Origin of the sequence: Dyella acidisoli (assembly GCF_030160295.1) — a bacterium.
GTDB classification, from domain to species: domain Bacteria; phylum Pseudomonadota; class Gammaproteobacteria; order Xanthomonadales; family Rhodanobacteraceae; genus Dyella_B; species Dyella_B acidisoli.
On sequence record NZ_BSOB01000010.1, the window covers coordinates 571213 to 625860 of the forward strand.

The window sequence follows — 54648 nt, forward strand, 5'->3', positions numbered from 1 at the left end:
ACCGGTGGTTACACCGCCTCTGACGAGGTAATACTCGTAAGCACCGGCTTTCAACGGTCCACCCGACAGCGTGAAAGCGTTGGTATCGGTCGTCGCGCCATGGGTCGCTTCGACAAGTAGAATGCCGTTCGAAGTAATCGCGGCACCTTGCCCACCGATATTGGTGACTTTCAGCGTGGTCGAACCGGTTGCGGTGCCACCATCCACGATGAGCTTGTCCGAGGATGAATTGTCACCCGCGAGCACGGCATTCAACGCGATGACGCCGTTCTGCCCGACGTAACTGCCGACGGTGAGCGTATTGCCGACGCCCCTTCCACCACCGATCTGCAGCAGTCCGGCATTCACCAATTTCCCGTGCACGGAAAAACTACCGTTTACGCCGGTTGCAAATGGCGCCATGGCATTGGCCACTGCGAGTGTGCCGTTGTTCGTCACGTCCCCATTGACGGTGCCATAGCCACCAAACACCGCGCCATCGGCAACGACAACAGCTCCCTTGATCGAAGCATCAGCCGCACTGACATCCCCTACCGCAAGCGTGCCGACATTTACGGCGGTGCCACCGGACCAGGTATTCACACCATCGAGAATAAGCGTACCCACCCCACTCTTCCCGACGCTGCCACTGCCACTGATCAGGCCGGCATACTTGCCATCGACATCCTGCGCGAATATCAACCGTCCATTGTCTGTCACCGCACCGGGCAAGCTCTGCACATTTGCCTGCAGTGTGCCTGCCGCGTCGATCAACGTCGTGCCGGCATAGCTTGAGTTGGAGCCTCTCAGTACCAGCGTGCCTTGCTGTACTTCAGTAGCCGTGACACCGATGGCATTGAGTGATTGGCTGATTGTCCAGGTGCCATCATCTTGCTTCTTCAGCACCTGAAAATTCTTGATCACCGGCAACGTGTCGCTACCGCTGCCGTTCAAAGTAATCAAATTATTGCCAGCACCGCCATCAATCTTGCCGCTTTCGGAAGAACCGGTGTAGAGATGCAGAACATCATCGCCGCCCTTGAAGACCAGATTGCCGATCACCTTGCCGCGATTGGTGAAGTCCACAGAGCCATTACCGCTTTCGCCGATCACGTTCCCCGACGCTTGCGAGGTCTGAATAACGCCGCTGGCATTATTGATGACGGTATTGGAGCCTGACGTATTCTGGAACCAGATCGCCGCAGCATTGTCCGCGCGAATCGTGCCGTTATTGATGATGGTGTTACCCGAACCCTCCGGATTCACCGCCTCAGCATTGAATTCCGTACCGGATGAGAGCACGGTCGCGCCCTGCTCCACCGTCAACGTGCTGTTGTTGCGGAAATCGATCGTATTGGCGCCGGTTTTATATCCGCCATTGCCATTTACGGCATCGTTTTGCACCAGTGCACCGGATTGGATCAGGATATTCGCGTTATCGGAAAGCGAAATCGCCGTTGCATCGCCCAACACGACCTGTGCATTCGTGCCGACGGTAACCGTGGCACCGGAGGCCGTTGTCGGCCCCGAACCGATCGTTGTTGTCCATGGCGAAGGCGAATTCGTATCGCACGTCGTGACGTTGTTGGCGGTGATGCAGTTCGCATTGACCTGAGCGGACATCAATGCCACATAGGCAAGCACCGCCATACAGATCGCGGTGCGCCGAGGAACGCCCTTTCGTTTTGCACACCTGCGACTAGCCGAGCCGCTCCAATGCAGCTGATCTTTGCATTCGCTATACATGATTTGGAACGTTTCCTAAGCGTGGGAAACAGCCGAAAGTGCGGGCATGCAGATATGCAGCCCGGCCAAGGTCAAATCGGAAAACTCCTTAAGCGCTTGTCCAACGTCTCAGCGTGTTCGCATGGCGTCTGAGCAGTCGTCTGACAGCGCCGGAAACAGTGCCTCTACATTTCCCCATGCAAGCTTGCTGGACGGTCGAAATGTAAGGCGCTGCGTATTACTCAACCATGGGGCGAGATGACCCGATATCTGTCAACGCAGGACAGACGTTCTCAAAGGTGCGAACCATCACGTCATCAATGAGGAATGGTGCTGTCTATGGAGACTTGCCTAAGCGACATAAGCCATCAGGGCAACACGCCGCTCAGCCCCGCCGTGCAATAGCCCTTCCGATCCAGTTGGCTGTGCGTCACGCCTACTTCCTCCGAAGACCCTGCCTTTTCCGCCCCTTCGGGTCATCCAAGCTACAATAGCCGGTTCGCATTCCAGCCCAATCCGCCCATGTCCGCCCATCTGCAAGAAACCCACCGCCGCCGCACCTTCGCCATCATCAGCCACCCCGACGCAGGCAAGACCACGCTGACGGAAAAGTTGTTGCTGTTCGGCGGCGCGATCCAGATGGCCGGCTCGGTGAAGGGCCGCAAGGCGGCGCGTCATGCCACTTCGGACTGGATGGCGCTGGAGAAAGAGCGCGGCATCTCGGTCACCTCCTCGGTGATGCAGTTCCCCTATGAGGGCAAGATCGTCAACCTGCTCGACACGCCTGGCCACGCGGATTTCTCGGAAGACACCTACCGCGTGCTCACCGCCGTGGACTCGGCGCTCATGGTGATCGACTGCGCCAAGGGCGTGGAGGAACGCACAATCAAGCTGATGGAGGTGTGCCGTCTGCGCGACACGCCGATCATGACCTTCATCAACAAGCTCGACCGCGAAGGCCGCTCGCCGATCGAACTGCTGGACGAAGTGGAATCCGTGCTTGGCATCGCCTGCGCGCCGTTGACCTGGCCGATCGGCATGGGCAAGCGTCTGAAAGGTGTATATCACCTGCTGCTGGACGAGGTGCACGTGTTCGAGCAGGGCAAGAACTTCACTCGCCAGGATTCGACCATCTTCAAGGGACTCGACGCGCCCGGGCTGGAAGCGACCATCGGCACGGAGGCGCTTAACGAATTGCGTGAAGAATTGGAGCTGGTCCAAGGCGCTTCGCATCCCTTCGACATTGAAAAATATCTCGCGGGCAAGCTCACGCCTGTGTTTTTCGGCTCAGCCGTGAACAACTTCGGTGTGCAGTTGCTGCTGGATTTCTTCGTGGAACACGCACCCTCGCCGCGCTCGCGCGCCACACTCAACCGCGAAGTGAAACCGGACGAAGAAAAGCTCACCGGCTTCGTGTTCAAGATCCAGGCGAATATGGACCCGGCACATCGCGACCGTGTCGCCTTCATGCGCGTGTGCTCCGGCACCTACACCGCCGGCATGAAGATGGTGCAGACACGCACCAACAAGGATGTACGCATCGCCAACGCACTCACCTTCATGGCGAGCGATCGCGAAATCGTGGAAAGCGCCTATCCCGGCGACGTGATCGGCCTGCACAATCACGGCACGATCAGCATCGGCGATACCTTTACCGAAGGCGAAGCGATCAGCTTCACCGGCATTCCGAACTTCGCGCCTGAATTGTTCCGCCGCGCACGCCTGCGCGATCCGCTGAAGATGAAGGCGCTACAAAAGGGCCTGGCGCAGCTTTCCGAGGAAGGCGCCACGCAGTTCTTCCGTCCACTGATGAGCAACGACCTAATCCTCGGCGCGGTCGGCGTGCTGCAGTTCGATGTGGTGGCCTACCGCCTCAAAGACGAATACGGCGTGGATGCCAGCTTCGAGCAGGTCGGCGTGGTCACGGCTCGCTGGATCCACTGCGACGACGCGAAGAAACTGGAAGAGTTCCGCGAGAAGAACATCATGAACCTCGCTATCGATGCAGCCGGGGAGCTGGTCTACCTCGCACCCTCGCGCGTGAACCTGCAGCTCACCCAGGAGCGTTCGCCCGCGGTGCGTTTCTCTGCCACCCGCGAGCACGCCGCGTCTGTCGACGTCTGACGTCCAAGGCGTCGCCTTCACACAGCCCTCACCTTCGCCGGGCAGTACCGTCCGGCGAAACATCTCGCTAATCTGATTGCTAAGGGGAGCCGCTGTCCGGACCACCGGGCACGGCATGTCCAACTGCCAATACAGCGGGATTTCGCATGGTCAGCTCCAACGTGACGCCGGCTCCAAGGAAGTATGGCTGGTTGGCCAACCTACCCATCCGCTACAAGATCGTCCTCGCGATAGGCCTGTTGCTCGGCCTGTTTCTGCTAAACAGCCTGATCAACGTCATCTCGCAGAACCGGCAGTCGGAGACGCGCCAGTGGGCGGACCACACGTACCGGGTGCTGATCCAGATCGCGGACATGCAACACACCGCCTTGGCTGGCCAGATCGGATTGCGCGGATACTTCCTGAAATCCCACGATCCCAAGGAACTGGCGCGCGCCAAGACCAGCAATACGACGTTCCTGGTGCAACTCGCCGAGCTGAAACAGCTTACGTCTGACAACCCGCTGCAAGAGACTCGCATCGATCACATCCAGGCCATGGCCTTGCAGTGGGATCGCGAAATGCGAGCCTTGGTGCTGGAGCCGGCTGCCGCACTCAAGTCTGACGATCCGCAGTTGACCGCACAGATAACCGCCATCGAGACCAACTATCTGGCGCATCGCACCGCACATGTAGAGGACTACATGGCCGTGCTGGACCAAATGAGCGAAACCGAGCGCCAGTTGCTCGTTACACGCATTCAAAGCGTGGACCGCCTGCTGAAAGAAACGCTCTACATCAACATCACCAGCGCACTGATCGGCCTGGCTCTGGGGTTGATGGTGATCTCGCTCACCTCGCGCATGGTCGCGCGCCCGATTCGCCGATTGGGCGAATCGATGACCCGACTAGCCAATCACGATCACACGATCCTGATCCGCGGCGTCGAACGTAAAGACGAAATCGGCGAAATTTCGCGTGCGCTGCAAGTATTCAAGCAGATGGTGATCGAATCGCACGCGCAGGCAAAGTTGAAAAACGATACCGCGGCGATCTCCGTCAGCCTGCAGGCCGCCACGAATCACCGCGAATTCGCCGAGCGACTGGTGAACCAGCTTGCGCCGCTGATCCAGGCGGGCGTCGCGCTGTTTTATGGCTTTGACGAATCGCGCCAGCGTCTCGATCTGCTGGGTAGCTACGGCCTGCGCCTGCAGAACAGCCCCGATGCCTACATGCCAGGTGAGGGCTTGGTCGGCCAGGTCGCGTCGGCACGGCATCCCATCGTGCTGGAAGATGTGCCGCACAACTATTTCCGCATCGATTCCGGCAGCGGTCAGGCGCTACCGCGTCATCTGACCATTCTGCCTCTACTGGTGCGCAACCAGCTTGTGGGCGTGCTGGAATTCGCCGCGTTCGCCGCACCGACATCGCATCACGAGCAGTTGCTGGACGAACTGCTCCCGCTCGCAGCGCTCACACTGGAAAACCTCAATCGCTCAGTGAATACGGAGCAGCTGCTCGAACAGACACGCGAGCAAACCGATGAGTTGCGCATCACCGCCGTCACCATGCGCCAGCAGCAGGAAGCACTGCGCTCGGCCAACGACACTTTGCACGCCAAGACCATCGAGCTGGAGGAACAATCCCAGCGCCTGCTGGCTTCCGAGGAAGAGCTACGCGTGCAGGCCGACGAACTGCAGGCTTCCAACGAAGAGCTGCGGATGATGACCGACACGCTGCGCGAGCAGAAGCATCAGGTGGAAGCGCTGCAGAAGGACACCGAACAGAAGGCGGAAGAGCTGGCGCGCGCCAGCCAGTACAAGAGCGAATTCCTCGCCAACATGTCGCATGAGTTGCGCACACCGCTGAACAGCCTGCTGATCCTATCGCGGAGCCTGGGCGACAACCGCGATGGCAATCTGAATGGCGAACAGGTGGAATCGGCGCGCATCATCCACGATGCGGGGTCGAGTTTGCTGCGTCTCATCAACGATATTCTCGACCTTTCCAAGATCGAAGCGGGCAAGATGGAGTTGTCGCTCTCCGATTATCCAGTGCAGAACCTCGCACGCAGCCTGCGGCGCAACTTCGACCACGTCGCACGCGACAAGCACCTCGACTACGAGGTAACGCTGGAAGATGGCCTGCCGGAAAGCATGCACACGGACCCCACCCGGCTGGAACAGATCGTCAACAACCTGCTGGCTAACGCCTTCAAATTCACAACCAAAGGCGGAGTCCGCGTACGTATCAGCCGGCCGGCGGAAGATCTGTCCATTCCCGAATCGTTGGGCAAGCAGCAGCCGCTGTCGATCAGCGTGAAAGACAGCGGTATCGGCATTCCCGCCGACAAACTGGAACGCATCTTCAATGCGTTCGAGCAGGCCGACAACAGCACCAGCCGTCAATTCGGTGGCACTGGACTTGGGTTGAGCATTTCGCGTCGCATGGCTGCACTGCTGGGTGGCGACATCGTGCTGCGCAGCGAAGTCGGGCAAGGGAGTGAATTCGTACTGCTGCTGCCAGAACGCAGCAGTGAAGTGACTGCGACTACCGCTTCGTCAGCATCCAGCCCTGCACCTCCGCCGCGCCTTGCCCGCCGCGCTGCACCGCCGACCGAAGGCATGAGCGATGACCGCGAGCGCATTGAACCCGGCGACAGCGTGATCCTTATCGTGGAAGATGATCCGGCGTTCGCGCATATCCTGGCGGAAATGGTGCGGCAGAAGGGCCATCGCATGCTGCACGCGCCTAACGGAGAAGCCGGCCTGGAACTGGCGAGCCGCTATCGCCCGATCGGTATCCTGCTCGACGTGATGCTGCCGGGCATGGACGGCTGGACGGTGATCGAGCGCCTCAAGGCCGACCCTTCCACCCGGCACATTCCCGTGCATTTCCTCACTGCCACCGACGACACCGGACGCGGACGCGAATTGGGTGCGGTCGGTTTTCTCACCAAGCCGGTCACGCGCGAAGCCATCAACGAAGCGTTCGAGCGCCTGATGCATTTCGCCAAAGGTCGTACACGGCATTTGCTGGTGGTGGACGACGATGCCAATGCGCGTAGCGCCGTGCGCACACTGCTGAGCCAGGACGACGTCGCGATCGATGACGCGGGTTCCGCCGAAGAGGCGTTACAGAAAATCGCTGTCACCGGCTACGACTGCATCGTGCTCGACCTCGGCTTGCCAGGGATGTCCGGCATGGATCTACTGGAGAAGCTGGCCGCAGGCGGCAGCATTCCGCCCGTGGTGGTGTATTCCGGCCGCGAACTGAGCCGCGAGGAAAATCTGCGCATTCGCCAGTACACCGACAGCATCGTCATCAAGGGTGCGCGCTCTCCGGAACGCCTGATGGATGAAGTAAGCCTGTTCCTGCACAGCATCCGCGAGACCAAACAGGGAACCGCCGTACCAACCGCCAGCCACGACGGCTTGCGCGGACATCACGTGCTGCTCGTGGACGATGATATGCGCAACCTGTTCGCGCTCTCCAAGGTGCTGCGCGACTGGGGGATGCAAGTGAGCATGGCGCAGGACGGGCAAAAATCATTGCAGGTGCTCGCCGAGAATCCGCAAGTGGAACTGGTGTTGATGGACATCATGATGCCGGGCATGGACGGTTATGAAGCCACGCGCGCCATCCGCGAGCAGCCGAACCTTGCCAAGCTGCCAATCATTGCATTGACCGCCAAGGCCATGCGCGGTGACCGCGAGCGCTGCCTGGAAGCAGGCGCTAACGATTACCTGTCCAAGCCGATCGATGTGGACAAACTCGCATCGCTGATGCGCATGTGGCTGCGCGACTGACCATGAACGATATCAAGGTGGACGCGCCGGAGCTGGACAGTATCGAACTGGATCTGTTCGTGCAGGCGCTGCAGAAACGTCATGGTTATGATTTCAGCGAATATGCACCTGCGTCGCTGAAGCGGCGTTTGCGCCTTCTCGCCGACCAGCTTCACTGCAAGACCATCACCGGCTTGACCGAGCGCGTACTCCACGAACCGCAATTGCTGCCAAACGTGCTGGAAGGGCTTACCGTCCCCACGTCGGAAATGTTCCGCGATCCCGCCGTGTTCCGCACGCTGCGTGAAAAAGTGTTTCCACTGCTGGCCTCGTATCCGCTCATCAACATCTGGCAGGCCGGCTGTGCGCATGGCCAAGAGGTGTACTCGCTGGCGATCCTGCTGGAGGAAGCCGGGCTTTATGATCGCTCACAAATTTTTGCCACCGATCTCAGCGATCGCGCGTTGCAACGCGCCAGCGAAGGCATCTATTCGGTGAAAGATGCCCAGCAGTGGTCGCGCAACTACCAGGCTGCCGGCGGCACCCATTCACTGGCCGATTACTGCAGCGCGGGCTACAAGCTCATCAAGCTCAATCAGCGCCTGCGCCGGCATGTAACGTTTGCCCTGCATAACCTCGCCATCGACGGCGTCTTTTGCGAAGCGCATCTGATCCTGTGCCGCAACGTATTGATCTATTTTTCCGATCCATTACAGGACCGTGCGCTGGCGCTGTTCCGCGACAGCCTGGTCCGCGGCGGCTTTCTATGCCTTGGATTGCGGGAAAACCTCAACCCATCCCATGCAGCGCAGGATTTTTCGCCATTCATTGAATCGGCACGCATCTATCGGCTGCCTACTCAGGCAGAAGGCGCACACGCGTGAGTACGCCTGCCGCGATCGCAATCGGTTGCTCGGCCGGCGGCGTGGATGCGCTCAAGGCCGTGCTCGGCGGCCTGGATGCGAAGCTCTCGCAAGCCATCCTGGTCTGCCTGCATAGCCGTTCCGACACCGTGGACATGCTATGCCAAGTGCTAAAGCGCATTTCAGCCTTGCCGGTCGTCGAAGCGATTGAACGCGATGCGGTGCAATCGGGTGTCATCCATCTCGCGCCGCCGGGCTACCATCTGCTGGTGGAAAGCGACCTGCATTTCGCCCTGTCCATCGACCCGCGCGTGAATCATGCACGACCCTCCATCGATGTGCTGTTCTATTCCGTCGCCGAAGTGTGGCGCGATGCGCTCATCGGTGTGATTCTCACCGGCGCCAACGCCGACGGTGCTGCGGGTTTGCGACGCATTCGCCAGCTTGGCGGCGTCGCCGTGGTGCAATCTCCCTCGGACGCCGAGGCAACCGCTATGCCGCAAGCGGCACTGGAGGTTGCCGGTGCGGATTACTGCGTGCCCCTTTCGGATATCGCCCCTCTGCTCAACCGACTCTGCCTGGCATGAATACTCACGTTCCCAAAATCCTGGTCGTCGATGACACACACGCCAATCTCGTCGCCATGCGTCATTTGCTGGCCGACAGCGGTGCCGAGTTGGTGGAAGCCAGCAGCGGCAACGAGGCGCTCTCCCGCTGCCTGGATCAGCAATTCGCGCTGATCCTGCTCGATGTGAACATGCCCGATATGGACGGTTTCGAAGTAGCGCAGCTGCTTGGCGAAACCGAGCATTTGCACGACACACCGGTGATTTTTGTCACCGCCGCGTACGCCGATGACATCAATCGCCTGAAAGGCTATCGCTCCGGCGCGGTGGATTACATTGCCAAGCCGATCAACGATGCCATTCTGAAATCGAAGGTGCGTGTTTTCCTGGAACTGCATAACGCACGCATGCAACTGCAGCAGACGCTGGAAGAGCTGTCCGATCGCAATCGGCAGTTGCAAGCGGAAATCGCCGAGCGTCAACGTATCGAGGCACAAGTACGCCACCAGGCTACCCATGACATGCTGACCGGGTTGCCCAATCGCGTGCTGTTCCACGACCGTCTGCGCGCAGCGGTGCAATACAGCATGGTGCATGGCGTTCCCTTTGCACTCGCCCTGGTGGATATCGACGGTTTCAAGGGAGTGAACGACACCTACGGCCACCCTGCGGGGGACGCGTTGCTGCAAGCCATTTCTTCGCGGCTGGCGCAGCATGTGCGCACCAATGACACGGCTGCGCGCCTGGGCGGCGACGAGTTCGCGGTGATCTTCCGCGATGCCGGCGATGTTGCGCCACTGCTGCAGCGCTGCCAGGACATCTGCAACATATTGGCGCAGCCCTATCCGCTGCAGGGTGAGCACGGCGCCTTCCTCGCGCGCGTAAGCGCCAGCATCGGCATCGCGGTGTGGAATGAGCAGATCGATTCGGATGAGGCGTTGATCCAGGCCGCCGATCGCGCGATGTATCAGGTCAAAGACCACGGCAAGAACGGCTGCGCACTAGCTGCCATGTGATCTGGCATCTGTCGCGTGACCTGTGGCACTACGCCTGCTCGAAACCTGCACATAGCCTAACAGTCGCTAATTACAGGGGGAGTCTACATGTCGTCCAACATTGCTTTTCGCACACCGGAAGCTGCGTCTGCATGGCAGCGCTGGCTGGTGTATTCGCCGGTGGCGCGCATCATCATTTTTGCTGCGCTGGCATTCGGCGTAGGCTTCGCCGTGCATAACGTTCTGCGGACGGTGGGTTGGATGGCCAAGACAGCGACGCCGCTGCAACACGCGCTGGCGGGGCTGTCGATAGAACTTTCGGCCACCGTCGTCGCTTACGCGATTCTGGTGTTGTTGATCGAACGAAGGTCTCTGCGCGAATTGTCCTTGCGCACCCTGCCCACGTATGGCGTTGGTGGCCTGATCGCCGGCTTTCTGATCTTCAGCACGGTAGTGGGCGTGCTGTGGCTGTGCGGCAGCTATCACGTGCTCGGCGTCAATGCGCATGTGGATTGGCTGCCTGCGGTACTCGTCGCGGGCGTCGGCGCCGGTATCGGCGAAGAAATCGTGACGCGCGGCGTGCTGTTCCGCATCACTGAGGAAGGGCTCGGCACGTGGTGGGCGCTGGCCATTTCCGCGGTGTTCTTCGGCGGCGCACATATTTTCAATCCTGGCGCTACGCTGTGGAGCTCGCTGGCTATCACGATCGAAGCAGGTATCCTGTTCGCGCTGCTTTTTCATGTCACGCGCGCGCTGTGGGCATGCATCGGCCTGCATGCAGCCTGGAACATTACCCAGGGCACGATCTATGGCATTCCTGTATCGGGTACCGATGCAAAGGGCTGGCTGACGTCATCCCGCACGGGTCCGGATTGGCTGAGTGGTGGCGTGTTCGGCGCGGAAGCCTCGGTGGTGGCCATCACCGTGTGCACCTTGGTTTCGGTAGTGCTACTGATGATTGCCTTGCGGCGCCAGAGCTTCGTGCGGCCGCGCTGGTCACGCCGCTCTAAGGTCTCTTACGAAGCGACACCCACATCGTAATGTGCGCGCGGAAGACCGGCGTTCCAGTCGGATCCGTCACCTCGACGTGCACCGGCCACTCCCGGCCGGCATGCACTTCGCCAAGCGGTACTTCCGGTGTAGCGACCGCGTGCATGCTGCCTTTTGCGCGGGCGAGATATTCCACGCTCATGCCTTTGGGAATCCAGCGTGCGTCAGGCGGAAGCGTGGCTTCGGCCATCACGCCTGCACTCAGCTCAGCGAGATTGCATAGCGCGATCGCGTGCACTGTGCCGATGTGATTGTGTACGCGACGGCGATCACGCATGCGCACTTCGCAACGACCGGGTTCCAGCGCAACGAAATACGGGGCAATGGTGGCGAAGTACGGCGCGCGCAGGCAGACGGCGCGAGAGAACAGCCAGTGGCCGCAAGGCCAGCGGGTAATGCGCTGGTAGAGGGACAGCAGCGATGCGCTCATTGCCTTGACACCCCATGATGCCGAAAACCAACTCCCTCTCCCCTCCGGGGAGAGGGTTGGGGTGAGGGGTCACGGCTTGCCATAACTCTCAATGATGCTGAAGCATAATGGCTTCGATTTTTTATGCTTCGCCATTCACTTCTCGCGAGGTTGCCCCCTCACCCTAACCCTCTCCCCGAAGGGGAGAGGGAACTGTCTAGGGCATCGTGCAATCAAGCCGCATCCGCCAACTTCTTCACATCCTTGCGCGTCACCGCCGAACGCAGCTCCGCCGGATCAAAATCATCCACCGAGATAAACTCGAACACACCTTCGCGTACGCGCTTGAGCAGAGCGGCTTCCGCAACGTCGATCACGCCCGCTTTCACCGCTTCGTCCAGTTGCCCAAGGTAATCGTGCGATTTGAATTGGCCGGCCTTCTGCGCCTTGCCAAATTTGCGCTCGACCGGTTCGGCCGCAATCACGTCGGGAAGCAGTTCGTTCATGCGTCCCACGGTGTTGTTGGATGTCGGCGTGAGATAGGCCCATTCGAGCAAGCGATCGCGCGCCTCGCCCGGCGCAGTGATGATCGCCGCGACGCGGCGGCCCAAGCGATCTGACGGCGGCACTTCGCGACGGCCGAACGGGAACACCAGCACGCGCAGCAGCCAAGAAACCGGACGCACAGGGAAATTGCGAATGGCGCCATCCAGCGCCATCTGCGTGCGCCACATGCATTCGTGGAAAGCCCAGGCCAGCAGCGGACGATCCGCCTCTGGACGGCCGGTATCTTCGTAACGCTTCAGCATTGCGCTGGCGATGTAGAGATAACTCAGCACGTCACCCAGGCGCGCAGATAGCTTTTCCTTGAACTTCAGCTTGCCGCCCAGCACGCCCATGAAAGTGTCGGCGCACAAGGCAAGCGCCGCGGAGTAGCGGTTGAGCTTGCGATAGTAACGGCGCACATAGGCATCGCCTGCTGTTTCGCCGATGCGCGCGCCGGTGAGGCCTAGCGCAAAACTGCGCACGGCATTGGAAACGCCGAAGCCAAGATGACCGAACAGAGCGCGATCGAAGGCTTTCAGGCGTTCGCTGTAATCAGCGATCGACAGCGCCTGCATTTCCTTCAACACATAAGGATGGCAGCGGATCGCGCCCTGACCAAAGATCATCAGGCTGCGCGTCATGATGTTCGCGCCTTCCACCGTGATCGCAATCGGTACACCCTGCCAGGCACGGCCAGCGTAATTTTTCGGACCGAGCTGCACACCCTTGCCACCATGCACGTCCAACGCGTCACCGGCGATCACGCGACCCCATTCGGTGGCGTGATATTTGGCGATGGCCGACGGTACGGCCGGTTTCTCGCCGCGATCCACTGCGGCGGCCGTTGCACGCGACAATGCCGCCGTTGCATAGGTAAGACCACCGATACGCGCGAGCGCTTCTTCTACGCCCTCGAAACGCGCCACGGCCAAACCAAATTGCTTGCGCATGCGCGCATACGCGCCGGTGCCCGCCACCGCCATGCGCACACCGCCCGTTGCGTTGGAGGGCAGCGAAATCGCACGACCAACCGACAAGCACTCCACCAGCATGCGCCAACCATGGCCCGCCATGTGCGGACCGCCGATCAACGTCGACAGCGGCGCGAAGATGTCCTTGCCACGCACCGGTCCGTTCTGGAACGGAATATTGAGCGGGAAATGCCGGCGGCCGATTTCCAGGCCCGGCGTGCTGCGCGGAAGCAGCGCGAGCGTGATGCCGAGATCGTCCTTGTCGCCCAGCAAATGATCCGGATCGTACAAACGGAAAGCCAAACCCACGACCGTGGCAATCGGCGCGAGCGTGATGTAGCGCTTGTCGAAATTCAGGCGCATGCCGATGGTTTCGACACCGTCGACCACTTGCTTGCAAACGATGCCGTAGTCCGGAATCGAGGTGGCGTCGGAGCCGGCATACGGACCGGTGAGCGCGAAGCACGGAATTTCTTCACCGACAGCCAAGCGCGGCAAGTAGAAATTCTTTTGTTCATCGCTACCGTAGTGCAGCAGCAGTTCCGCCGGGCCGAGCGAGTTCGGCACCGCTACGGTGGATGCCACCGTGGCCGACATGGTGGCCAACTTCTGCAGCACGGCCGAATGCGCCAGCGCGGAGAAGCCCAGGCCGCCATACTGCTTCGGAATGATCATGCCGAAGAATTTGTGCTTCTTGACGAAGTCCCACACTTCCGGCGGCAGGTCCGCCAGCTCGTGCGTGATCTGCCAATCGTCGAGCATGCCGCACAGCTGTTCCACGGGGCCATCGAGGAAGGCTTTTTCTTCCACGCTCAGCTCAGGTTTCGGCTGCTTGAGCAACTCGTGCCAGTCGGGCTTACCGGAGAACAGCTCGCCTTCGAAACCGACAGTGCCTGCTTCCAACGCTGTCTGTTCGGTATCCGAGAGTTTCGGCGTGACCTTCGCGAACATCTTCAGCAAGGGCGCGCTGATCTGCTTGCGGCGGAAGCCGAGGTTCAACAGCGGCACCGCGATCGCCACTTCGATCAGCAGCAGAATCACGGTTGTGATCGGCGCGCGCGTCAACAGCCCGACGACAACGGTGGTGACAATCGTGGTTATCGCCCATGTGCGCAGGCCGCTGCGGTGGTATGCGCAGGCGCCGGTCGCAATGAGCGCCGCCAACACGGTCAGTAGTACAGACATCTCAACACCTCATGGCAGATGGCTTCGCCGTATCGCCGGCGGATTCCAGGCTTTCGATAAAGCCTGCGATGGCGGCCGTGAATGCGTCATTCGCATCACCAGCCAACATATGAGTAGCGCCGGGCACCTCGGCATGCCGGGCATGCGGTGCCAGCGCAAGGAATTCTTCAACCGTGTGATGCGAGACCACGTCGCTGCGTTCGCCCGATAGCAACAGCATCGGCACCTCGACGTTGGCCGCAGCGGCAAACAGGCGCGGCTGGTAACGCTCGCTTTCGCTGATCAGATCGCCGGCCAGCAGCGCCGGATCCCAATGCCAGCGCAAGCGACCGTCCGCGCCTTCACGCAGCAGGGGGCGCAGTTGTTGCTCACTCTTGCGTTCACGGCGCTGCGGCAGATACGCCGCGATCTGCTCCGCCGCTTCGGCATAACTGGCAAAACCGTCCGGGTGTGCCTGCATGAAGGCGAGGATGCGCTCGACACCGGCGGTTTCCCAGCGCGGCGTGATATCGACCAGCACCAGCGCTCGGAACGGCGCGGGCCGCACTTCGCCTGCTGTCACCAGGCCCAGCAACCCGCCCATCGACGCACCCACAAGAATCGGCGGTTCGGGCTGCGCATGGGCGATCGCAAGCAGGTCGTCGACGAATTGCTGCATGTGATAGTCGCCGCCCGGAGCGCGATCGCTCTCACCGTGACCGCGGCTGTCGAAGGCAACGCAGCGGTAACCGCGCGCAGCCAGCGTGCGCGCAGCTGCATTCCAGGCGCCACGAGTTTGGCCGAAACCGTGCGCGAATAGCAGCGTCGGCGCGCCCTCCGCGTGGTGCACGTCAATGGCCAACGACAGGCCGTCTGCCGTGGCGAAAGCGGTTGGGTTGGCTTGACTTGCATCCATACGCACGAGTATGGGTTGCGCATCGGGGTGGCGTCAACCCGCCTCCGAATCCGCCATTTCCGGCCATCGCATGCGCCAGGCCGGCCACAGTTTCCGCCACGCATCGGCTACCATACGGGTATGAATGTCCGTCAAAAACCCGAACGTACGCGCCTTTCCGCCGAAGACTGGGAAGACGCCGCTCTTAATCTGATCGCCGAGCAAGGTGTGGGAGCACTGGCCGTAGAAGCATTGGCCCGTCAGCTCGGCGTAACCAAGGGCAGCTTCTACTGGCATTTCCGTACGCGCGAAGCCTTGCTGCAAGCCGCGCTGGAGCGCTGGGAACAATATGGTGAACGCGAAATTATCAATCAGATCGAAGCCCTTCCCGATCCGCGCGAACGCCTGCCTGAACTGTTCCGGCGTGTCGCACACGAAGTGCAACCGCATCGTGTTTATGCCGCTTTGCTGAAGGCGCTGGATCATCCGCTGGTCGTGCCGGTAATGGCGCGGGTATCCAAGCGGCGCACGGAGTTCCTTCACGTAGCGTACACCGAAGCCGGCATGGAACCGACCGAAGCACTTAATCGCGCGCGCCTCACCTATGCTGCTTATGTCGGTTTCCTGCAGCTCAATTTCACGCTTGGTCTACCAAGATTGACGCATGAAGAGTTCGACGCCTACGTCGAACACATGATCGCCACGTTGATTCCATAGCAAGACGGGGAACCATAAATCGACGATTCAAAACCGCAAGAGTGGCAGGCGCCTGCTCTTGCGGTTATCCATGCTCGATTTTCGCTTTAGTCGTACTTATGCTGCACTCAACCTTGCAAGGCCAGTTAGCGTAACTTACCGTCGCAGCTATCTTTTCTTTGTATACCAACGTGAGGAAAGCATGACGAGCAAACTAGCGGCGCTCGAGCGATGGGTGAATGAGGTGGCGGCCCAAACACGCCCCGCAAAGATCCATTGGTGCGATGGTTCGGACGCCGAATATCAAGCACTGGTGCAGCAGATGCTGCAGACAGGGGACCTGATCGAACTCAATCAGCAGACCCATCCAGGCTGCTATCTGCATCGCTCGAATCCATCCGACGTCGCGCGCGTGGAGCACCTGACTTTCGTGTGCACGAAACACGAAGAGGATGCCGGCCCCAACAATCATTGGATGGCACCCGCTGAAGCGCATGCCAAGATCGATGCGTTGTTCGATGGTTGCATGCAAGGTCGCACGATGTACGTGATCCCCTATTGCATGGGGCCGATCGATTCGCCGCTCTCGCGTTGCGGCGTGGAAATTACCGACAGCCCTTATGTGGTGGCCAACATGCGCACGATGACGCGCATGGGCGCTGCGGCGCTCGCGCGCATCGAGCGCGAAGGGCATTTCGTAAAAGGCCTGCACTCCACCGGCGAACTTGATCCGGAGCGCCGCTTCATCATGCATTTCCCGGAAGAGCTGACGATCAAGTCGTACGGCTCCGGCTATGGCGGCAATGCGTTGCTCGGCAAGAAGTGCCATGCGTTGCGTATCGCCAGTTTCCAGGCGCAGCGCGAAGGCTGGCTGGCCGAGCACATGTTGATCGTCGGCATCGAGAATCCGCAAGGTCAGACCCACTACATTGCTGCGGCCTTCCCTTCCGCTTGCGGCAAGACCAACCTCGCGATGTTGATTCCGCCGGAAGGTTATCGCCAGAACGGCTGGCGCGTGTGGACGATCGGCGACGACATCTGCTGGATGCGTCCTGGCGAGGATGGCCGTCTCTATGCGATCAACCCCGAAGCAGGTTTCTTCGGTGTGGCGCCGGGCACCAGCGCCAGCAGCAATCCGAATGCGCTGACTTCGATTTCGAGCGACACGATCTTTACCAACGTCGCGCTCACCGCCGACAACCAACCGTGGTGGGAAGGGCTTCCCGGCACTCCGGTGGTTGACTGGCAAGGTCGTCCGTACGATCCGGCCAACGGCCCTGCGGCGCATCCGAACTCACGTTTCACCGTCCGCGCCAAGCAGTGCCCAACCTGGTCACCCAAAGCCGAAGATGCGCAAGGCGTGCCTATCAGCGCCATTGTCTTCGGAGGCCGTCGTCCCTCGCTGCTGCCACTAGTGATGGAAGCCCGTGACTGGGCGCATGGCGTGCTGATGGGTGCAGCGATGGGTTCGGAAACTACCGCCGCCGCAACCGGCGCGGTGGGTGTGCTGCGTCGCGATTCGATGGCCATGAAGCCGTTCTGCGGTTATCACTACGGCGACTACTTCGCCCACTGGCTGTCGTTCGACAAGCCCGGCGCGAAGCTGCCGAAGATCTTCCATGTGAACTGGTTCCGCAAAGGCAAGGACGGCAAATTCCTGTGGCCGGGCTTCGGCGAAAACCTGCGCGTACTGGAGTGGATGATCGCCCGCGTGGAAGGCAAGGCGCGCGGCGCTGAAACACCCATCGGCACACTGCCGGCCACCGGCGAACTCAAGCTCGATGGCCTGGATCTGCCGCGGGAAACGCTGGCGGAGCTTCTCAACCTGGACGCCTCCGGCTGGGAGATGGAACTGCACGCCATCGGCGAATACCTCGACAGCTTCGGCAAGCGCCTGCCCGCGCAGTTGCGACAGGAACAACAACGCGTCCAACAAGCTCTGCATGTGCCGCGCAAGGCGGCCAATGCCTGAACCATCCACGCCCTCTCCCTCATCTTTGATCAAGGATGGGAGAGAGGGCTGGAGCGAGGGTATCTCGCGCGATGTATGCGGCTTTAGTAAGGTCGCCCACTAAACCTTTACATCCCCACCCGCATCCAAGCTGGCAAGATGATTGCTGCTTGCATCGCCAACGGAAGCGCCATGCCCCCTGCGCTCGCTGCGGGAAACAACGAGATGGATGACGTGCGTGCGGCCGCTGCGGGCGACCGTCAGGCGTTCCAGCGTCTGTATCGGCAGCATGTGGGCCGCGTCCATGGCGCCATGCTGCGGTTGTCCGGCTACGATCACGCGCGCGCCGAGGATCTTACGCAGGACGCATTCGTGCGAGCCTGGCAAAAGCTGGATAGCTTCCGCGAGCAAAGCGCGTTCGGCACCTGGCTTTACCGCCTGGCGGTGAATGTGGCACTCATGGACATCCGCGCGCGGGGTGCCGATCCGGTCGGCTATGTCGACGAGGAAAGCGTTCCCGAGCATGGCGAAACTCCGTTCTGTGCCGCCGAACGCGAAGAGCTCGAGCGCGCGATCGGCAAGCTGCCGCCACGGGCTCGCGCGGTGCTGGTATTGCACGACGTGGAAGGCTGGCGCCATGAGGAAATCGCCAGCGAACTGGAGATGGCGGTAGGCTCGTCCAAAGCGCAACTGCATCGTGCACGCGGCTTGTTGCGCAAGGTACTTGGAGATGTGCGATGAATGAATTCGAATGGCTGCGCCAGATGCGCGACTTGAACCGGCCGACCGCTCCACGGAACGATCTGTGGGCACGCATCGATGCTGCGCTCGACGACGCTGCAACAAGCGAGGTCGCCACCCCTGTGCCGACTGCACCCGCGCGACGTCATCGCACGTGGGCGCTGGCGGCAAGCATCGCTGCGGTTGTCGTGCTTGCCGGTGGCATCGTGTGGCACATGCATGCGATTCCGCATAGCGAAACATCCGTTGCCACGATTAACCCGAACATGGACAGCACACCCTGGAAACCGAGCGACCCGCGCCTGGCCGGCGCCGCACTCGAACTGAATGCCGCGCGCTTGGAATTGCAACAGGCGATCCAGCAAGCTCCCGATTCCCCCGCTCTGCAGCGCTTGCTGCAACGGACGCATGCGCAGCAAAACCAGTTGCGCGAACTCGAGAAACAAGCCGGCTAAGGACATAAAAAAAATGAAAAACACCCGCTATCTGCCGCTGCTGCTTTGCCTGCTGCCAGGAGGGCAGGCTTTCGCCGATACCCCGCTGGATCTTCATCATTCCGCAGCGCCCACCGCGCACATCAACATCAGCAACGTGAAAGGCGAAGTCACCGTAACCGCCTGGGACCGCAGCGAGGTGCACGTAGGCGGCCAGCTTGGTGACGGCGCCCAGCCGCTTGCCATCGAAGGCAGCGACAACAACCTCACCATCAACGTACAAGCCAAGGGACAGAGCGGCTGGTTCAACTGGAGTGGCGAGAACGCCATGGAACCCACCAGGCTGGATGTGAACGTGCCGCGCGGCGCATCAGTGAAGGTAAACGTGGTCAGCGCACCGGCGAGCGTAGATGGCATCGACCGCGGCGACATCGAAGTGAACTCAGTCAGCGGCCGCGTGCGCATCAATGCGCAAACGCCCATGCTCAACGTCGTCTCCGTGAGCGGCAACATCGCTTTCTCCGGTTATGCCAAGCAAGCGAAGCTGCAAACGGTGAGCGGCGACATTCTCGCGCCGTCGATTGGCAGCACCGCCGAACTGCAAACGGTTTCCGGCCGCATCCAAGCAGGCGGCGGTCCTTGGCAACAACTCAACCTCAGCACCGTATCGGGCGATGTGCAGCTCACCGGTGTGGTGGCCGCAGGCGGCAATATGAACGTCGATAGCATGAGCGGTGACGTGCAATTGCAATTCCCTGCCCCGCTCAACAGCAACCTGCACGCCAGCACCTTCAGCGGTAACGTGCATACCGACTTCGGCACCCCCACGCATCCCGAACATGGTCCTGGCAGTACGCTCGATGCGGTGGCCGGCGACGGTAGCGGAACCATCCATGTTGAGACCTTCAGCGGCGATATACGCCTCAGGAAGGGTGGGCGTTAACAAGGAACGCACTCCCTGTTCTCGCTTCAAAAACAAAAATGCCCCCGTTAACCGGGGGCATTTTTGTTTTTGAAGAAGAGATCAAAGATCCTGGTGATATTGCACGTAAGGCGTACGTGATTGATCCGGCTCCGGTGGACCCGCCGGCGTGCTCACCGCATTACCGGACGACCACAGGTTCTGCGCGCCGAAGCTCAACGAGCCTTGCCATGGCAAACGCCATGTCACGCCCAGATCGATGCTGTTCCAGCGACGCTCAGCGTTGAGCATGCCCGGCACCGCAGCACCCGGCTCGGGATACATGGTGCGACCGACGATGCTGGTACTGACCGAGCCGTGCTCGACACCAAAGCTAAGCGCCTTCTGATCCAGCGCATTCAGACCCAACTGATTGCCCGGCAGCAGATGGATGCGGCCCATGCTAGCGCCCAGCAACACACCGCTATTGCCACTCAGCGCGAAGCGCCCGCGCGCATTGAGCTGCGTGCTGCTGTCGAAATCCGAAAGACCATTGACGCCAGGCACCGCCCCCGGCAAAACGCGAGGCAGCGGTGTGGGATTAGGCACCTGATCCTGCGCAACGCTCACGCCTACGCTGTAACGACCTGCGTTGTACGTGGCGCCCACTTCACTGCTGATAATGCGCGGTTGCGTCACCCATGAGCGCTGCGTGACACCCACTTGCGCAGAAACGTTCGGTGTGACGCCATATTGCACCGAGCTGCTATTGACGGTGCCGCCAGCGAGCGGATTCAGCGATAGCGACGTATCGTTCTGTGCGTCTGCCGTGGTGCCGCTCTGCGACTGCACCAGCAACGAACCCTGGCTGGGCTGCGGTTGACCGGTTTTCAGCGCCTGCTGTTGCTGCATCCACGCGGTATTGCTGATCTGATCGCCGGACAGTGTCTGCCCTGCCGCCATGAGCGGCACGCAGAGCAGCGGCAGTGTCAGCAGCAATCGGCGCATGAAAATTCGAATTCGTTCGATAGACCCGCCCGTACCGCGAAAGAGTACGGACTCCCGGGATTCAGTATACCTTACTTTACTTTTTACTAACACCCGGAATGGCGCATTTTTCTGCGGCACAGTCAGCCAAAACGGTTATACGAACAACCACTTGATGGCATGGTGGATGCATGGGGAAGGCATTTCCCTCCGGCTAGCGAAAGGAAAGCCATGGACCTCGGCCACATGACGGTATCTTCACGAGATATAGTCAACCGACATACCGCGTGGACCCGCTCATAGGTCATGAGTTCAATGCCCGATAGCCGCAATTTCGCGCCAGACCCCGGCGGGACCCTGCCGGTGGAGCTGCGTGAGACATTGGAGCGGCTGTTTCGGGCCATGGATTCGGAAGACGTCTTGCGGATCTGTGAGACTGCGCTCGATCACCTGGGGCTGCGCGGAACACTCAGCTGGCTTCCGCCCGAGGCCGAAGTCATCCCAGCGCCGGGTCGGGCGAACCTCGCTACCGACCCCCAAAGCCAGCGAATACTGGTGATGGAGAGCGAAGTCACCCTGCAGAATCAGCAAGCGAGTGGCGAACTGGCGTGGCTGGGCCGGCTGGCTGGCATCCGCCTGCGCCAGCTCAGCGAAACCGGACGTCTTTACGAATCGATCTCGCGACTGGCCATGGCCGAGCGCCTGCAGCGTGCGCTGTACGCCATCGCCGAGCTGGCCAGCACCACGCACAACCTGGCCGAGATGATGCAGTCGCTGCACGCCATCGTCGGCATGCTGATGTACGCCGAGAACTTCTACATCTTCCTCTACGACCCGGTCAGCGACAGCGTCCGCTTTCCGTATTACGTGGATACGGTTGACCAGAAACCCCCGGCGCCGGATGAAAGTTATCCGCTGCAAGACATGCGTTACAGCTTGACGTGGAATCTGCTGCAGAGCACGCAACCCATCATGGGTTCGGTGGAAGAACTGGCGCATCAGCTCGAAGGCCGCTTCACGTTAGTCGGTCCCGCTTGCGAACATTGGCTGGGCGTGCCGCTCATGCGCGGTAACAAGGCCGTCGGCGGCATCGTCGTGCAGAGTTATCGATCCGACACGCACTACACGCACCAGGACCGCGATCTGCTGAATTACGTTGCGCAGCACATGCAGACCGCGCTCGAACGACGCGAAGCACACGCCGAGTTGGAACGCAGAGTGGCTGATCGCACCGCTGCATTGCGCGCGACCAACCGCGTGCTGCGCCAGCAAGTGCTGCAGCGCCAACGCGGCGAGCGTCTGCAATCGGCACTGTTCCGCATCGCTGAATTGGCCAGCGCACCGGAAAGCCAACAGAACTTCTACGCCGCCGTACATCGGGTGGTCGGCGGTCTGCTCTACGCGCGAAATTTCTACATCGCGTTGCTGGATGAAAGCGGGCAGAACATCACCTTTCCCTATTCGGTCGATGAGATCGACACCGCGCGCGTGCCTCGCCCCGTCGCCAACGGTGCCACCGAATACGTGCTCAAGCACGGCAAACCACTGCTTGCCGACCGCCAAGTTTTCGAACAACTGGCAGCCGACGGCGAATACAAGGAAATGGGTGCGAAATCCGTTTGCTGGCTGGGCGTACCGCTGGTGTGGGATGACCGCGTAAAAGGCGTACTTGCCGTACAAAGCTACTCTCCCAAGCACATTTACGACACGCGCGACCAGGAACTGCTCACCTTCGTCAGTTACCACATCGCCAACGCGCTGCAGCGCAAGCAGACCAGCGAATCGCTGAAGCAGGCGTACATCAACTTGGAGCGCCGGGTAACCGAACGCACGCGTGCACTGGCGTTGGCGAACCGCGACCTGCGCGAACAGATTGCCGAGCGCGAACGCGTCGAGCGTCGGCTGATGTACGAAACGCTGCACGATTCGCTGACCGGCCTCCCCAACCGCACGCTGCTACTGCAGCGCTTGGGGCAAGCGCTGCAGGCGTATCACGCCGACCCGCACAAATTGTTCGCCGTGCTGTTCATCGACCTTGATCGCTTCAAGGTGATCAACGACTCGGTGGGCCATTTGATTGGTGACGATCTGCTGTTCCAGGCCGGCAGTCGCATCCGCGCCTGCCTAAAAACACGCGATCTGGTCGCGCGCTTGGGCGGCGATGAATTCGCGGTATTGCTGGAAGGCATCAGCGATATCGGCAAAGCCAAGCTCGTGGCCGAACGCATCATCGCCGAACTGCACGTGCCGTTCCGCCTGGGTGTCAAGGAGATTTTCACCTCCGCCTCGATCGGCATCGCCCTGCCCGGCCCGCACTATCAGCAACCTGAAGAACTGCTGCGCGACGCGGACGCCGCGATGTATCGCGCCAAAGACGAAGGGCGGCATCGCTCGGCCGTCTTCGATGATCGCCTGCGCCGCGAAGTGCTGTCGCTGCTGGAAATGGAAGGCGACTTGCGCCGTGCGCTGAGCCGCAACGAATTCGTGCCGTTCTATCAGCCGATCGTGTCGCTGGAAGATGGGCACACGGTGGGTTACGAGGCACTGTTGCGCTGGCGTCACCCGGTGCGCGGTTTGCTATGTCCAGGCGATTTCCTTGCGGTGGCGGAAGAAAACGGCAGCGCGGAAAGCATCGACTGGCAGATCTTCGAGCAGATCGCCTCGCAAGCGAGCACACTGGCGGGCACTCACGGGTTCGTCAGCCTCAATGTCTCAGGTCGGCATTTTCGTCAATCCGATCTCGACGATCGCCTGCTCAATCTATTGCGCGCGCATCGCGTCAACCCGCGGTCGCTGCGCATCGAGGTGACGGAGCGTACGCTGCTGGAAAATCCGGCACAGGTAAAACGTATGCTCGACAACCTGCGCCAGCACGGCGTGAGCATTGCGCTCGACGATTTCGGCACCGGCTATTCGTCCCTCAGCTATCTGCACCAGTATCCGATCGAAACACTGAAGATCGATCGCAGCTTCATCATCGAGCTGGCCAAGTCCAACAGCCACAGCGTGCCGGTGGTACGTGCGATCCAAGTGCTGGCCGATTCGCTGCAGATGCAAGTGATCGCCGAGGGTATCGAAGACGACGCGCAGCGTCAGGTACTACGGCATATCGGTTGCCGTTACGGTCAAGGCTTTCTGTTTGCCCATCCACAGCCGGCAGATGTGTGGATGGGCTCGTAACCTACGCGATTACTGCATGGTCGAACTTGCGGCCGTACCACCACTCAACAAATGCTCCGCATCCACGCGATCGAAGGTGTATTCGCGTGCGCAGAATTCGCAGGTGACCTCGATCGTGCCGTTCTGCGACTCCAGCGTCGCCTCAATTTCCTCGCGACCCAGCGTACGAAGCATGGCTTCCACGCGCTCGCGCGAACAGCTGCAGCCGAAGGCCAGCGGACGCGGCTTGAACAGGCGCACGGTTTCTTCGTGGTAGAGGCGGTAGAGCAATTCTTCCGGTGATGTGCTCAGCAGTTCATCGCGGCCCAGTGTGGCAGTGAGTTGCTCGACACGTGGCCAGCCATCCTCGTCCTGCGCCGTATCGTGACCGCCTTCGCCCGGCAGCTTCTGCAGCAGCAGCCCCACCGCGTTTTGCCCATTCGCCGCAAGCACGAAGCGCGCAGGCAATTGCTCGGACTGCAGGAAATAATTTTCGAGAGCCATCGCCAGTTCCGGATGATTCAAATCCACCAGACCTTGGTAGCGCTGCCCGCGCTCGGCCTGGCCGATGGTGATAGCCATGATGGCTTGCGGCAATTCGCTCAAGGCGAGCTTATCCGACATGGTTTCGTCCCAGCGCGCCAAGCCGCGCAACCGGCCGGCGTCGGTGCATTCGGTAAACAGCAGCCGCAATGCGCCCTTGCTCTTCAGTTCCACCGACAGCGCGCCGTCGAATTTGATATTGCCGGTCAGCAGCGCACTGGCGGCCAGCGTCTGGCCCAGCAAATCCAGGATCGGCGCGGGGTATTCAGCGCGTCCGGCGACTTCGCGCCAGGCAGCACCCAGCCGCACGATCACACCCCGGACGCCCGCACGTTCCAGCAAAAAGCGATGGAGCACATCCTCGGCAAGCACGGTTTCCACGTTGAACTACCTCATAAAAACGGCAAGACGCGAAACATGGGGTCTCACGCCAGCTGTAACAATGGCTTTGCTTGGGCGCCACTTATACTTCACGGGATTTTTCACCCTGATCGACACCATGCCGCATCTTCCGCCATTTCGCCGTCTGTTGCGTTACGCCGGTATCGTGATCCTGTCATGGGTCGCCCTGAGCTGGTTCGTGGTGCTGGTTTTGCGCTTCGTGCCACCCTGGACCTCGGCCGTGATGATGGAGCGCCGAATGGATGCCCTGATACACGGTGAAAAGGATTTCCAGCTGCACCAGCACTGGGTGTCCTGGTCGCACATGTCGCCCTGGGTACCGATCGCGATGGTGGCTGGCGAGGATCAGAAATTTCCGTTTCACCACGGTTTCGACTTCGGCTCCATCGAAAACGCCATCGATGCGGCCGATGACGGCAGGCGCCTGCGCGGCGCCAGCACCCTCAGCCAACAGACGGCCAAGAATCTATTTTTGTGGAACGGCCGCAGCTTCGTGCGCAAGGGGCTGGAGGCGTACTTCACCGTGCTGCTGGAGCTGACATGGCCGAAGCAGCGCATCCTCGAGGTGTACGTGAACATCGCTCAGTTCGGTGATGGCGTCTATGGCGTAGGTGCGGCCAGCGAAGCGTTCTTTCGTGCCTCGCCCGCGCAACTCGGCCCCGCGCAGGCTGCCCGGCTGGCGGCAGTGCTGCCCAATCCTGACCGCTTCCGTGTCGATCGCCCGAGCGGTTACGTGCTGGAACGGGCGCGTTGGATCGAGCAGCAGATGAACCAACTCGGCGGGCCAGCCTACCTGCAAAGCCATCAGCCGCCGCGCGATGTGCGCTCGGCGCGACGCCGTTAAAAACACGAACTTTCGTCCAGCACTTACACTTTGCAGGTCTACCTATTCGAATGGATATCCCCGGCATGCCGCGACTCACGGTTGTCGTTCCCGCCTACAACGAATCGGCGGTGCTCGCCGCCTTCCATGAGCGTCTGTCCAAAGTGCTGGATCAACTGCCGCTGGACTGCGACGTGCTCTATATCGACGACGGCAGCCGCGACGATACCTGGACGATCATGCAATCGCTGGCGACAGCCGACCCGCGCGTGGGCACGCTGAAGCTGTCGCGCAACTTCGGCAAAGAAGCGGCACTGACCGCCGGACTCGACCACGTTGACGCGGACGCCGCCGTGGTGATCGACGCGGATCTGCAGGATCCGCCGGAACTGATCCCGCAACTGGTAGAGCAATGGCGGGCAGGCTACGACGTGGTGTACGCCACCCGCAGCGCACGCGCCGGTGAAACCGGTTTTAAACGATTCACCGCGTCGGCGTTCTACCGCGCCATGGAAATCATGTCTGACGTGGCCGTGCCGCGCGACACCGGTGATTTCCGGTTGCTTTCGCGCCGTGCATTGGCGGCGTTGTCACAATTGCGCGAGCGCCAGCGTTTCATGAAGGGCCTGTTCGCATGGATCGGCTACCGCCAGACCGCGGTGAAATACATGCGCGATCCACGGCTGGCAGGCAAGACCAAATGGAATTACTGGCGCCTTACCCAGCTTGCCATCGAAGGCATCACTTCGTTTTCGAGTGCACCGCTGAAGCTTGCCACCTGGACCGGCCTGGCCGCCTCCGTGCTGGCTTTTCTGTTCGGCCTGAAAGTGCTGTTGAAAGCGCTGCTGCACGGCGATCCGGTGCCGGGCTATCCGAGCCTGATGGTCGTGGTCCTGTTCCTGGGTGGCATCCAGTTGCTCGCGCTAGGTGTCATCGGCGAATACCTGGGCCGCAATTACAACGAAACCAAGCAGCGCCCCTTGTATTTCATCGAGGAAGAACATCTGCCAGCCACGCGTACGACGATTCACACCGAAGCAACGCCACAGCGCTAAACTGTCCCTACGCGGCCATTGCTGCGGCCGTTGGGGAGGTTTGGATGCGTCAGGTCAAGCATTTGCTGGACAGGAAGGGCAGCGACATCTTCGCCATTGCGCCGGAAGCGCCCGTATTGGAAGCGATCAAACACATGGCCGAGCGAGGTGTCGGCGCATTGCTGGTGATGCGCGGCGAGCAGTTGGTCGGCATCGTTTCCGAGCGCGACTATGCGCGCAAAGTGATTCTGCAGGGTCGATCGTCGGCACAGACACCGGTGTCGGAGATCATGAGCGCTCCTGTGCTCACCGTTACGCCCGATACGGATGTCTTCGACTGCATGCGCTTGTGTACCGACAGCCGTGTACGCCACTTGCCAGTGGTACAAGGCCATCGCGTGATGGGCGTTATCTCGATCGGCGACTTGGTCAAGGAAGTGATCGGCGCGCAAGCCGAACAGATCGAGCAATTGCAGCGGTACATTACGAGCTGAAATTCGGAAGCGGGGAACGGGGAACGTAAACCCTCAAGCGAGGCTTTCGTTCCCCGTTCCCTGTTCTCCTTTCCCTGCTTTGGCCTCTGGCGCCAAATCCGGCGAGGTCGCTGCTTTGCGTGCTATCCACGCAGCCAGTGACGATGCGCCCACACCGATCAGCGCGATGCTGCCCACGCTCACGCCGAGTTTCACCAAGCTGCTGATGCTGGTGGTGATCACCACATCGCCGAATCGCCACACGGCGGTATCCACGAAGTTCTTGCCCTTGTAGCGTGTTTCCCGCGGTACCCGGGTGTACAGCGCATCGCTGGCGGGCTTGGTCATGCCATACATGAAGCCGCGAGTACCCACCATCATCAGCGCCAACAGCGGTACGCCATAGCCCAGCGCGCTCAATTGGGCATGACCGCCCAGCATCACCATCACCAGCAAGCCCAGGTTCACCAGTTGCGGTAGCACCATCGCCCAGACGACACCCCGCCGCACAAGCAGCGAACGTGTCAGTGTGAATTGCAGCAGCGAGCCGAGCAGATTCGTGGCCAGATCCAGGTGCGCATAGAACGCCGTGCGCGCACCCGCAGAAGCGAGGTGCGCCTTGGTGTAGTCGGACACCAGTGCATAGGCAAGCGTGCCCACGCCGTCACCCAGAAACATCAGGATAGCCATCCAGCGCAGAAACGGCCGCGACCACAACTCGCGCACGCCAGCCCACAATGAACCACCCACCGGCTGCTCGGCGTCAATGCCTTGCGCGCGCTGCACGGATATCCGCAACAACAGCAGCAGGGAAGCACCAAGCATCACGGCGGACACGAGCAGCAACGGCGCCACGCCGATCAAGCCAACCAGCAGGCCAGTCACGAACGGTCCGAAGATCGCACCGGCCATGCCGCCGAGCGCAATCAACGAAAACACTTCGCGTGCGCGCCGGCTGTCGAAGACATCCGCCATGAAGCTCCAGAACAGCGACACGACGAACAGGTTGAACACACTGACCCAGATGAAGAACACCACGCCCAACGCACGGGCGCCGATGCGATCCTGCGCCATGAAAGCCGGGATGAATGCCAGCAGACACACGATGAAGAAGCTGTAACTCCAGCCCAACACGCGCCGCCGCGGAAACCGCGCTACCAATATGCCGAATACCGGCGTCAGCGCGAGCATCGCCACGAACGTAGCGGCGTAGAACAACGGCAATTGCGTAGAACCCACCGCGCCGCCCAGCTGATCGCGCACCGGACGAATGATGTAATACGACGTCAGTACGAAGAAGAAAGCCAGTGCGGAAAGCGCCGGAGTGGCGTCGGAATGCGAAGAATCGGAGGACGGCAGACGCACCGGGCGGGGTTCCAGCGGAAGGCCGCGCAAGACTAGCATGTACCCCGTGACACACGGTCACATGCGGGGGTGGCATGGAATACGACTATGTGATCGTCGGCGCCGGCTCGGCCGGCTGCGTACTAGCCCATCGACTCAGCGCCATCCCAAGCAACCGCGTGCTGCTGCTGGAAGCCGGCGGCGCCGATTGGCACCCTTTCATCCATATGCCCGCGGGGCTTGCGCACTTACCGAAACGTCGCCGGCTTAACTGGAACTACGAAACCGAAACCGAACCGCAGTTGCTCGATCGCCGCCTGTGGTGGCCCCGCGGCAAGACGCTGGGTGGTTCCAGTTCTATCAATGCCATGTGCTACATCCGCGGCGTGCCCGCCGATTACGACGCCTGGGCGGAAGCCACCGGCGATGCGCGCTGGTCATGGTCGCAGGTGCTGCCTTGGTTTGTACTCAGCGAGAACAACACGCGTGGCGCAAGTGCGCTGCATGGTGCGGATGGACCGTTGTGCGTTTCGGACCTGCGTCACCACAACGTGCTTTCTGCTGCGCTGATCGAGGCGGGTGTCAGCGCCGGCTTCGCACGCAACGCGGATTTCAATGGCGCTGAGCAAGCAGGATTCGGCCTCTACCAGGTCACACAACGCGATGGCGCGCGTTGCTCCACCGCCTCCGCCTATCTGCGCCCGGCACGAGCACGTGCCAATCTGCACGTGCGCACACATGCTCTGGTCGAGCGCGTTGTGATCGAACACGGGCGAGCAACCGGCATACAGCTACGCCATGGGCGTGAGCAACAGACCATTCGTGCCGGCGAGATCATCCTGGCTGCTGGTGCGATCAATTCGCCGCAGCTGCTGATGCTTTCAGGCATTGGGCCCGCGGATCATCTGCGCGGACACGGTATTGCGCCGTTGGCCGATCTGCCCGGGGTTGGCGCTGAGCTGCAGGATCACCTGGACATCTGCACGCTGGTGAACTGCACGCAGAACATCACCTATGACAAGCTCAACGAACTCGCAGTGGGCTGGCGTTATCTGCGCCATCGGGATGGGCCGGGCAGTTCCAACATTGCCGAAGCGGGTGGTTTCGTGCGCAGCCACCTGGCGACGGACGCGCGTTGCGATATCCAGTTCCACTTCGTGCCTGCCTTGCTGGACGATCACGGGCGTCATCGCCTGCCGGGCTCCGGCTACACCTTGCACGCCTGCTATCTGCATCCGCGCAGCCGCGGCAGCTTGCGTTTGCGTTCCGCTGATCCAGCAATGCCGATTGCGATTCATGCCGGATACCTCAGCGATTCGGAAGGCCACGATCTCGCACGCATGATCGAAGCGGCAAAGCTTTCGCGCGACATCTTCGCGCAGCCAGCCTTCGATGCTTATCGCGGCCGGCCTGTCTTCCCGGAAACCGAACCGGCCAGTGACGCAGAGTGGGAAGCTTTCGTCCGCCGCAAAGCCGAAACCGTCTATCACCCGGTGGGTACCTGCCGCATGGGACGCGGCGAGCAAGCCGTGGTGGATAGCGAACTGCGCGTGCATGGCGTTGCTGGCTTGCGCGTGGTGGACGCCTCCGTAATGCCCGCGCTACCCAGCGGTAACACCAACGCGCCAACCATCATGATCGCTGAACGCGCGGCCGCCCTCATGCTGGCGTGACGCTCGCTAGGCGGGGCGTTCACGCACCTACGAGTTCATGATCGTTCCCACGAGCATAGGCTCACGCCGTTGTGACCTTGCCCGAAGTACAGGACAATCCAGCGATTGCCCATGGACGAGCGTATCAGCCCATGACCTAAGAGCTCGTCTATGATCTCTGCACAGCCTGTGTTGCGCCTCAGCGACCGCCAGGCGGCAGCGCACGGCTTGGCCGCGATCATAGACAGGCTCTTAGGCGTAACGCCACGCCCGAAAGAAGCCAGTAGCATGCAGTTCCGTAAGCTTTCCTTGCTGATCGCCGGTTCGCTCGGCATCGCGGCCATCTTGATTCCCGCATCCGCTGCGCGTGCCGGTTCCACGGACACGCAGCCCACTACCGACGTCCCGGTTCGGCACGACACCGCCGACTCAGGTGCAACTGCCACACTTCCGCCCGAGCGCGTAAAGGAAACGCTCGACGCGTATTCGCACTGGCTGGATGTGGTGGCGGAGCGCAACGAAGTAGCCGGTCTCGCTACCGCGGTGGTGGTGAACAACAAGGTCGCGTTCGAGCGCACGATCGGCTACGCGGACACAAGCACGCAGGAACCGGTCACACCCACCACCGTGTTCCGCCTCGCATCGCTGTCCAAGGCGTTCGCCACCGCCGTCACCGGCCTGCTGATCGAGGAAGGTCGGTTCGACTGGAACACCAAGCTGGCCGACGCACTGCCGTTCTTCCAGCTGAAAGATGCTCAGGCTTCCGGCACCGTCACGGTGAGGGACATCCTTGGGCAACGCCTGGGCCTTCCGCACAACACCTACGATCAAATGCTGGAAGACAACGTTCCCTACGAGGAACTGGTGCGCAAGCTGGACGAAGTAAACCTCACTTGCAACGTAGGCCAGTGCTACGGCTATCAGAACGTCGCCTTCAGCCTGATCGGCGATCTGATCTACGCGGAGACCGGCGACTTCTTCTATCACCAAGTCGACAAGCGCATCTTTTTCCCGCTCGGCATGACCACAGCCAGCTATGGCCGCGAAGCGCTGGAAAGCAGCAAGAGCTGGGCTCGTCCGCATCGTCCGCATGGCGCGCATGCATGGGAATCGTTCGATCCGAAAGAAGCCTATTACCGCGTTGCCCCTGCGGCCGGCGTGAATGCGAGCCTGCGTGACATGGAGCAATGGTTGATCGCACAAATGGGCGGGCGCCCGGACGTGCTGTCACCGGCACTGCTCGACGAACTGCATGCTCCCGGCGTATCCACGCCAGGCGAAATGCACGCCGCACCATGGCGCCACGCCCGCGTGACCGCCGCCAGCTATGCGTTGGGCTGGCGCGTGTTTACCTACGGCGGCGAAACGATGGTGTTCCACGCCGGTGCGGTGGAAGGCTATCGCACGATGATCGCGTTCTTCCCGAAGTATCGCGTCGGCATGGTGTCGATGTGGAACTCGCCCGGCGCAGTCGGCACGGATCTGATGCCGATGGTGTTCGATGCGATGCTGGGTCTGCCGCACGTGGATTGGGCCGGCGTGGAAAGCGATCCGCCTGCGAATCGGTCGGCACCGGAGAAGGTGCGGCATAAGTCGCGTCATCACGGCGGTTGATATGTGCACCCTCCCCTGCTTGCAGGGGAGGGCTGGGGTGGGGTTGCACGCGCTTGCTGTGCAATGTGAATTCACCGCGAGGTTGCTTCACCCCACCCCAACCCTCCCCTACTACACGTAGGGGAGAGCGCAGATCCGGCAAACTGAAAACAATCCGCGTTACTGCGTATTATTTAACTTGAACTCGATGCGCTTCTGCTGCTGCGAAGCGATCGCGGCACCTCCGCGCATCGCAGGCGAGAACTTGGCGCGACGCAAGGCGTCGATGGCGGCGTTGTCGAACACGTGGCGCGGCTCGGCGCTGACTACCTGGATGTTGCTGACGCTGCCGTCCACGTTGACGGTGTACTGCACATCCACCCAGCCTTCCTGGTTGTTGCGAAGCGCGTTTGCCGGATAGCGCGGGCGGATGGTCGAGATCGGAATAGCATCACGCGTTTCGCTGCCGCCAGCCGAAATGTTCGCCGAGCTGGCCACCTCATTGCCCGCCGGTGCCGAGGTCGACTTCTGAGCCTCCTCTGCCTGCCTGGACTTTTGCTGGGCAGCCAGGGCAGCTTGCTGTTGTGCAACCTTGTCCGCAGCGGCCTTGTCAGCGAGCGCTTTGTCCGCAGCGGCCTTGTCAGCAGCTGCTTTCTGCGTGGCCAGTTCAGTCTGGCGCTGCTGATCAAGCTGTTTCTGCTGCTCCTGGTCGAGCGTCTTGCGCTGGGCATCCAGCTTGGAGCGCAAGATGGTCAGCGTGTAATTGGTAGGGTCGACCTTCGCCAGCAGATTGATCTCACGATCAGCTTCGTCGAACTGGCGCTGGTTGATCACCTGCTCCACGTTGCTCGCCGCGAACGGAAACGTTTCGCGCAAAGCGTCGGATGCCACGGGATTGCCGGGCTGCTTCTGCAGCACCTTCAGGTAGAACTCGAAGGCGTTGTTACCGGCCGGCGCAATCACGCGCTGCTGGTTCATCGCGTTGCGCGCCTCATTCAGCAGTTCGTTGAGGCTCATCGCCTCCACGTTCACCGGTGGCGCAGCGGCCTGTTGCTGGCTGATGCTGACAGGTGTGGACGGATGCCCCCCTGAGTCAGCATTCATCGCATCCTGGTGGGGCTTGATGATAAGAAACCATGACACGGCCGCCAAACCGGCAACGACCGCAATAATGGCAATGATGACGGGCTTGATGGCCCCGCGCGCAAGCGAGCGCGCATGACGACTGTTTCGGGTATCCATGATTTTCACTGCTGTGGCATTAGATACCCGCGCTTCCCCCCTGTGATCCAGGAGCGGCTTCCCTCTAGGTTCGCCGCGGCGCGGATGGACCAAAGGTATCGCGATTGTGGCGGCTGGGCAAATGTGGTGAATTTCACGGATAGCCGTGAAGCGCGCTGGTAAGGGGCGGCGAGCGTGAGGCACAGCAACTGCCTTACCTGATTCTCATTTTCCGGGGTCGGAAATATTCCTATCCATATTTCTCGGAGGTCCGAAGGCATTCTCATCTTCATTTTTCGGGGACCGAAAAATGAAGACCCCAAAATGAAGCGTCCCGGCACATGGCCGGGACGAAACGCTTTCGAACTACCTCCCTGCGCTGGGCACCGCAGGGAGACAAATCGAGTGAAACGTCTAGTTGTTGTGCTTACTTCTTCGCAGCTTTGGTGGCTTTCACAACTTTGGCAGCGGCAGCCTTCTTGGCGGTGCGCTTACGCGTCGCCTTCTTGGCAGCCTTCTTCGCGCCAACGCGCTTGGCGGTGGCCTTCTTCGCGCCTACGCGCTTAGCACCCGCCTTCTTGGCGGTCTTGCGCGCGGTGCGCTTCTTGGCGGTAGCCTTCTTGGCGACCGGCCGCTTGGCAGCAGCTTTACGAGTGGTTTTCTTGGCGGCTTTCTTCGCCGACTTACGTGCAGTTTTCTTGGCAGTGGCCATAGTACGTCTTAGCTCCTCATCAGTTGGCAGTGGTTGCCCAGTAAAAGCGTGGAGGAACGCCTCAACCAGCAGATCGCTGTTCGTGGCGTGCCTCAAATTGTTCACCTGTCGGTAAGTACGTAGATCCGACAGCAGTCGCAATACATGCATTGGAATCGAAACAGTGATCTTTCTCACCGCAGCGGATTTTTCACCGTGTTCTATGTAAGGCTGGATGAATTTCGATGCCACCATTGGAAACGTTCCCCGTTTATGGTGCGAAAGCTATTCCCGAACATTTCAACTGTCAATTGATTTTTGCCATGAAATCAATCCCTTCGATCCGGAAGCCGGTCGGCAGTATGGTCGGAAGGAAGGTTTTTCGATGACCTAATGCAATGTGATCAGCCGTCCAAACATTCAAAGAATTCGTTTCGCGCGTTTTTAGAAAAAGGCCAAAAACAAGCTAAAAAATGTGATTTTTCTCATCGGCGTTGATACACGCATAGCGTTGATGCAAGCAGCACAACGAAGCGATGTGTCCCGCCGTTCCGACTGCCCGAACGGGCGATTCGGGAGCATGAACGAATTTAGACCGGAGGACGCCGGATCAGGTGCCGAAATCGGTCCGAAGCACCCCGAACACCCTCGCTGCGCTCCGAAGCGATGCTCCGTCGCATGCATGCGATGGATGGTCGCCTTAGGTCTTCGCAATGTCCGCGATGCGTTTTTTTTCACGCCGCGAACGACACTGCATTGCGTTCTTCCGACGGTTAACGCGTACCGCCGACATGAGAACGGCCGCCTAGGCGGCCGTTCTGCAAAATGCCGAACGAGGGTCAGTGATCTTCGTTCTCGATCTGCTCGGCGTAGTCGTCGGCGCTGAGCAGTTCGTCCAGCTCGCCGCGATCGCTGGCTTTCACCACGAACAACCAGCCTTCGCCGTAAGCATCTTCGTTGATGGTCTCGGGCTTGTCGGCCAGACTCTCATTGACCTCAACAACCTCGCCGGACACGGGCGAATAGATGTCGGAAGCGGCCTTGACCGACTCCACCGTGGCCACGCTGTTGCCAGCCTGCACCTGGGTACCCACTTCGGGCAATTCGACGTACACCAGATCGCCGAGCGCCTCCTGGGCGTGGTTGGAAATACCCACGCGGATCAGCCCATTGTCTTCGACACGGGCCCACTCGTGGGACTTGAGGAATTTCAGATCGCCGGGAATCTCGCTCGCGCTCATGGTCGGGTCCAGTCGTTGATTCGATCAGGGTTGGAGGATGCAAATTCTAACTGCTGACGTTGCGGGAATGGGACATGCCCGCATCGGATGCTTAGATGCCTTCGCAGGCTTTGCCGTCGCGCACGAACGGAAACTTCACCACGCGCACGGGTACTTCGCGACCGCGGATGTCGACCCGAACATTGTCGGCCGCGCCCGCGGGCACGCGCGCGAACGCTACCGACTTGTTCAAGGTGGGCGCGAAGCCGCCGGAAAGAATTTCGCCTTCGCCTTGAGGCGTCAGCACTTTCTGCCCATGGCGCAGCACACCTTTTTCGTCCAGCACCAGGCCGACCATGGCACTCGGCACGCCTGCTGCTTTCTGTGCTTCCAGTGCCTTGCGACCGATGAAGTCGCGCCCTTCGTCGAGCACGATAGTCCAAGCCAGTGCGGCTTCCCATGGCGTGACGTTCTCGTCCATATCCTGGCCGTACAGATTCATGCCCGCTTCCAGACGCAGGGTATCGCGCGCACCCAATCCGCACGCGGCCACACCCGCCGTGGCCAGCGCTTTCCACAACGCGACAGCCTGATCTTCCGGCACCATGATCTCGAAGCCGTCCTCGCCGGTGTAACCGGTGCGCGCGATGAACAGCGGCATGCCATGCGGACCTTGCGCCGCGGCGGCGGCGAAGCGACCGAGCTTCTCGATGCGTGGACGATCCACGTCATGCAGCAGGCTGATCACCTTGGCGCGCGCGCTGGGACCTTGCACGGCGATCATCGCGAAATCCGGGCGCTCCTTGACGGTCACGTCGAACGGTTTGGCCTGCTGTTCGATCCATGCCAGATCCTTGGCACGCGTGGCCGCATTGACCACCAAGCGGAAGTGTTCGTCGCCCAGCAGATAGACGATCAGGTCGTCGATCACCCCGCCCTGCTCGTTCAGCATGCAGGTATACAGCGCCTTGCCCTGCACCTTCAGTTTGTCGATGCTGTTGGCCAGCAAGTGACGCAGAAATTCACGCGCACGCGCACCATGCAGGTCGACAACCGTCATGTGCGACACATCGAACATGCCCGCATCGCGGCGCACCGCGTGGTGTTCTTCGATCTGCGAGCCGTAGTTGATCGGCATGTCCCAGCCACCGAAATCGACCATGCGCGCACCGAGTTCGCGATGGAGGGTATTGAGTACGGTCTTCTGGGTCATTGCAGGCCTGCGCGGGTGGGTGATGACAAGGGAGTCACGCATTATGTCCAGCAGCTTGAGTCAATCCAAGGTGCAGAGCGTCATGCGCGGTGTATCAGACGGAAGGTGAGGTTGATGCGTGGTCCGATAATTCCGGCGCTTTTGGGCAAATCGTGCAGATAACAGCGCTGAGTATCGCCAGCCATGCACAACAGGCTGCCATGCGACAGGGTGAGACCTACCGGCGGCGGCGCGCTCGTCCCGCGCGGCACCTTACGGCGGAACCGAAAACGGCGCTCTGTACCCAGGCTCAGCGAAGCAATCACGGGTTGTGCGCCGAGCTCGGGCTCGTCATCGCTGTGCCAACCCATGGAATCCTCGCCATGACGGTACAAGTTGGCGAGCACGCTGTTGAAACGCGCTTCGCAAGCAAGCTCCAGACGCTCCCGCAACGAAAGCAGCGACGGCGTCCACGGCCTGGGTTCGAAACGGCTGCGCGAATACACATATGTCGCGCCGGGATCGCCGATCCAGCAGCTCAACCGCGGCGCATCGACCTCGCGGCCGAACAGGCGCAGGCGATGCCGTTCCCAAGGGATCTCATCCAGCAAGTGCTGCAGCAATGCATCGGCTTCATCGCGTGTAAGCCACGCTGGCGCGTAGTGCACATCTGCATCGGGCAACGGCAGGCGTTGCCACGTGCCGCCGATAAGTTCAGGCGTCATCACGAACGACAGGGTACTCCGGCGCCGCATCGAGCGTGGCAGACCAGACCGCTGCCAGTTCCAGCAAGCGCAGATCCGAGCCACGCGCGCCCACCAACTGCATGCCGATCGGCAAGCCGTTCGGCAATGTGCCCATAGGAATGCTCACCGCCGGGCAGCCCGCGAGGCTGGCAAAACTGGTGAGATCGCCTTGCGTATCTGGCACAGGACCATCGAGAGGGAAAGCACCTTGTGGTGTGGTTGGCATAACCAGCACATCGATCTGTGCAAACAATCGGCGCATTTTTAGCGTGGCGGCATCGAGCACGCGATCTGCATTGGCGTAATCGGAGGCCGTCTTGCGCGCGGCGTAATCGAGCAAGCGACGGAACGGGGGCGACACTGGATGCTCAGGGTCGGCAAGCTGCGTTGCGAAGGTGCCGATCATTTCCGCTTCCATCAGCAAGAAACCGGCGCGACGGGCGCGAGCGAAGTGCCAGTCGTCGAAATCCACCGTGCGACATTCGCCCAGTTCGCGATCGAGCTTGGCCAAGGCCGCTTCGAAAACATCCACCACCTCCGGCTGCACGCCCAACGCAGGCAGGTTCGGCAGCACGCCGCAACGCAATTTGCCAGGCTCCCAATCCGGTGGCGACAGCGCGACACGACGACGGCGCGAGCGCGGATCTTCGGCGTCGTAACCGGCCATCACCTGCAGCAGCACGGTGAGATCGTCAACGCTGCGCGCAAGCAAGCCAACCGCATCCAACCGTCGGGCCGCCGGCACCATGCCGCGCGTAGAAATTTCACCCTGCGTAGGTTTCAGCGCGAACACGCCGCAATAACTGGCGGGAATGCGAATGGAGCCCAGACTGTCCGAACCGATGGCCGCTACTGCCAGCCCCGCTGCTACCGCCGCTGCGGCGCCGCCGGATGAGCCACCCGCTGTGTAACCGCGGCGATGCGGGTTGTGCGTTGCACCGTAATGCGGGTTATGGGTGATCGCGCCAAGCGCACCCTCATCCATATTGGTTTTGCCAAGCAACACGGCACCCGACGCGCGCAACCGTGCTACCACATGCGCATCGTGTTCGGCCAATACGCCAGGCCCGGGCAATCCGGCATGCGTGGGCCAACCGGCTATATCGAAATTGTCCTTGAGCGCGATGGGAATACCATCCAGCCGGCCGATCACGCCATCGCGCCGACGATGCTCGGCGCCATGCGCCTGCTCGACCGTCAACGCCGAACTCAGCTGCACATAAGCATTGAGCCGCGGATTGATGCGTTCAATGGCTTGAAGGTAGACCTCGGCCAGTCGGCCCGATTGCACCCGGCCGGAAGCCAGCCAGTGCAGGAGTTGGCAGAGCGTGGCACGGCGAAGATCTATATCGGCGATCGGCGGTAAAGCACTCATGCACGCTCCGGCGCGGGTCAAATGCGATTATGTCCATGCACCGCGGCGTATCCTCAAGCAGGCACCGGTTTGCCGCGCAGTAGGCGAATCCGGAGAATACCGTCCTGACCGCCGCGAGGACCACCCATGCGGCCGCCCTCAGCAGCCACCAGCCAGATGACGGAGCCCAATCCAAATGACTGAACGCGAGACGATGGAATACGACGTGATCGTCGTCGGCGCGGGCCCGGCTGGGCTTTCGTTCGCGATCCGCCTGAAACAGCTCAAGCCGGATGTGACGGTGTGCGTGATCGAGAAAGCCTCGACCATCGGCGCACATATTCTTTCCGGCGCAGTGATCGAGCCGCAGCCGCTGGACGCCCTGCTGCCCGGCTGGCGCGACAACCCACCCCCGATCTGCGTGCCGGCCACCGAGGACGAATTCTGGCTGCTGAACAAGACCGGCGGACGCAAGCTGCCGGTACCGTCGACGTTGAACAACCACGGTAACTTCATCGTCTCGCTCGGCGCGTTATGCGCATGGCTCGCGCCGCAGGCCGAAGCACTGGGTGTGGACGTGTTCCCCGGCTTTGCCGCCGCCGACACCATCTATAACGACGATGGCTCGGTCGCCGGCGTGCGCATCGGCGATATGGGCGTAGCTAAAGATGGCTCGCACAAATCGGGCTACACGCAAGGCATCGACATCAAGGCAAAAGTCACCGTGCTGGCGGAAGGCGCACGCGGTAGCCTCACCAAGCAACTCATCAAACGTTTCAAGCTGGATCAGGACAGCGATCCGCAAGGTTATTCCATCGGTATCAAAGAACTGTGGCAGGTGCCTGCAGGGCGTGCAAAACCCGGCAAGATCTTCCACAGCTTCGGCTGGCCAGCCGACAACCGCACCTACGGCGGCGCCTTTCTCTACCACCTGGACAAAGACCGCATCGCACTGGGCTATGTGAGCGGACTCGACTACAGCGATCCCAATTACCAGCCATGGGAGGCCTTCCAGCAGTGGAAGAACCACCCCATGATCAAATCGGTGCTTGAAGGCGGCAGCATTCTTTCGGCGGGCGCACGCGCCATCGTTACCGGCGGCTACCAGTCACTTCCCAAGGTGGAACTACCTGGCGCCCTTCTGATCGGCGACACTGCCGGTCTGCTCAACGTACCCAAGATCAAAGGCACCCATCAGGCGATCAAGAGCGGCATGCTCGCCGCCGAACACCTCGCCGCCAGCGAACTGAAACCCGCCGGCTTCGACGCCAAGCTACGCAGCTCGGACGTGATGGCCGAACTCAAGAAAGTGCGCAACATCAAACCCGGCTTCAAGAAAGGCCTGTGGTTTGGCATGTTCAACGCCGCCTGGGAAACCATCACCGGCGGCAAATCGCCGTGGACGCTAAAGAACAAACCCGACTGGAACTCACTGCACAAGCTCGGCCAATACGAACAACCCAAGCGCGACTACGTACAACGCGACCTCGCCCCGCGCGACCGCCTGGCCGGCGTCTACTTCGCCGCCACCGAGCACGACGAAGACCAGCCCATCCACCTTCACGTGAAGGACACCTCGGTTTGCGTTACGCAATGCGCGCAAGAATACGGCAACCCCTGCACCCGCTTCTGCCCCGCAAACGTCTACGAAATCGTCAATGATGAAGCGGGCAAACGCCTGCAGATCAACGCCGCCAACTGCGTACACTGCAAAACCTGCGACATCAAAGATCCTTACGAAATCATCAACTGGGTTCCGCCTGAGGGTGGGTCGGGGCCGAACTATCAGAATCTGTGAATCTCGATCTCGCTTGGCGCTTTGCGCGCCTGCATCAACTCAGTCGTCGCGTATGGGGCAGTTTGGCCTTACGCGGATGGAAAGGTACGTTTAGGCGGATCGTCGAGCAATTTCGTGCGCAGAAAGATCCGGTGGCGCGCAATATCGCTACGGACGTTCCCGCGGATTTGCACAACCGCCGACGTATCTTGGTTATCGACACCATGGCGCCCAACCCGGCACGCGATTCCGGTTCGCTGCGCCTGTGCATGATGCTACAACTTCTTCATCACGACGGCTGGCATGTCGATTTGTTGCCGGATGACGGTCGCGTCACGCCCGTAGACGTCGAAAGACTGCTCGGCTACGGCATCCATGTGCACATTGGCAGTGTCATGACCTGGCTACGGAAACATGGCACAACGCTGAATGCCGTATTGTTGTGCCGCCTGGCCATCGCAGCGCCCTACCTCGCGCCAACTCGTCGACTAGCCCCGCAAGCCATGTGCATCTTCGATACCGTCGACTTGCATTTTCTGCGTGAGCAACGGGCAGCAGAGGTGTCCGGCAGTCAGCGCATGCGTCGTCAATCTCTCTCATCGCGGCAACGAGAGCTGGCCTTGGTGCGCGACAGTGACGTGAGTTTTGTCGTGAGCCCGGTGGAGCTGGACATGCTTCGAAAGGAATTGCCAAATAGCCATATCGAACTGGTCAGCAATATTCATGAAATTCATGGTCGCGGCGCTCCATTTTCACAGCGGCGAGATCTCCTGTTCGTTGGTGGCTTTGGTCATCCACCCAACGAAGATGCCGTACGCTGGTTCTCAGCAGAGATCTTGCCGCTACTAAGAGCGCGTGATCCTTCAATGCTTTTGCATATCGCAGGCGACATTACGCCTGAAGCACGGCAAGCTCTGGACCAGCAAGGCATCGAACTGCATGGCCGGGTCGATGATCTGTCAGAACTAATGAATCGCTGCAAGGTTTCGGTAGCACCGCTGCGCTTTGGTGCTGGCGTCAAAGGTAAAGTAAACATGGCGATGAGCTATGGCCTGCCGGTTGTGGTAACCCCGATTGCTGCGGAAGGTATGCATTTGTCGGATGGCCGTGATGCCAAGATCGCAACGACGGCCATCGAGTTCGCTGAAGCAGTCTGGCACGTTTATCACGATGAGGCCTTGTGGACACGATTGTCCGACGTAGGCATCTCCAACGTGCAACAACACTTCTCACCAGAGATAGCGCTGCAGACCTTGCGCAGAGTGCTTCCTGCCAGCAAGCAGGTAGTTAGTCATCCGATCGGCAAAGTTAGTTCATGAGAAGCCTGCTTCATCTTGCCAAACGCTTTCTGGCAAAGCATCCGACCTTGCGTCGCAAAATCGTCAACGCGATTTATCGGGTTCCCGTACTCGATATGCGGTTACGAACGGCACTCGACAGCAACGATGAGCCAGCTCACCAACGCATAGATCCAAATAATCTACCTGAAGAAGTTCAGGTCGTGTATGAGCGGCTTCGCAACCGGGTCAAACGCTCATGAAGCTGGTATTGGACCTCCAGGGCGCGCAAAGCCAGAGCAGATATCGAGGCATCGGCCGCTACACTTCGGCATTGACACGCGCTCTTCTTGAGCGTGCCGCGCCCGAATATGACATCCGGTTGCTGTTCAATGCTCGATTTGGTGAAGCGACCGATGCGCTGATCGCCACAATGGGCAATCATGCCGCACCAGAGCGCCGTGTTGTACTGGAAATCCCGGAAGGCATTCGCGCTCAACCTGGTGGAAACGCTTGGCTCCGCCGTGCCGCTGCGCACGTGATGCAGCATGCCGTAGAAACACTCCATCCGGACGTGATCTGGTATGGCAGCGTGCATGAAGGTTATAACGATGACGCCGTGCTGCCATATGCTCCTCCGGCACATACCGCGTGTGTGGCAACGCTGTATGACTTAATTCCTTTACATTCGCCAAGCGCGTACCTCGGTCACCCTCGCACATATGAGTGGTACAAGCAGGGGATCGATACCCTACGGCGCTGCGACATGCTTTTTGCGATCTCGGAATGGGTGCGCAAGGACGCCATTGAGCGCTTGGAATTGCCGTCAGAGTGCGTGATCAACATAGGTGCTGCGGTCGATTCATCTTTTGTGCCCGCTGAATCAAATCCTCTAGCCACTGCGGCCCTACATGCTCGCCATGGGATTACACGTCCTTACATTCTTTATAACGGGGGATTCGACTCACGCAAAAATGTACCTGCGTTGATCACCGCCTTCGGCGCACTACCTGAGCCGCTTCGCACTACCTACCAACTTGTTATCGTCGGTCGCGTTGGAGAGGAGGAAATGACTCAGTTGCAGACTGCGGTTCGCAAAGCCCGCCTTGCTACCGATAGCGTCATCTACCCTGGCTTTGTCACAGACGATGACTTGATACGTTTTTATACCGAATGCGCGCTATTTGTATTCCCTTCGCTGCTGGAGGGGTTCGGCCTTCCACCACTCGAAGCCATGGCCTGCGGCGCCCCTGTCATTGCCAGCCATGCTGCCAGCTTGCCGGAAGTGGTAGGAAGACAGGACGCGCTGTTCAATCCACATCGCATAGATGAAATCGCCGAGCGCATGGCCGACGTGCTTGGCAATCCCCACTACGCCAGCGAACTCAGAAAATATGGCCGCGTACGCGCTGGAAGCTTTAATTGGAATGCTGTGGCAGACCGTGCCCTACATGCATTGCAAACGCTTGCGAGTCGGCAAGACTCACAACGGATTGATAGCTCAATTTCAAGCCCCTCCGTCGCCTGTGTTCACGCGCCCGGAACCGAGGTGCCGACTTGGTTAAAGAACTTCGAAGTCCATCGCGACAAATCTTCGACGCCTCTTTCTAATCCAGGTCATCTGATGTACGTAGCTGACACCAGCAATGCAGCTGCGCTCGAAGAATCCATACGGACGCGGCCCGGCGTGTTGTTGATTCAGCAAGGACCTAACGCAGAATCGGTACCTTCCCACGAAAGTATGTATCGCGCGGCCTATAAAGGAATGGGGTACGACGGACTGCTTGCGTTGAACGATCACACTTTAACAGCGGACTTGGGATTGGTTCCGCTGTGCGAGCAGGCCTTGGCCGTGTTTTGCACCGATAAGACGCTGGCTGATCGGATTCGCACTCTGACAACAGCGATGCCGCGTCCAGACATTATCCATCTGTCCGATTCCGACACGGTATCTGTGCGTGCGGCGACGCTCCAGTACGTTTTTGCAGCGCCCCCCTTGGCTCGCGAAGCCAGCGTGATTGAGGATATTCGCGCTATCGATGGCATTCCTGACGACAATGACCTTGCCGCGACTGCCAGTGCGATGGTATCTGCACGCCCCCCAGGCGCGGTTCGTCGATGGCTGGTCGATATCAGCAGCATCGCGGAAAAGGACATTGCCACGGGCGTTCAACGCGTGGTGCGAAGCACACTCCTCCATTGGCTCAAATCCCCTCCGGATGGAGTGCGCATTGAACCAGTGCGCTTCACTCGCGGCCGTTTCCACTACGCCCGGCGCTATGCACTCGATTTGCTTGGCCTTACTGCCATCTCCCTTCCGGAGGACGCAGTAGAGGCGGCAAGCGGTGATACGTTCTTCGGCCTCGATTGGAGCGTCGACTCCATCAGCGCTGCAGAACCGCAACTACGTCAATGGCGCCGGCGTGGCGTAAGTCTGCAGTTCCTTGTCCATGATCTGCTCCCGATAACGCTACCTGACAAGTTCCATCCTTATGCGCGCGATCGTTTTGAAAATTGGCTACGCCACATTGCCATTATTGCCGATCGGCTCATTTGCGTCTCACGTGCAACAGCAGACGACTTGAGCCGCTGGCTAGTCAGCGCTGCGCTGCCTTATCAATTTGGGCGCGCTCCCGAAGTCGCCCACTCGCCGCCCGGTGCGGACACCTCATTTAGCGACGGGGCGTCCAAGCCTCGTCCGCAGCTCGGCCGCGCTATGGAGGCACGACCGAGTTTTCTGATGGTAGGAACGATCGAACCTCGCAAGGGACATGACCAGGCACTTGAAGCTTTCGAACAACTTTGGAACACCGGCGTCGATATCAACCTCGTCATTGTCGGTCGCTTTGGCTGGCTGATGGAGAGCTTTACCTCCAAATTGGACAAGCATCCGGAACGCGAACATCGCCTCTTTTGGATCGATGACGCGGATGACAGCGAACTCAATGCCATCTATCAAACCAGCACAGCGTTGCTGGCAGCCTCATGGGGCGAAGGATACGGCTTGCCACTGGTGGAGGCCGCACGGCGCAGCCTGCCTGTCATCGCCCGTGACCTACCCGTGTTCCGGGAAGTCATGGCAAAGCAAGCTACTTACTTCAAAGCCCCGCTCGCAAAAGATCTTGCTGATGCCCTACGTAACTGGCTTGCCACGCCCCGGCGACCGACCTATGCAATAGCAGCGCAGTGGCCCTCCTGGAAACAAAGCGCGGCAGATTTAGCCGATGCAGTAAGGCGGCAGACCTAACCATTCGCCACCGCATGGTCAGCTGAATCCGGTTAGAATAGGCGTTTGCTTGACAATTCCATACGCCCTCAAGGCGTCGGTATAAGGAAACGCAGATGAAGATTTTGGTCGGCTACAAGCGCGTGGTGGACTACAACGTCCGCATCCAGGTAAAGCCCGATGGCACCGGTGTGGTGACAGACGGCGTGAAACTCTCTGCCAATCCCTTTGACGACATCGCGCTAGAAGAAGCGCTGCGTCTGCGCGAAAAGGGCGTGGCCGAAGAGGTGATCGTTGTCGGCATAGGCCCAGCCGATCTAACCGCACACCTCCGTAATGGCCTTGCAATGGGCGCAAATCGTGCCATTCATGTGGTGACGTCGGACGCAGTTCAGCCACTCACCTCGGCACGCGCATTCCTAAAGCTGGTAGAAAAAGAGCAGCCTGGCCTAGTCATCCTGGGCAAACAGGCCATCGACGACGATGCCAATCAGACTGGTCAGATGCTTGCTGCCTTGTGGGATCGCCCCCAGGCTACATTCGCCAGCAAGGTAGAAATTGCGGACGGCAAAGCAACGGTGACGCGCGAAGTCGACGCCGGTCTGGAAGTGATTGAAATCCAGTTGCCCGCCGTAATTACCACCGACTTGCGCCTGAACGAACCGCGCTTCATCAAGCTGCCAGACATCATGAAGGCCAAGTCCAAGCCGATCGACACTATTGAGTTCGCATCCCTGGGCGTAGATGCGCACGATCAGCTCAAGACCACGCACTATGCCGCGCCAGCCAAGCGCAGCAAGGGCGTGATGGTGAAGGACGCCGCAGAGTTGGTGGCAACCCTTAAGCAGAAGGGGCTGCTCTAAGCAGCCGACCGGAATCAAGGAGACATCCATGAGCAAGATCCTGGTTATCGCCGAACATCTGGACGGCAAATTAAATCCCTCCACCGCACGTGCAGTAAGCGCTGCTGTAGCCGTCAAGTCCGAGGCTGTTGACGTACTCGTGCTTAGCGACAAGGTCGGCCCACTTGCCGCCGAGGCCGCGAAGATCGAAGGCGTGAGTCATGTGCTGACCATCGCCCGTGTGGAGAACGCCCATCCTCTGGCGGCTATCTTGGCGCCGCAGATCGCCAAGGCCGCCGCTGGCTACAGTCACGTGTTGGCGCCCTCTACCACTTTTGGCAAGGATGTCGCGCCACGAGTAGCCGCGCTGCTGGGCGTGGCACAGGTCAGTGATGTCATGAGTGTGGAAGGCAGCCACGCCTTCAAGCGGCCGATCTACGCGGGCAATGCCATCATCAATGTCGAAGCCGACCCTTCCCACGCTGTAGTCGCCACTATTCGCACTGCTTCTTGGCCTGCAGCTAATAGCGGCAACAACAGTGCGCCGATCGAAGCTCTGAATGTGGAAATGAACTTGCCCACACACACCCGCTTCGTCGAACTCAAGCAGGGCAAGAGCGACCGGCCGGACTTACAGAGCGCGAACAAAGTCGTTTCCGGCGGCCGCGGAGTGGGCTCGAAGGAAAATTTCGAGATCATCTACAAGCTCGCCGACAAAATCGGCGCGGCTGTGGGCGCATCCCGCGCAGCCGTTGACGCCGGCTATGTACCGAACGAACTGCAAGTAGGCCAGACTGGCAAGATCATCGCACCGGAGCTGTACGTCGCCATCGGCATTTCCGGCGCCATCCAGCACCTTACTGGGATCAAGGACGCTGGCACTATCGTGGCAATCAACAAGGATGCAGAGGCACCGATCTTCGAGATCGCTGATATCGGTCTGGTGGGGGACCTGTTCAAGCTCATTCCCGAGCTCGAACAAGCTATTGGTTAATTGCCGCATGATTCGAGAGAACAGAGGGCGGCAGCGAATGCCGCCCTTTTAGTATTTGTAGGTCAGGCACTCAAGATGAGGCTTACCGCCGCGACAACTCGCTCCACGTCCCCATCAGAGAGCGCAGGCGACAAAGGTAGACTGACAGTTTTCCGCCCTAAGCTCATGGCGTTGGGCCATTGCTCTGGTCTCCAACCGAATCGTTGCTGATAGTAAGGATGCTCCGGAATCGAGAGGTAATGCACACCCGTTCCTATCCTGGCCACATTCATCTCATCCAGAAATTCATCACGGGTGATGCCGCAATGATTGTTGTCGATCATCACCGTATAGAGATGTCTACCATGGCGCACATCATCTTCTGCAGGCACCGGTAATTCGATAGGCAGATTCGCCAAAGCGGCATCGTAATGTCGCCAGATCTCATCGCGACGACGCCAGCTCTGCTCCACGCGTGCAAGCTGATGCAACCCTATCGCGGCCTGCAGATCCATCATGTTGTACTTGAAGCCACATTCCACTACTTGATAATGCCTATAGCCCTTGTCGCCGAAGCGATGCCACGCATCCTTACTCATGCCATGCAAGGCCAATACCTTGGCTCTAGCGACCTGCTCATTGCTACGCCCAAGGATCATGCCGCCTTCACCGGTCACCACGTTCTTAGTGACGTAAAAACTAAAACAGCCGAAGTCGCCGAATGTTCCCAGCGGCTTGCCATGGAATTCCGCCTCGACGGCATGCGCGCAATCTTCGATCACCACCAAGTCATGTTTGCGGGCAATGTCCATGATCCGGTCCATGGCGCATGGCCGCCCAGCAAAATGTACTGGCACTATAGCCCGCGTACGCGGAGTGATAGCCGCTTCGATCGCATCGGGATCGATGTTCTGAGTTTGTGGATCGACATCGGCAAGAACCGGCATCAAGCCCGCATGCAAGATCGCGTTGACGGTGGCGCAGAACGTCAAGGGCGTCGTGATCACCTCCGCTCCATGCTCGATACCAGCAGCAAGCATGCTTACATGCAAAGCTGCCGTGCAGGAATTGACGGCGGCCACCTGTGCTGACTTGACCCCGCGAAAAGCGGCGAAATCGCGCTCAAACTTGGCGACACGCGGCCCGGTACCCAGCCAGCCTGAACGAAGGCATGTCAATACTTCGTCGATTTCTGCCTCATCGATATGAGGTGCACCGAACACGAGAAAAGGTGGCTGATCTTGGTCAGTAGTCATAAGGGTACGCAGGCGACTGGTAGCAAGTACGCAATGATAGTGTCTGGCTAAAGCGTGGCTATGAGCTTCTGGCGCCCAGCGCCCAGATAGCGACACCAATCAGCCAACAGCACTTGGCAACACCCTTGCCGCGAGTTCGTCCACTATGGCTTCCAGCGACACGCCCTGGGCTTTCAAATGAATCTCAGGCGATTCGGGTGTTTCGTACGGCGAATCGATTCCAGTGAAATTGCTGATCTCGCCCGCGCGAGCCTTGCGGTACAAGCCTTTCGGATCGCGGCGCTCACACTCCTCGAGCGGCGTGTCCACAAAAACCTCGAGGAATTCACCATCACCGAAAAGGCCACGAGCAAATTCGCGCTCACTGCGGAACGGCGAAATCACGCATACGAGCACAATCAGGCCTGCATCCACCATCAGGTGCGCCACCTCGGCCACGCGCCTTACGTTCTCCACACGCGCTTCCGGCGTAAAACCGAGATCACGGTTAAGGCCGTGGCGCACGTTATCACCATCAAGAAGATAAGTGTGACAGCCGAGAGCACTCAGGCGACGCTCAAGCAAGTTCGCTATGGTGGACTTACCTGCACCGGACAAACCTGTGAACCAGAGGCACCGCGGCAACTGCCCTTTGCTCTGCGCGCGCATTCGCTTGTCGACATCCAGGTGCTGCCAATGCACGCTGGTAGCGCGACGCAGTGAAAAATCCAGCATCCCACAGGCGACTGTGGCATAGCTTTGCCTATCGACAAGAATGAAGCCGCCCAATATAGGATTGGTCGCGTACGCCTCAAATGCAATGGATTGATCCAGATCAATGTTGCAGTATCCAACCTCGTTCAGTTCCAAGCGATGTGCTGCCAATTTCGCCTGCGTGTTCACGTCGACCTTGTATTTGATCGATGTGACTCGCGCATTAACCGTGCGCGAGCCTACCTTCATCCAATAGCCGCGGTTCGGTAGCAGTGGCTCGTCGCCCATCCAGATTACGTGCGCAGCGAATTGATCTGCCTCCTGTGCTGGCCTGGCGGCGTCGGCAAGGACCTCACCGCGACTGACGTCGACCTCTCTATCTAATGTCAACGTAACAGCCTGCCCCACACCTGCCTCATTAAGATCACCGTCAGCCGTCACAATGCGCGCGATACGTGCGCGATGTGTGCCCGGCTGTACGACGATCTCGTCTCCCGTCCGCACACGGCCACCACAGATGGTTCCCGCGTAGCCGCGGAAGGATTGATCAGGACGGTTTACCCATTGGACGGGCATGCGGAAATCAGCCCCTTCCATCGGACGCACTTCGGCAGTCTCCAGCAGTTCGAGTAACGTCGAGCCGCTGTACCACGGCATCCCCAACGAATGCGCTCCTACGTTATCACCCCACAACGCCGCGACCGGCAAGGGAGACACTTCCGAAATACCTAGTTGAACGGCCAACTCCGCATAGGCGGAGCGAATGGATTCGTAGATATCGCGGCTGTAGTCAACAAGATCCATTTTGTTCACTGCCAGGATCACCTTGCGTATCCCTAGCAGCGCGCATATGTAAGTGTGCCGGCGCGTTTGCACCAATAAGCCTTTGCGGGCATCAACCAGCACCACAGCAAGGTCAGCGTGCGAGGCACCTGTAGCCATATTTCGCGTGTATTGCTCGTGCCCCGGGCAATCCGCAACCACAAAGTTGCGGCGCGCGCTATGAAAATAGCGATAGGCCACGTCGATGGTGATGCCCTGCTGCCGCTCCGCGTCAAGGCCATCCATCAGCAGCGAAAAATCCAGTGCATCGCTTTCGGGGTGTATGCGCCGGCTATCACGGCGCAGCGCCTCGATCTGATCGTCCGGCAACATGCCGGCGTCGTAAAGCAGGCGGCCAAGCAGTGTGCTTTTACCGTCATCCACACTGCCGCACGTGATAAATCGCAGCAGCTCGCGATTCGAACTAGAGGGCGCCGCCATTAGAAATATCCCTCCTGCTTCTTTTGCTCCATCGACGCGGAGGGATCATGGTCGATGACTCTGCCTTGCCGCTCGGATGAACGAGAGGCAGCCATCTCGGCAATGATCTCGCCCACCGTGCTGGCGCAGGATTCGATAGCACCGGTCAAGGGATAGCAGCCCAGGGTCCGGAAGCGAACCATGCGCCGCTCGACCCGTTCACCTTCCCGCAGCACGAAGCGATCATCGTCGACCATGATCAGCGCCCCATCACGCTCCACCACTGGGCGCTCTTTGGCAAAATACAGAGGCACCACCGGGATGCACTCCAGCTGTATGTACTGCCACACGTCCATTTCGGTCCAATTGGAAAGCGGAAACACGCGCACGTTTTCACCCTTGTGAATATGGGTGTTGTAAAGATTCCACAATTCGGGACGTTGGCGTTTAGGATCCCAGCGATGCTGTATGCTGCGGAATGAAAACACTCGCTCCTTCGCTCGCGATTTTTCCTCATCGCGCCGCGCCCCTCCGACTGCCGCGTCGAAACCATGTTTATTCAGAGCCTGTTTCAACGCCGCGGTCTTCATGATGTCGGTGTGCATCGTTGACCCGTGAACAAGCGGGGAAATGCCCTGCCGTAGCCCATCCTTATTGACGTGCACGAGGAGCCGTACGTCAATCGCAGCAGCCACTTGGTCGCGGAAGGCGATCATCTCCCGAAATTTCCATGTGGTGTCGACGTGCAGCAACGGAATCGGGGGTCGCGCTGGGTAGAACGCCTTGCGTAACAGATGAAGCAGGACCGACGAATCTTTACCGATCGAGTACAACATCACCGGCTTTTGGAAGCTGGCCGCCACCTCGCGAAGGATGTGAATGCTCTCGGCCTCAAGTTCGTCTAGGTGTCCGGGACGCTGGTTCATTGGTCAAGCAGCAGTAATTGAATGCCCGATTTTGCCACGGTTGCACAGGCAGTTCAGTGGTGCCTGATCGCCACAGAATCTAATCCCGCTTAACAACGTGGCCGCACGGCAAATGGCGCTGAAGCCATTAATTTCCTTGGGTGAAGGGGGCGGGACACACCTAATGTCCCCAGCCTCTGTCGACTTAACCGGCGAAATGGTCACCCCTTTTAGCCCCCCCAGTGACTCGATGCCAGCCGTAAAGCATCGCGCGCATTGGTTAAAGGCACCAAGCATTCAGCTATGACGCTTGCTTCTTTGGAGCAAAAGGCAGCACATCTGAACCCAGCTACAGGCCAGACACACTTCTCGTAGTCACCAGCTTTCCGGTATGCTAAGCGGCCGACGCCGCTCCATGCGACACCGTGAGCTGGGGGAGCCAATGTTCAAGCCTCCGTACTTACGGAAGCCACGAAATGCCAACTCTTGAACACTCGAAGGCCGCATCTAAACCAGGGCCTCAAATAGGGCCCTACGGATGATCAGATTCATTGGAAAACTGACGCAGCTCGGCCGCAAACTCACCTTTAGTTTACTGCCTGCCTCGCTCATTTCATTCCTGATTGTTGGCTCACTGGGTGTTGGAGTTCATCTGGCCGTACTCAAGAGCACGCTGGCCCTGATCACGCACCAGTTCAAGTACGCAAACCTCACAGCATTGGTTTTTGCGGCCACATTTAACTATGTGCTGAACAACGAGTCGACATTCAGCCATAATGGGTTGACAGGGCGGCACGCCATACTGGGTTATTTTATCTATATGGGCGTCACCTCCCTGGGAATGGTGCTCAGCCTATATATCTCAACGCACGTCTACAGCTATGGGGTGACCCCTATTCCAGCTGCCCTTTCCGGCATCGTCGCAGGGGCGATGTGGAATTATTTCATGTCATACACTTTTGTCTGGAAGCTGCTTTTCAAAAGTAGCAACCAAGAAGTCGATACGACCATCGCCAATAAATGACCCCCATGATTAAGACACTCGTTTTCTTTGCCACGTACAACGAGGCGGGAAATATCAAGCCGTTGATTTCCTCCCTGGAAAATACGGCTCCTGAGTCGGACATTCTGGTCGTTGATGACAACAGCAGCGATGGCACGGCTGATATCATTCTTGGAATGAACCGTCCCAACGTGACCCTTTTACAACGAAAAGGGAAACTAGGCCTCGGGACTGCTCACCTATTGGCACTCTCGTACGCAAAGGAGCACGGGTATGACGTCATCATCACGATGGACGGAGACCTGTCGCATGATCCCGCGTACATTCCATCTCTGCTCGATCGACTAGAAGCCGGAGCGGATCTCGTTATCGGCTCGCGCTATATGCCGGGGGGGGGGTGCGACTATACCGGCTACCGCCTCTATGTCAGCCAGCTTGCAAACGTCGCAGCGCGATCGCTGCTTGGCCTGAAGCTGCACGAATTCACCACCTCATACCGGGCGTTCCGAGTCAGCGAGCTTAAGCGTCTCAATTTCGCTGCACTCTTGGTTGGAGGATATTCTTTCTTTCTCACGACGATGGTCGAAGCGTCGGTCCGAGGACTGAAGATCCAGGAGGCTCCCATTCAATTTCGCGAAAGGGGGTATGGGACGTCGAAGCTTCCACCCATGGAGATCTTCCGCGGCATGGCCAATCTTTTACGGCTTGCAGCCAAGAAGGCCACTGGCCAACTTGCACGCTCGCCTGTCGCAAAGGTGTCCGGCTGCCCCAACTGCGGCAATACATTCAGCTTCATCTCAAACGAGGATGTCGGCACTTGTGTCCAATGCGGCTTCCGATCGAAATGATGGCCGATCCGAAACTCTCCTCGCCGCCCCAAAACCGCGCACCGGAACCCATCAAGTTCTTGATCGCTCTTGCGATCGTCGCAGCCGCTGTATTTCCACTATCGACGCTACTGTGCGGTAGCCAGGACGGCGATGGCGTACTTACGGCGCTCATTTCTACACAGAAGTTGACGTGGTATTTCTGGGGTCAGGATCGCCTCCTAAATTTTATTCCGGCGCTCGCCCATCCTATTTCTGACGTCGTTTGGAATCTGCACTTTCAGTTATTCCTGCGGAGCTTTTTCGCGTTCCTTGCTCCCGTCGGATTTCTCTATTTTCTAACCCGCTCTGCCAGAACGCTAACGGTTGCCACCGTACTGACGAACTGTGTGCTTGCCCTAACATTAAGCACAGAGGCGCTGTTCAATCTGTACATACAGCACAATCCTTTCGGTACGTCGCTGGTATTGCTCGCAAGCGCTTATGCAGTTCTGGCGCGTGGTACACGAGCCAATAGCTTGAGATGCGCATTGGCGGGAGTGATTCTTTTCCTGGCATACGCCACCAATTTTGCGTTGTTTGTCTTAAGCCTTCCGTTCCTCATGGTTGTTCTATGTTTGTCTGATGAGAATCGTAAGAGTCTGTTCGGTTTCATCATTCTAAACGTTGTTGCTGTGGTGCTCGCCTACGGGCACGCGAAGTACTTCGGTGATGCAGATACACAGTTTGGCCTTTCTCCTTCAATGCGCGCGGTACGAGCTGGCTACCATGCCGTGAAACTTGAGATCAGCTGGACTTGGGTTGCCACCTTTGTTTTGATCTCTGTGGGCTCCGGCTTTGCCATGCGTATCCCAAACCGATGGACTGCCACGCTGCTCGTGGGCGGGTGCCTGGCGCTTATCGGTATCCTGTCCTGCGCCTCATGGGCTCAGATAAACGCATATAACATTCGCTATTACCTCATTTTTCTCATCGGGATCGTTGCAGGCAGTGGATACCTGCTGACAACTTGCGTGCGCCAAGCTGTGCCCTTTGCAGAGAAGCATTACGCAGGGGTGATATGGACGTTGCTTTTGACCGCGTTCATAGGTGGCTTGCACGGTCTATCCGCGACCCCGAACACACTAATTGCACCAACGTGGCGCCAACCCTCCGAGGCCGTTGCACGTATCGCTGAGCAAGAAAATGTCCGATTTATTGTCGGGGGTTTCTGGGACGTCTGGCCAGCTGTCTTTGACGCTAACGCGAAACTTCAAGTAGACGGCAAGCCACCTACTGTCTACGGGGGCGCACAACGCAGCCACGTTCTCCGTAAGATCCTTTGGAACATCTCCAAGTCACAGGGCAGCTTGCGGACCCTGTGTTTCCTTGACAGCACCGAAGCCTGCGTAGAAGCCGCCTCAATGGGGATGAAAGCCTTCATGCTCGCCGTCCCTCACACTGAACGCACCGTAGAAGCGGAAGGAAAGTCCTTGCTATTCCTCGAGCTGCGCTTTGCCGATCAGAATAGTCCGCCCCCTCCCATTGCAGAATGGGGGCAAGCCCCGCTCAACACGCAGCTTGTTCACATTGAGCTTACAGCCAACCAAATTCGTTTCGACTCAGCAAACGACAAAATCATCGTACCGCTTACGCTTCGCAACGATGGAACCGTTCCGCTAACCCCTTACGGGGATCATGCTGTGAATCTTGGGGCAAGGCTGACGGACGAAACAGGCAAGGTGGTAAATGTCGACTACGCCAGGACAGCGCTTCCAGTTTCTGTTCCAGGCCAAGCGGTACAGGCTGAATTCGACTTAGCGGCCAGCCAGCTTGAAGGACATGGACTCTCCATCCTTCCTATCCAAGAAGGTGTCGCGTGGTTCGATCAATTCGGCGTTTCTCCTGTCGTCGAGGGACCATTCCATCGTTGCACTAAAGATGGAAGATCTTGGATGTGCGATACCACTCACGCGCTCAACGCCAAATAGTTCTTTGGTACGCCCCCGCTTTCGTAGACGGTTACGAAAAGGGGCCGAACGAAAAGGCGAAAAGGGGCCGTGGGCTGAGGTTTCCCCACGTTTCTAGTGGATCAATCAACGACTTACGGCGGTACCGAGTGGCATAAGAGTGCGCGCATGGCGCATTCTTCAAGGCGACCAAGCACAATAAAGAGTGCCGCCCATGCGCGCGAGTCGAGTATTGCAGAAGTGTATGTCCAGGTCGTTAGGTGCAATGCATGCGTTGCGAAACCATGTATTAGTGCGTTCCGTTGAAGCGCTGCTACGAGGGCGGCGCCTGACATTGATGGATGTCGCACGCTCTTGGCCCGATGCCGAACGCGTCAAAGCACCACTTAAAGCATTTGATCGACTGTTGAGTAACCGCCATCTCCACCAAGAACGATTTCAGATCTATGCCGATATGGCGCAATGGC

The 54648-nt window shown here is 59.5% G+C and carries 42 protein-coding genes and 1 pseudogene; 27 read left to right on the forward strand and 16 right to left on the reverse strand.

Annotated elements, in window-relative coordinates:
* A partial coding sequence (locus tag QQJ86_RS07670; protein WP_284320316.1) for an autotransporter-associated beta strand repeat-containing protein occupies positions 1 to 1629 on the reverse strand: 1629 nt, incomplete at its 3' end.
* A gap of 597 nt (positions 1630 to 2226) precedes the next feature.
* Between QQJ86_RS07670 and QQJ86_RS07675 the strand changes: the two genes are divergently transcribed.
* The 6 genes from QQJ86_RS07675 to QQJ86_RS07700 all read left to right on the forward strand — a co-directional run bounded on the left by QQJ86_RS07675 (position 2227) and on the right by QQJ86_RS07700 (position 11060).
* Entirely contained in the window at positions 2227 to 3828 is a 1602-nt protein-coding gene (locus QQJ86_RS07675; protein WP_284320317.1) for a peptide chain release factor 3, read from the forward strand.
* Between the two features lie 146 nt (positions 3829 to 3974).
* The gene (locus QQJ86_RS07680) at positions 3975 to 7616 is read left to right on the forward strand and encodes a response regulator (RefSeq protein WP_284320318.1); all 3642 of its coding nucleotides are present in this window, start codon (positions 3975 to 3977) and stop codon (positions 7614 to 7616) included.
* A gap of 2 nt (positions 7617 to 7618) precedes the next feature.
* A complete protein-coding gene (locus QQJ86_RS07685) occupies positions 7619 to 8479 on the forward strand; it encodes a CheR family methyltransferase (protein WP_284320319.1) in 861 nt (286 codons plus the stop codon).
* Positions 8476 to 9045 (forward strand): chemotaxis protein CheB, encoded by a 570-nt coding sequence (locus QQJ86_RS07690; RefSeq protein ID WP_284320320.1) that lies wholly within the window; start codon positions 8476 to 8478, stop codon positions 9043 to 9045. The genes QQJ86_RS07685 and QQJ86_RS07690 overlap by 4 nt, the downstream gene beginning before the upstream one ends.
* Positions 9042 to 10040 (forward strand): diguanylate cyclase domain-containing protein, encoded by a 999-nt coding sequence (locus QQJ86_RS07695; protein ID WP_284320321.1) that lies wholly within the window; start codon positions 9042 to 9044, stop codon positions 10038 to 10040. The genes QQJ86_RS07690 and QQJ86_RS07695 overlap by 4 nt, the downstream gene beginning before the upstream one ends.
* Before the next feature lie 87 nt (positions 10041 to 10127).
* Positions 10128 to 11060, forward strand: coding sequence for a CPBP family intramembrane glutamic endopeptidase (locus QQJ86_RS07700; protein ID WP_284320322.1), 933 nt, complete (start codon positions 10128 to 10130; stop codon positions 11058 to 11060).
* On the opposite strand, the gene QQJ86_RS07705 is transcribed toward QQJ86_RS07700, so the two are convergent.
* The 3 genes from QQJ86_RS07705 to QQJ86_RS07715 all read right to left on the reverse strand — a co-directional run bounded on the left by QQJ86_RS07705 (position 11026) and on the right by QQJ86_RS07715 (position 15075).
* Complete coding sequence (locus QQJ86_RS07705) at positions 11026 to 11499, reverse strand: hotdog fold domain-containing protein (RefSeq protein WP_284320323.1); 474 nt, start codon at positions 11497 to 11499, stop codon at positions 11026 to 11028. The genes QQJ86_RS07700 and QQJ86_RS07705 overlap by 35 nt on opposite strands.
* A gap of 212 nt (positions 11500 to 11711) precedes the next feature.
* Entirely contained in the window at positions 11712 to 14180 is a 2469-nt protein-coding gene (locus QQJ86_RS07710) for an acyl-CoA dehydrogenase (RefSeq protein ID WP_284320324.1), read from the reverse strand.
* Between the two features lies 1 nt (position 14181).
* Positions 14182 to 15075 (reverse strand): alpha/beta fold hydrolase, encoded by an 894-nt coding sequence (locus tag QQJ86_RS07715; protein ID WP_284320325.1) that lies wholly within the window; start codon positions 15073 to 15075, stop codon positions 14182 to 14184.
* A gap of 120 nt (positions 15076 to 15195) precedes the next feature.
* On the opposite strand from QQJ86_RS07715, the gene QQJ86_RS07720 reads away from it, so the two are divergent.
* The 5 genes from QQJ86_RS07720 (at position 15196) to QQJ86_RS07740 (ending at position 19819) form a co-directional block, all read left to right on the forward strand.
* Positions 15196 to 15771, forward strand: a complete 576-nt coding sequence (locus QQJ86_RS07720) for a TetR/AcrR family transcriptional regulator (protein WP_284320326.1) — start codon at positions 15196 to 15198, stop codon at positions 15769 to 15771.
* A gap of 181 nt (positions 15772 to 15952) precedes the next feature.
* Complete coding sequence (locus QQJ86_RS07725) at positions 15953 to 17722, forward strand: phosphoenolpyruvate carboxykinase (GTP) (RefSeq protein WP_284320327.1); 1770 nt, start codon at positions 15953 to 15955, stop codon at positions 17720 to 17722.
* 171 nt (positions 17723 to 17893) lie between these two features.
* Positions 17894 to 18442, forward strand: a complete 549-nt coding sequence (locus tag QQJ86_RS07730; protein ID WP_284320328.1) for an RNA polymerase sigma factor — start codon at positions 17894 to 17896, stop codon at positions 18440 to 18442.
* Positions 18439 to 18897 carry a hypothetical protein gene (locus tag QQJ86_RS07735; protein WP_284320329.1) on the forward strand — a complete coding sequence of 153 codons (459 nt, stop codon included), beginning with the start codon at positions 18439 to 18441 and terminating at the stop codon, positions 18895 to 18897. Before QQJ86_RS07730 ends, QQJ86_RS07735 begins: the two co-directional genes overlap by 4 nt.
* A gap of 13 nt (positions 18898 to 18910) precedes the next feature.
* A complete protein-coding gene (locus QQJ86_RS07740) occupies positions 18911 to 19819 on the forward strand; it encodes a DUF4097 family beta strand repeat-containing protein (RefSeq protein ID WP_284320330.1) in 909 nt (302 codons plus the stop codon).
* Between the two features lie 81 nt (positions 19820 to 19900).
* Here the strand turns inward: QQJ86_RS07740 and QQJ86_RS07745 are convergent, their stop codons facing one another.
* Entirely contained in the window at positions 19901 to 20785 is an 885-nt protein-coding gene (locus QQJ86_RS07745; RefSeq protein ID WP_284320331.1) for a hypothetical protein, read from the reverse strand.
* A gap of 285 nt (positions 20786 to 21070) precedes the next feature.
* Between QQJ86_RS07745 and QQJ86_RS07750 the strand changes: the two genes are divergently transcribed.
* Positions 21071 to 23944, forward strand: coding sequence for a bifunctional diguanylate cyclase/phosphodiesterase (locus QQJ86_RS07750; protein ID WP_425604581.1), 2874 nt, complete (start codon positions 21071 to 21073; stop codon positions 23942 to 23944).
* Between the two features lie 9 nt (positions 23945 to 23953).
* Here QQJ86_RS07750 and hslO read toward each other — a convergent pair whose 3' ends face one another.
* Positions 23954 to 24847 carry an Hsp33 family molecular chaperone HslO gene (gene hslO / locus QQJ86_RS07755; protein ID WP_284320332.1) on the reverse strand — a complete coding sequence of 298 codons (894 nt, stop codon included), beginning with the start codon at positions 24845 to 24847 and terminating at the stop codon, positions 23954 to 23956.
* Positions 24848 to 24965: 118 nt separating this feature from the next.
* Between hslO and mtgA the strand changes: the two genes are divergently transcribed.
* From mtgA to QQJ86_RS07770, 3 genes are all read left to right on the forward strand, one after another.
* Positions 24966 to 25712 (forward strand): monofunctional biosynthetic peptidoglycan transglycosylase, encoded by a 747-nt coding sequence (gene mtgA / locus QQJ86_RS07760; RefSeq protein ID WP_284320333.1) that lies wholly within the window; start codon positions 24966 to 24968, stop codon positions 25710 to 25712.
* Positions 25713 to 25777: 65 nt separating this feature from the next.
* Entirely contained in the window at positions 25778 to 26746 is a 969-nt protein-coding gene (locus tag QQJ86_RS07765) for a glycosyltransferase family 2 protein (protein WP_284320334.1), read from the forward strand.
* Positions 26747 to 26790: 44 nt separating this feature from the next.
* Positions 26791 to 27219 (forward strand): CBS domain-containing protein, encoded by a 429-nt coding sequence (locus QQJ86_RS07770; RefSeq protein ID WP_284320335.1) that lies wholly within the window; start codon positions 26791 to 26793, stop codon positions 27217 to 27219.
* A gap of 33 nt (positions 27220 to 27252) precedes the next feature.
* On the opposite strand, the gene QQJ86_RS07775 is transcribed toward QQJ86_RS07770, so the two are convergent.
* Entirely contained in the window at positions 27253 to 28602 is a 1350-nt protein-coding gene (locus tag QQJ86_RS07775; protein ID WP_284320336.1) for an NTP/NDP exchange transporter, read from the reverse strand.
* A 35-nt stretch (positions 28603 to 28637) separates the two neighbouring features.
* Here QQJ86_RS07775 and QQJ86_RS07780 point away from each other — a divergent pair, with 35 nt between their 5' ends.
* Both QQJ86_RS07780 and QQJ86_RS07785 read left to right on the forward strand, forming a co-directional pair.
* A complete protein-coding gene (locus QQJ86_RS07780) occupies positions 28638 to 30215 on the forward strand; it encodes a GMC family oxidoreductase (protein ID WP_284320337.1) in 1578 nt (525 codons plus the stop codon).
* A gap of 267 nt (positions 30216 to 30482) precedes the next feature.
* Positions 30483 to 31808 carry a serine hydrolase domain-containing protein gene (locus tag QQJ86_RS07785; RefSeq protein ID WP_284320338.1) on the forward strand — a complete coding sequence of 442 codons (1326 nt, stop codon included), beginning with the start codon at positions 30483 to 30485 and terminating at the stop codon, positions 31806 to 31808.
* 159 nt (positions 31809 to 31967) lie between these two features.
* Here the strand turns inward: QQJ86_RS07785 and QQJ86_RS07790 are convergent, their stop codons facing one another.
* The 6 genes from QQJ86_RS07790 to QQJ86_RS07815 form a co-directional block, all read right to left on the reverse strand.
* A complete protein-coding gene (locus QQJ86_RS07790) occupies positions 31968 to 33029 on the reverse strand; it encodes an energy transducer TonB (protein WP_284320339.1) in 1062 nt (353 codons plus the stop codon).
* A gap of 406 nt (positions 33030 to 33435) precedes the next feature.
* Positions 33436 to 33954: a met regulon transcriptional regulator MetJ gene (gene metJ / locus QQJ86_RS07795; RefSeq protein ID WP_284320340.1), complete on the reverse strand. Its 519-nt coding sequence runs from the start codon at positions 33952 to 33954 to the stop codon at positions 33436 to 33438.
* Positions 33955 to 34538: 584 nt separating this feature from the next.
* Entirely contained in the window at positions 34539 to 34940 is a 402-nt protein-coding gene (gcvH, locus tag QQJ86_RS07800) for a glycine cleavage system protein GcvH (protein WP_284320341.1), read from the reverse strand.
* A gap of 91 nt (positions 34941 to 35031) precedes the next feature.
* Complete coding sequence (gene gcvT, locus QQJ86_RS07805; protein ID WP_284320342.1) at positions 35032 to 36132, reverse strand: glycine cleavage system aminomethyltransferase GcvT; 1101 nt, start codon at positions 36130 to 36132, stop codon at positions 35032 to 35034.
* 80 nt (positions 36133 to 36212) lie between these two features.
* Positions 36213 to 36836 (reverse strand): alpha-ketoglutarate-dependent dioxygenase AlkB family protein, encoded by a 624-nt coding sequence (locus QQJ86_RS07810; RefSeq protein WP_284320343.1) that lies wholly within the window; start codon positions 36834 to 36836, stop codon positions 36213 to 36215.
* Entirely contained in the window at positions 36826 to 38232 is a 1407-nt protein-coding gene (locus tag QQJ86_RS07815) for an amidase (RefSeq protein ID WP_284320344.1), read from the reverse strand. The genes QQJ86_RS07810 and QQJ86_RS07815 overlap by 11 nt, the downstream gene beginning before the upstream one ends.
* Before the next feature lie 175 nt (positions 38233 to 38407).
* Between QQJ86_RS07815 and QQJ86_RS07820 the strand changes: the two genes are divergently transcribed.
* The 6 genes from QQJ86_RS07820 (at position 38408) to QQJ86_RS07845 (ending at position 46327) form a co-directional block, all read left to right on the forward strand.
* Positions 38408 to 40009 carry an electron transfer flavoprotein-ubiquinone oxidoreductase gene (locus tag QQJ86_RS07820; RefSeq protein WP_284320345.1) on the forward strand — a complete coding sequence of 534 codons (1602 nt, stop codon included), beginning with the start codon at positions 38408 to 38410 and terminating at the stop codon, positions 40007 to 40009.
* A complete protein-coding gene (locus tag QQJ86_RS07825; protein WP_284320346.1) occupies positions 40006 to 41307 on the forward strand; it encodes a glycosyltransferase in 1302 nt (433 codons plus the stop codon). Before QQJ86_RS07820 ends, QQJ86_RS07825 begins: the two co-directional genes overlap by 4 nt.
* On the forward strand, positions 41304 to 41528 hold the full coding sequence (locus QQJ86_RS07830) for a hypothetical protein (protein ID WP_284320347.1): 225 nt from the start codon (positions 41304 to 41306) through the stop codon (positions 41526 to 41528). The genes QQJ86_RS07825 and QQJ86_RS07830 overlap by 4 nt, the downstream gene beginning before the upstream one ends.
* Positions 41525 to 44512 carry a glycosyltransferase family 4 protein gene (locus tag QQJ86_RS07835; protein ID WP_284320348.1) on the forward strand — a complete coding sequence of 996 codons (2988 nt, stop codon included), beginning with the start codon at positions 41525 to 41527 and terminating at the stop codon, positions 44510 to 44512. Before QQJ86_RS07830 ends, QQJ86_RS07835 begins: the two co-directional genes overlap by 4 nt.
* Before the next feature lie 95 nt (positions 44513 to 44607).
* Positions 44608 to 45354 (forward strand): electron transfer flavoprotein subunit beta/FixA family protein, encoded by a 747-nt coding sequence (locus QQJ86_RS07840; RefSeq protein ID WP_284320349.1) that lies wholly within the window; start codon positions 44608 to 44610, stop codon positions 45352 to 45354.
* 28 nt (positions 45355 to 45382) lie between these two features.
* Positions 45383 to 46327, forward strand: coding sequence for an electron transfer flavoprotein subunit alpha/FixB family protein (locus QQJ86_RS07845; RefSeq protein WP_284320350.1), 945 nt, complete (start codon positions 45383 to 45385; stop codon positions 46325 to 46327).
* Between the two features lie 62 nt (positions 46328 to 46389).
* Here the strand turns inward: QQJ86_RS07845 and QQJ86_RS07850 are convergent, their stop codons facing one another.
* The 3 genes from QQJ86_RS07850 to cysD form a co-directional block, all read right to left on the reverse strand.
* Positions 46390 to 47529: a DegT/DnrJ/EryC1/StrS family aminotransferase gene (locus tag QQJ86_RS07850; protein ID WP_284320351.1), complete on the reverse strand. Its 1140-nt coding sequence runs from the start codon at positions 47527 to 47529 to the stop codon at positions 46390 to 46392.
* A 132-nt stretch (positions 47530 to 47661) separates the two neighbouring features.
* Positions 47662 to 49518, reverse strand: coding sequence for an adenylyl-sulfate kinase (gene cysC, locus QQJ86_RS07855; RefSeq protein ID WP_284320352.1), 1857 nt, complete (start codon positions 49516 to 49518; stop codon positions 47662 to 47664).
* Positions 49518 to 50423, reverse strand: coding sequence for a sulfate adenylyltransferase subunit CysD (gene cysD, locus QQJ86_RS07860; RefSeq protein WP_284320353.1), 906 nt, complete (start codon positions 50421 to 50423; stop codon positions 49518 to 49520). The genes cysC and cysD overlap by 1 nt, the downstream gene beginning before the upstream one ends.
* A 517-nt stretch (positions 50424 to 50940) precedes the next feature.
* Here cysD and QQJ86_RS07865 point away from each other — a divergent pair.
* The 4 genes and pseudogenes from QQJ86_RS07865 to QQJ86_RS07880 all read left to right on the forward strand — a co-directional run.
* A complete protein-coding gene (locus QQJ86_RS07865; protein WP_284320354.1) occupies positions 50941 to 51426 on the forward strand; it encodes a GtrA family protein in 486 nt (161 codons plus the stop codon).
* A 5-nt stretch (positions 51427 to 51431) separates the two neighbouring features.
* The gene (locus QQJ86_RS07870) at positions 51432 to 52253 is read left to right on the forward strand and encodes a polyprenol monophosphomannose synthase (protein ID WP_284320355.1); all 822 of its coding nucleotides are present in this window, start codon (positions 51432 to 51434) and stop codon (positions 52251 to 52253) included.
* Positions 52232 to 54202, forward strand: coding sequence for a hypothetical protein (locus QQJ86_RS07875; protein WP_284320356.1), 1971 nt, complete (start codon positions 52232 to 52234; stop codon positions 54200 to 54202). The genes QQJ86_RS07870 and QQJ86_RS07875 overlap by 22 nt, the downstream gene beginning before the upstream one ends.
* Before the next feature lie 193 nt (positions 54203 to 54395).
* A pseudogene (locus QQJ86_RS07880) lies at positions 54396 to 54648 on the forward strand (IS4 family transposase); the annotation flags it as partial.

What these genes read in the sequence shown, in the direction of transcription:
- QQJ86_RS07675 (WP_284320317.1), top strand. Translation starts at nt 2,227, where the DNA reads ATGTCCGCCCATCTGCAAGAAACCCACCGCCGCCGCACCTTCGCCATC.
- QQJ86_RS07750 (WP_425604581.1), top strand. Translation starts at nt 21,071, where the DNA reads ATGAGTTCAATGCCCGATAGCCGCAATTTCGCGCCAGACCCCGGCGGG.
- QQJ86_RS07745 (WP_284320331.1), bottom strand. Translation starts at nt 20,785, where the DNA reads ATGCGCCGATTGCTGCTGACACTGCCGCTGCTCTGCGTGCCGCTCATG.
- metJ (WP_284320340.1), bottom strand. Translation starts at nt 33,954, where the DNA reads ATGGTGGCATCGAAATTCATCCAGCCTTACATAGAACACGGTGAAAAA.
- QQJ86_RS07875 (WP_284320356.1), top strand. Translation starts at nt 52,232, where the DNA reads ATGCGGCTTCCGATCGAAATGATGGCCGATCCGAAACTCTCCTCGCCG.
- gcvT (WP_284320342.1), bottom strand. Translation starts at nt 36,132, where the DNA reads ATGACCCAGAAGACCGTACTCAATACCCTCCATCGCGAACTCGGTGCG.
- cysD (WP_284320353.1), bottom strand. Translation starts at nt 50,423, where the DNA reads ATGAACCAGCGTCCCGGACACCTAGACGAACTTGAGGCCGAGAGCATT.
- QQJ86_RS07730 (WP_284320328.1), top strand. Translation starts at nt 17,894, where the DNA reads ATGCCCCCTGCGCTCGCTGCGGGAAACAACGAGATGGATGACGTGCGT.
- QQJ86_RS07700 (WP_284320322.1), top strand. Translation starts at nt 10,128, where the DNA reads ATGTCGTCCAACATTGCTTTTCGCACACCGGAAGCTGCGTCTGCATGG.
- QQJ86_RS07870 (WP_284320355.1), top strand. Translation starts at nt 51,432, where the DNA reads ATGATTAAGACACTCGTTTTCTTTGCCACGTACAACGAGGCGGGAAAT.
- QQJ86_RS07810 (WP_284320343.1), bottom strand. Translation starts at nt 36,836, where the DNA reads ATGACGCCTGAACTTATCGGCGGCACGTGGCAACGCCTGCCGTTGCCC.
- QQJ86_RS07720 (WP_284320326.1), top strand. Translation starts at nt 15,196, where the DNA reads ATGAATGTCCGTCAAAAACCCGAACGTACGCGCCTTTCCGCCGAAGAC.
- QQJ86_RS07785 (WP_284320338.1), top strand. Translation starts at nt 30,483, where the DNA reads ATGCAGTTCCGTAAGCTTTCCTTGCTGATCGCCGGTTCGCTCGGCATC.
- QQJ86_RS07865 (WP_284320354.1), top strand. Translation starts at nt 50,941, where the DNA reads ATGATCAGATTCATTGGAAAACTGACGCAGCTCGGCCGCAAACTCACC.
- QQJ86_RS07835 (WP_284320348.1), top strand. Translation starts at nt 41,525, where the DNA reads ATGAAGCTGGTATTGGACCTCCAGGGCGCGCAAAGCCAGAGCAGATAT.
- QQJ86_RS07770 (WP_284320335.1), top strand. Translation starts at nt 26,791, where the DNA reads ATGCGTCAGGTCAAGCATTTGCTGGACAGGAAGGGCAGCGACATCTTC.
- QQJ86_RS07710 (WP_284320324.1), bottom strand. Translation starts at nt 14,180, where the DNA reads ATGTCTGTACTACTGACCGTGTTGGCGGCGCTCATTGCGACCGGCGCC.
- QQJ86_RS07685 (WP_284320319.1), top strand. Translation starts at nt 7,619, where the DNA reads ATGAACGATATCAAGGTGGACGCGCCGGAGCTGGACAGTATCGAACTG.
- QQJ86_RS07695 (WP_284320321.1), top strand. Translation starts at nt 9,042, where the DNA reads ATGAATACTCACGTTCCCAAAATCCTGGTCGTCGATGACACACACGCC.
- QQJ86_RS07820 (WP_284320345.1), top strand. Translation starts at nt 38,408, where the DNA reads ATGACTGAACGCGAGACGATGGAATACGACGTGATCGTCGTCGGCGCG.
- QQJ86_RS07845 (WP_284320350.1), top strand. Translation starts at nt 45,383, where the DNA reads ATGAGCAAGATCCTGGTTATCGCCGAACATCTGGACGGCAAATTAAAT.
- cysC (WP_284320352.1), bottom strand. Translation starts at nt 49,518, where the DNA reads ATGGCGGCGCCCTCTAGTTCGAATCGCGAGCTGCTGCGATTTATCACG.
- QQJ86_RS07790 (WP_284320339.1), bottom strand. Translation starts at nt 33,029, where the DNA reads ATGGATACCCGAAACAGTCGTCATGCGCGCTCGCTTGCGCGCGGGGCC.
- QQJ86_RS07705 (WP_284320323.1), bottom strand. Translation starts at nt 11,499, where the DNA reads ATGAGCGCATCGCTGCTGTCCCTCTACCAGCGCATTACCCGCTGGCCT.
- QQJ86_RS07830 (WP_284320347.1), top strand. Translation starts at nt 41,304, where the DNA reads ATGAGAAGCCTGCTTCATCTTGCCAAACGCTTTCTGGCAAAGCATCCG.
- QQJ86_RS07715 (WP_284320325.1), bottom strand. Translation starts at nt 15,075, where the DNA reads ATGGATGCAAGTCAAGCCAACCCAACCGCTTTCGCCACGGCAGACGGC.
- QQJ86_RS07765 (WP_284320334.1), top strand. Translation starts at nt 25,778, where the DNA reads ATGCCGCGACTCACGGTTGTCGTTCCCGCCTACAACGAATCGGCGGTG.
- QQJ86_RS07780 (WP_284320337.1), top strand. Translation starts at nt 28,638, where the DNA reads ATGGAATACGACTATGTGATCGTCGGCGCCGGCTCGGCCGGCTGCGTA.
- QQJ86_RS07740 (WP_284320330.1), top strand. Translation starts at nt 18,911, where the DNA reads ATGAAAAACACCCGCTATCTGCCGCTGCTGCTTTGCCTGCTGCCAGGA.
- QQJ86_RS07840 (WP_284320349.1), top strand. Translation starts at nt 44,608, where the DNA reads ATGAAGATTTTGGTCGGCTACAAGCGCGTGGTGGACTACAACGTCCGC.
- QQJ86_RS07775 (WP_284320336.1), bottom strand. Translation starts at nt 28,602, where the DNA reads ATGCTAGTCTTGCGCGGCCTTCCGCTGGAACCCCGCCCGGTGCGTCTG.
- gcvH (WP_284320341.1), bottom strand. Translation starts at nt 34,940, where the DNA reads ATGAGCGCGAGCGAGATTCCCGGCGATCTGAAATTCCTCAAGTCCCAC.
- QQJ86_RS07735 (WP_284320329.1), top strand. Translation starts at nt 18,439, where the DNA reads ATGAATGAATTCGAATGGCTGCGCCAGATGCGCGACTTGAACCGGCCG.
- mtgA (WP_284320333.1), top strand. Translation starts at nt 24,966, where the DNA reads ATGCCGCATCTTCCGCCATTTCGCCGTCTGTTGCGTTACGCCGGTATC.
- QQJ86_RS07680 (WP_284320318.1), top strand. Translation starts at nt 3,975, where the DNA reads ATGGTCAGCTCCAACGTGACGCCGGCTCCAAGGAAGTATGGCTGGTTG.
- QQJ86_RS07725 (WP_284320327.1), top strand. Translation starts at nt 15,953, where the DNA reads ATGACGAGCAAACTAGCGGCGCTCGAGCGATGGGTGAATGAGGTGGCG.
- QQJ86_RS07815 (WP_284320344.1), bottom strand. Translation starts at nt 38,232, where the DNA reads ATGAGTGCTTTACCGCCGATCGCCGATATAGATCTTCGCCGTGCCACG.